Below are 57,671 nucleotides of genomic sequence, written 5' to 3' on the forward strand. Positions count from 1 at the left end.
TTCTCTCGTTAATAAAAATCTACCCATTCAGCAACCTCCATCTATTTATTTAATTATATAAAAAATACCTATAGACATAAACCCTTTTATTTAAGTGTCTAGTCTATAGGTATCAGTTTAAAACGCGGTCCCCTTTTAAAGCATTTATTTTACTTACTTTAAAGATGGTTTTAAACTTAAGTGGAAACTTTTGTCTATTACTTATATATGCGACAAAAAGGAAGTTCGAATTAGAACTTCCCTTTTTATCAGCTAATATAAAATTTATTTTGATATTGCTTCTTAAAATATTATTTAACTTCCATAGTTCCTGCTACTTTTGATTTTTCATCCATATGGAATGTATTTTTTGCTTCTTCATTTTTAAAGTAAACATTTCCATCTATTGTTGCATCTTCTAACGTTACTCCCTTAGCTTCAATATATACATCTCCTTTAACTACTCCACCTTCTATTTTTGCATTTTCATCTTTAATTGTTAATTTAGGTGTAGTTAAAGTATATGATGCTTCTTTTACTTTATTTTCTCCATTTTTATATAAAGCTAATACACGTGATGCTGGTACCATCTTACTTGAATCATCTTTATCAGCCTTTTTAAAACCTGTATCTAATACTACTTCTTTTGTAGTATTTACATCGTTTTCTAGTATTACAATCCAACTTTCTCCAATGGCTCTAAATAAATTTGCTTCATCAGTAACACGTGATGGAGATGTTACCATATCTGCCTTATTTTCACCAGTACCATTATTAGTATTTGTACCGTTATTATTAGTTGCACCACCATTATTTTCAGTTACAGATGGTGTATTTTCGTTAGTATTACCACTATTATCATTTTTACTACATCCTACAGATAACAATGCTACCATAGTTAAAGGAATTATTAATGATTTAAACTTCATAGCAATGACCTCCTTAAGTTTTCTCAATAATAATTTTCCCTTATTTAAATAAATTATTTATATTATTAAATTCAATAATTATTAATTTAACCCTGTTAATAAATATAAGAATAATAAAATACTTATTATTGCGCAAATATTTGTAACTGCTTGCGATTTTCTTTTTTTAACACTTGCATCATTTCTATCTTCTGTTGCATAAGTAAATAAATGTGTAACTTTATATAAAATTTCTCTCATAATACCAACTCCTAAAATTTGTGCAAAAAGGATAGTAATAAAACTATCCCTTTTACTTTTTATTTTATATTTTTTATTTATAGGGCGCTTGATTGATCACAAGCAATTTCTGCTTGTTCCATTTCTAAGTTCTTCTTATCAGCATAAGCAACGAATGGTAAGTAAATTAATACTGAAACTGCAATGTTAATTAATGCTACAACTGCTCCTTGCCATTGTCCAGTTGCTAAGAAAGCAGATATTACTGGTGGACAAGTCCATGGAACTACTGCTGATGCTGGAGCTACGAATCCTACTTTACTTAATACATAAGCTATGATAGCTGAAGCAATCGGTGCTAAAATAAATGGTATAATATATATTGGATTTAATACTATTGGTAAGCCAAAGATAACTGGCTCATTTATGTTAAAGAATGCTGGACCTGTTGCAACGTTTCTAATTGATTTATTTATAGCACTCTTTGATTTAATTATCATAGCTATCATTAATGCTGCTGTTAATCCTGAACCTCCAAGATTTACATATGAATCTAATAATTGGCTATTTATAATATTAATTCCTTCTGTATTACCAGCTGCTATAGCTGCCATATTTTCAGCTGTTAAAGCAAGGAATATAGAATTTATAACTGGTGCTAATATATTTGATCCATGTAATCCAAAGAACCATAAAAGTTGTTGTATTAATATTAATACTAATAATACTGGTAAAGAATTTGCAAGTCCCATTAATGGCTTTGAAATTAAGTTATATACATGTAGATAAACTTCTGCATATCCAAATGCTTCACAAATAGCAAATACTATTCCTACTAAAGTTAAAGTTATCATAGTTGGTAATAATGCTGAGAATGATCTTGATACTGCTGGTGGTACTCCATCTGGTAATTTGATAACTAATTTTTTATTTTGAGATAACTTAGCAAAGATTGTACCTGTAATTAAAGTAACAATTAATATAGTAATTAATCCTGATGGTCCAAGCCATTTTGTAAATATACCTGGTTCCCATCCAAGTGTTCCTGCATCAAATCCACCCCAAGTAACTGGAGCTTTATAAGCAAACATATTTGTAAATACTAAACTTGATGCTAGTGTAACTAATCCTGTTGCAAATCCATCAACATCATATGATTTACCTAATGCATATCCTATAGATATTGCAGCAAATAGTCCCATTAAGAACATTGATCCACCATACACATTTAGTGCAATTACATCTAGCCAATGTAGAGGTTGTCCTTCTACAAATAAATCTTTAACTGATTGAATCGGAAAATTGTGAATTAAAAGTCCGAAAGAACCAATAATCATAAGTGGCATTATTGTAGCAAAACCATCACGTATAGCTACTAAGTGTCTTTGAGCACCTATTTTAGATGCTATTGGAACCATATAACGTTCCATCCAGTTCATGAATCTTTCCATTTAAATTCCCCCTTAAAATTTTTGTTTATATTTACTGATTTTCTCTTAGAATATTCTTTATGCATAATTTCATTATAAAGAGTTAATCAGTTAATAACATTATTTAAAATCCTTTACATTGAATTTTATTTGATATTGTTTTCTTTACTATATATAAAGCAATTTGTGTGCCAAGTTTTTAAAATCCTTATTTTTCTTGAAAACCTTGATATATCTAGCTTTCAAGCTCTATTTTTTTACACACTTATTTTTCCCAGTCTGTGTAATTCCATTACACAAATTTATAAATAATTTATTTGTGTAATAATATGTTAATATTATTAATTATTTTTTATTTTAATTTTAAATAGATATAAAAAAAATTCTGGTTTCGCCAGAATTTTTTTTAATCACTAGATAATTTTACATTTACTATTTAATTTAAATGAGAATTTACTCCAAGGTTTTATATAGTCTAATAAAAATATTTCATCCTCAACTATCTTAGCAACTACATTAGTTTTTCCTGTGTTTTTCATATCTTTTAAAGCTACTTGTAACTCTCCTGCATATCTAGTGTATAAATCCGTATCAATTAAAATGTCCCCTCTTTTTATATCTACCAAATTGTATGGTGGGAAGCTTTCTCCCTTGTATTTTACTCTACTTTGAGTGCTTCTTGCCATATATTCTGAAGAATCTCCTCTATTAAAATGGAATTCTTCTAAAACTATTTTCTTATCTAAATCCCTTATCCCCTCTACTAATTCAACATTAAATTCTAGCATTTCTTTATTCAACTCACTTAATGCTTTAAGCTCATCCTCAGATGCAAAAGCATTTGCTATGATTATATCATCAATTAATCCCGTTGCAAATAAATGCTTAGCTTGTATATCTATTGGTAAACCTCTATGCATTTCCAAAGTACATAGTCCTTCTGATACCGGCCAAGGTCCATGTTCTGCTGAAGGAGAATTCACAAAGGCAGCAGTTCTTATCCCTAACTCTTTAAATTGTTTACTTGAAGTTATAAAATTTTCATAAGATAAACCTGTATAAATATGTGGATAGAAATTGTGACAACCATAAAGATTATTTAAATTTGCTTTATAAGAAAGTATGTTGTCAACATATTTTGTTCCATTACTAATATTTAATTCTATTTTTAACCCATACTCATTAAAAGTCATAACAGATTCTTCATATCCACTAAACCCCATGTCAAGCCTTATACCTGATAATCCCATTTCTTTAAATACTTTTAAATCAAATATAGATGCCTTTAATTTATTAAATACATTTGGATCTATATCAGCAATAACTTCCATATCATTTTCATTAGCTACACTTAATATATCTTTAAATTCATTTAAAACAACATCAATATTCTTATCACTTGCAGATATTAAACATGTAAATATTCTCTTAAAACCATATTTCGCAGCAAGTCTTATATAATCTTTTATTTCGTTAACTGAGGCATTGCTAGGGTATATTGAAATTCCTAAATTATTCATTTCTACATTCCACCTTATTTAACTTTTCATGAAGATCTATAATTTCTTCTGCTAAATCTTTTACAACTATTGATGTCATTAAGTGATCTTGTGCATGTACTAATAATAATGATACTTCACATCTATCTCCTGCTGCTTCTCCTTGAATTAAACTAGTTTGTGTTGCATGGGCATCACCTAGAGTTTCCTTTGATTTTTCTAGTAATTCTCTTGCTTCATCTATTTGTCCATTTTTCGCTAATTGCATTGCTTCCATTGCATAGCTTCTAGCTTCACCACTAAAGATTATTAGATCCATTATAATTTTTTCCATTGGTTACACCCCTTTTACGATTATTGCTACTTACTGCTCATTGATAGCGCTTGTTTTAAAACTTTTTCCCCATTCATTGTTCCATAATCTACTGTATTGATTACCTCTACTGGAACTCCTATTGGCTCGAATTTAGCTTTCATTTTGCTTAATAAAAATCTAACTTGTGGTCCTAATAATAATACATCTATTTCATTTTCATGTTTCTTTAATTCTGCCTCACCAACAGCATTTATTGTGCAATCGATTCCTTGAGCTTTAGCTGCTGCTTGCATCTTACTAACTAATAGAGATGTTGACATCCCTGCTGAACAAACAAGTAATATTCTTTTCATTTAAATTACCTCCTCATATATATAAATCCTTACACTATATCTATTAGCAATTTTAATGCCAAATTTAATCTAATAAAAATTTCACATATTATCCATCTTGAAACCGCATATTTACTCACTTCCAAAATTACAAGCAAAATTCTTCAGTGTGTAACAATTGATTACACACATAACAATAACAATATATATTCATCTTTGTTTTTACACAGATGTCTTATTATTAACTACCATTTTAACTATATGAGCCAATTCATTTTCTCCAATATTTACACTGTAGTTCTCTTCAAGAAGTTTTAAACATTGTTTTATAAGTATAAACTCTCTATTGTTTGAATGCCTAAATTCATTTAACATTACGAAAGGTGTTTCTTTTCCGCCTTTATTTAGCTTATCTATTAAGAAACAAATATGAATTAATATACCTATCTTCACTTCATGTATTAGTTTAATATTTAAATGTTCTTCTATATTAATCAAAGTTTTCCTTATATCTCTTATAAGCTTATATGAATCAATATTATTTATCTGTTTCTCCATACTCTCTACTATCTTATAGTACTCTTCTTCTTGTGATATAAGCTTTTCTAAATCATCTATCCCTTCTCCAGATAAAATATCTGCTGCTGATATAAATGGTATATTAGGGACAAAGGTATTCAAAACACCAACAATAGCAAGTATATTATATTTTTGACTTAGTGACTCTATATTGCTATAAAAATCATCTTTATCTAATATATTAAGAGCATGAATTTTAATATTAATTTTGCTATTTATATTGTTTTCTATTATTTCTTTTAATCTTTGTGCTGAACCATCCCCAGTAAAGCATGAAGTAATTATTATACTTTCCTTTTGATCTATTTTTGATGCAGCCCCTTGAATTCCATATCTCTTAATTTCAAGGCAAGATTCATATATCTCTTTTAAACCTCTTCCATTTAATGCTTTTCTTCCTGCTTCTATAACTAGCAAGGTTGTAACCATATCAATAGTTTTTACTTTAATATCAGTTTCATCTTTTATCATATCTCCAAAGTTAGTTAAAGAGCCCATATCTACTAAAAGAAAAACTCCCTTTCCAGTGTGAATTTCTTTTACTTTTTCCATAGCAATCTTATACATATCCTCAGCCTTCATACTTAAAGGCATATCTAAAGCTTGCACGTATTCTTCACCTATTAAAGAATTTGCAACCTCTACCATAGATGAAGCAGTAGAATGTCCATGCATTATGACTAGCACAGCTACTCTTTCATCTTTTGCTTTATCTTGTTCATATGGATTAGTTGCTAAAAACATTGTTATATATCCTATTTCATCTAATGGTACTTCTATATTAAATTTTTTATCTATAATGCTAGCAACTTCCATTGATACAATAAACTCCCTAGCATATTCCCCTCTAATAAAGTTTAATTTAGGATGAAATATTTTTATTCCTTGTCTTATTCTCTCTAAACTTCCTTGAATATGCAGAGCTAACCCAAAGTAAACTTTTTCATCATAGTCTCTATTTAACTTTTTAGACGCAAATAAAAGAATTTCTTCTACTAAATCTACTATCTCAACATCAACAACTTTTGATATTTCATCTTTTCTAAATTTTTCTGGTAAGTCTCTTATATATTTTCTAAAATATTTTTCTATATCTATATTTAAAATTTCATCAATTTCTTTTTCTTCTATTCCATCATTTTTTAACTCTTCTATTTTTTGTTCAATTCTGTCATAAAACATAGCTCTTTCTTTAAATTCTTCTAAGTTTTGGCTATCTTCTATTAATGCAATTTTATCTCTATATGAAAATTTAAGAACATCTCCCATATTGTTTAATATCTCATCAACTTCATCTCTATACTCTTGTAACTTCATAAGGCCCATTTTTACTCTCTGATGTAAATCTTCCTGATCAACTAATATATAGTCCTTATTTTTAGCTTTATATTTTAAAAATGCTCTTGCACAAGAAAGTTGAAGATCACTTTTTAATTGACCTATATTATTAGGACAATCATATAATAAAAATGATATTAATGCATTTTTATTAAAATAAATACTCTTTGAAACTCTTTGAGATTCATTTTCTATAAACTCTCTAAGCAAATAATATCTTTCTTTTATATTCTTCTCCTTTAATGATGGCAAGGTTATCACCATTGGTATTCTTCTGCTAAAAGTTTTAAGTAAGAATGATTGAGGATCTTCTGTGGTTGCTGCAATAATTTGTGCTTCCACATTAACAAGTTTTTCAGTATCTCCTAGCACTCTGAAATGTCCTTTATCTATATATGTAAATAACATTTCCTGACCTTGTGGAGATAACCTATGAATTTCATCTAAAAATAATATTCCACCATGAGCCTTTTTTAGCAGGCCATCTCTATCAGAATCAGCACCTGTATAAGCACCCTTCTTTACTCCAAATATTTGAGCCATAACTAGTTGTGGGTTATCTGCATAATCTGCACAATTGAATCTAACAAAAGGTGCTTCTTCTCCTATAACCTTTGACTCTATTGCAAAGTTATACATAGCTTCTGCAAACATAGATTTACCGACACCAGTTTCACCTAAAATTAAAGTGTGCAATCCTCTCGGAGGATATAATATTGCAGCTTTTGCTTGTTGAATTGGCATTTGTAAACTTAATTTAGCCCCAACTAATGTATCAAGAGTATTTCGCTTTATCTCTTTATAAGCTTTCTTAATTTCTTTTGACTTTTTATCTTCATTTTTAGTAACGCAGCTGTACTTAACTGGATGGCCTTCTATTTTGTTAAGAACTCCATCTTTATAAAGCTGATTTAAATATCTACTTACATTAGCCCTGTCTAACTTCATAAAAATACTAAGTTCACTTGCTGTTACTCCTTGATTATTTTTTACTTCTAACTCTTTTAAAGCATTATAAATCTCATCTATTTTGCTCATATTTACCTCCCATCACCTTTATGTAAACTTTTATATCTTATTAATTCTAACATATAATTATTTTTTTTACAGTAGCAAAATTTTTTGAAGATAAAAATAAAGCTTATCCTTATTTTTTATAAGAATAAGCTTATTTTTACTATTTTTAGTTTTGTTTATAATGTTTTTTTATTTTTATGATGATTGTATATGTAAAATGGAACCCCAAGTAACATAAGTATAAATCCCCACATTACTATTTCAGCTCCTGAACCATATATAGTCCACATTGTATATATAAATGCTAATAAAGGAACAAAAGATTTCTTCAAGAAAATTTTTAACGTTATATCTTTTTCACCTTTAAACATAAGCATAATTTCTGCACATGCAGTTAAAAGATATACTGGCAAAAATGCTAATGTAGCAAGTATAGTTATAAAAGTAAATGCTGAAACCATACTTTTTTGATAATTCATTATAAGTAATATATTTACAAGTACTGAGCCTATTATTAAAGCATTTGAAGGTGTTGAATATTTAGGATGTAGTTTCCCCAATCCCTTAGGAAATACGCCATCTTCTCCTGCAGCATAGGCAACTCTTGCAGTTGATAATAACCAACCAATAGTTGTACCTAAAATACATATAACTACTGATATCGCTAGAGGTTTTCCTATTGCAGAACCTAAAATCTTAGTTAATATATCAGTAAGAGGTGCAGAACTTGTAGATAGCTCTCCATTAGGCATTGCTCCCATACTAGCTACACTTATTAAAATATATATTATTGCTGAAATTATCATTCCATAAATTGTACTTTTCCTTACATTCTTTTCTGGATTACTAATTTCACCTGCAGTTACAGTTGCACTTTCTAATCCAACAAAAGCCCACAAAGTAGAAGTGGCAGCAAGAGGAACTGATTCAAGACCTTTCCCATCCGGCATCAATGGTAAGAAATTAGCACTATCAAAATTTAAAAAGGCTACTACTACAAATAATCCAAAAAATACAATTTTAAATACTGTTACAAATGACTGTATCTTTCCAGCTTTCTTAACACCCACTATATTTATAATTGTAAATATCCATAATATTGAGCTAGTATATATTATTGAAGCTAATGGATTGTTAAGAGCCGGAATTATTGCTGCACTATAACTAGCTAATGCTACTATTATAGCTGCATTACCAATCCATGAACCATTCCAATATAACCAAGCACTTAAAAAACCTGCAAATTCTCCAAAAGCTTCTTTTGTATATTGATAAGCTCCACCTGTAGATGGATATTTAGATCCTAAATTAGCAAAGGATATAGCTATCAATATTGATCCAATTGTCGTTATTATCCAAGCAATCATTGTTGCTAGTGGGCCAGATACATCTGCTAATGTTGCTGGTAACATAAATACACCTGAGCCTATCATATTTCCACACACAAGCATAGTAGCCATAAATAAAGTAATTTCCTTTTTCATATGCTTCTTTTCCATACTTTTCTCCTAAAAAAATAAGCCCAAAGATTTCTCTTTGGGCTCGTATTTATTGCAAACTTTAAACAAACACAAAGATAGCTCTCCACAAATTATTGTGACAGCTTTGCATATATTTTATACAAAACCAGTTTAAAATCCTTAAGCAAAATTATAAACTTCGGCAATAATTCCTTTCATATTAAATCATCGTGCTTACCTCATTAATATTACTATTAATTATTGCAACCTCTATCTACAAATATTTAATTTACATCTTAATTTTATCAAAATTTCAACATATGTCAAGGGCATTCGACACAAACTAAATGTTTGCTTTAAATTTTCTAAGTCTTAATGCATTTAATAATACTGATACAGAACTTAAGCTCATGGCACCAGCTGCTATCATAGGATTTAATAATGGACCTCCGAAAATATGAAGTACTCCCATTGCTACTGGTATTCCTAACACGTTATATGCAAATGCCCAGAATAAATTTTGTTTTATATTATTTATAGTCACTTTACTCAACTGAATTGCTTTTATAACGTCTACTAGATCACTCTTCATTAATACAATATCTGCAGATTCTATAGCTACATCTGTTCCTGATCCTATTGCTATTCCTACATCAGCTTGAACTAATGCTGGAGCATCATTTATTCCATCTCCAACCATTGCTACTTTTTTATTTTCGCTTTGTAATTTTTTAACTTCACTCGCCTTATCTTCAGGTAACACTTCTGCTAAGACAATGTCTATTCCTACTTCTTTTGCAATGGCTCTTGCTGTTTTTTCATTATCACCAGTTATCATTGCTACTTTTATCCCCATATTATGGATAGCTTCTATAGCTTTTTTACTATTTTCTTTAACTGTATCTGCAACTGCTACAATTCCTTTTATTTGATTATCTATAGCTAAAAACATAGGAGTTTTTCCTTCTTCTGCTAACTTATTAGATTTATCATGTAAGTCACCTAATTCTATTCCTCTTTCTGTCATTAGCTTCTTATTACCTAAGGCAATAATACTGCCTTCTATTTTTACTTCTATCCCATGACCTGGTATAGCTTTAAATTCTTCAATCTTCTTCAACATAATATTTTTTTCTTCTGCAGCTCTTACTATAGCTTCTCCTAATGGATGCTCTGAACCTTTTTCTGCACTGGCTGCTAATGCTAAAATATTTGTTTCACTTATATCTTTGCTAATTATATTTGTTACCTTTGGCTTTCCTTCTGTTATAGTTCCAGTTTTATCAAAAACAATAGTTTCTATTTTATATGCAGTTTCTAGAGCTTCTCCACCTTTTATAAGAACTCCATTTTCAGCACCTTTCCCTGTTCCTACCATAATTGCCGTAGGTGTTGCTAATCCTAAAGCGCAAGGACATGCTATAACTAAAACTGCTATAAATATAGTTAGAGAAAATACAGCTGACTCACCAGATATATACCAAGCTAAGGCTGCTATAATAGCTAATCCTATTACTGTTGGTACAAAATAAGCTGCTATTACATCAGCAAGTTTTGCTATTGGTGCTTTTGTTCCTTGAGCATCTTCGACTAATTTAATTATTTGAGCAAGTGCTGTATCATCTCCAACTTTAGTAGCTCTATATTTTATAAATCCTGTTTTATTAATACTTGCACCAATTACCTTACTTCCTACACTCTTTTCAACTGGAATACTTTCTCCTGTAAGCATAGATTCATCTATTGATGTATTTCCTTCTATAACTTCTCCATCAACAGGCAACTTTTCACCTGGCTTTACAATTACAATATCTGAAACTTTTACCTCTTCAATAGGAATAGTAAGTTCTTTGCCATCTCTAATAATATTTGCAGTCTTAGGAGCTAATCCCATGAGTTTCTTAATAGCATCTGAAGTTTTTCCCTTTGATACAGCTTCTAAATACTTGCCTAAAGTTATTAATGCAAGTATTACTGCTGCTGATTCAAAATATAAATGCATTGCATATTCATGATCACCAATATTTATTTTATATATAGCAAATAAACCATAAATAACTGCCGCTGATGTCCCTATAGCTATTAATGAATCCATATTAGGACTTAATTTAAATAAATTCTTAAATCCTATTAAATAAAACTTATATCCTACTATCATAACTGGTAAGGTTAATACAAGTTGAATTATTGCAAAATTTAATGGATTCATCATAGGATCTATAATATTAGGTAAATGCATTCCTACCATATGACCCATGGATATTATTAATAAAGGTATCGTAAATACTATTGATAAAATAAATCTATACCAAAGCTTTTTATGCGCTGGAATTTTATTTACTTCACTTTCTTTCTTTTCTTCTACTATTAATTTATATCCTGCTTTTTCTACGATATTTTTTAAATCATTAATAGATATTTTATTTTCATCAAAAGTTATATTTAATTTTTCTGTAGCAAAATTTACTGACGAGTTTATAACTCCATCTGCCTTTTTAGTCACCCTTTCAACTCTATTTGCACAAGCTGAACAAGTCATTCCTTCAACCTTAAAACTATAATTCTTAGTATTTTTTTCAACTCCATAGCCTGCTTTTTCTATAGCTTTTTCAATGTCCGAGCTATTTACTTTCTCATTGTCATATTTAACACTCAAAGTTTCGGTAGCAAAATTTACACTTGCATTATCTACTCCTTCAAGCTTATTTATTACTCTTTCAACTCTGCTTGCACATGCAGTACATGTCATACCTGATATCTTAACTTTTTCTTCTTTCATATTAATCCCTCCTATAACCACCCCCCAGGGGTGTGGTGTAATGTTATTATACTATTTTTATTTGTAATGTCAATAATAATTCTCATTAAAAATGCAAATTTATGTTATTTTGTAAATAATATAATATTGATATGTCTTATAAAAAGAATACTAATATTTATTGTTATCACCATTTATTATTAAAATAAAAAGACATATATATACCTTTTAGTATACATATGTCTATCATTTAACTTCCAGCACTTTCATATACGCTAATACCTTTTAACCATATTTTATATGATAATGTTATAGCTACCAAACTAACAATAAACGGTAAAATAATTCCAGTTAATTCATTTCCTTTTCCAATAAAATATGCACCTGGATAATATCCTGTAAAAGCAAAGGGGATAATAAATGTTAATATAAATTTTATCGCACTTGGATAAATGCTTATAGGATATTTTGCAAAGGTACTTATTGAATATGCCATAGACATATATGATTGTGAAAATTTAACCCAAAATGCTATAGATGATGTTGCAAGTTTTATTGAAGTATATATTAAAGTTGCACACATGGTTACAAAAATAAATTCTAGTATTTTCATTGGATTATAAGAAATATTTAAATTTATTGATGCTGTTACTAGTAAAATAAACCCTATTATAACCTCTCCCAAACCATCTAGCTGAACACTTTCTGATATAACTTGAAATAATGGATTTATAGGTCTCAATAAATATTTATCGAATTCGCCTTTAACTATGGTTTTCCAACTGAATATCCATAAATAATCGGTAAATATATGATCTATTCCCCTAGGTATTTGTGCAAATCCATAAATAAATAAAATTTCATAAAAACCCCATCCATCTAATGTTGGAATAACGCTAAAAATTAATTTAATAAATACAACACCAGCTAGTTGAATCAAAATAAACCCAATCAATCCTAATACAAAATCAATCCTATATTCCATTAGGGTCTTTATATATTGCTTAAGAAATTTCGAATATAATTTTATATATTTAACCATTTTATCCTCCTAATATAGTTAATTCTTTTATTAATGCCTTCCACATCTGCCTACCAATAATCATAAGTATTATTACCCACAAAAATTGAATAGATATTGCCTTAATAATTTCAATATTAGTTAGTTTTCCTAGATATATCATACTAGGTGTATATATCATAGAGCTAAAAGGAAGAAAATTAAAAATTCCTTGCATCCAGCTTGGGAAAAATACTATTGGTATTAATGCTCCAGATAGCAATTGTGATATAGCATTCATAATTTGTGTTAATCCCCACATATTTGTTATTTTAAAAGATAATAATCCAAACATATAACTATAACAAAAATTAATAAGAAATCCTGCAAAAATACTGATTAAATATAAAATTGTATTTACCATAGAAATTTTTCCACTATAGCTAAACTGTAATATAGTAACTACTACAAAACCTATAAAAAATACTACTATAAAGTTATACATTAAATTTCCTAGTGATTCAAAAAACATTCTTTTTCTGAAGTTTATTGGTCTAATTAAATTTATAGCTATTGACCCATCCTTAACTTCTCCACTTATTAGATAAACTATATCCGCATTTACAATTATAGCTGTTATAAATGAAATAAGTACATAAACTATCATCTCATTTAAGCTAAATCCTTTTATAATCATACTGTCAGAGCTTCTATATATAGCCTTCCACAAATAAAAAGTTACAAATAATAACATTAGTTCTCCTATAAAGAATATTATAGCATTTGCTCTATATGACAGATTTTTTTGAAATGTATTCTTTGTAAAGGTTAAATATGATTTTATGTCAAAAAAAGACTTCAATATTTACACCTCTTTTCTATATATCTTCTTTATAATGTCTTCAATACTTGTCTCAAAAATTGAAAAGTCTAAAACATTAAATTTAGATATTATTTTAGATATTATTTCCGCTTGGTTTGTAAAGTTTCTATTAAATCTAACAATAATTTTATTATCTAAAGCCTTCATTTCTAAATTTTCTTTACTAATATTCATTTCATTATTAATATCAAAGTTTTCATATCCCTTTAAACTCTTAACTTGAGCCTCTATAGTTGTTATGTATCCATAGTTATCTTTAATATCTTTTAAGCTCCCATCATATATCTTTGTTCCATTATCTATTATAATGATTCTATTACATAATTCTTCTATATCATTTAAATCATGAGTTGTAAGAATGACTGTAGTCCCATATTTCTTGTTAATTTCTTTTATTGCACTTCTAACTTTTTCTTTTACAACTACATCTAATCCTATTGTTGGCTCATCTAGATATATAATTCTAGGATTATGTAATAATGCTGCTGCTAAATCAGCCCTCATCCTTTGACCAAGAGATAATGTTCTTACTGGACTAAGGATAAACTCATTTATTTCTAAAACTTCATTTAAAAATTCCATCCTTTCTTTAAAATCGTTATCATTTACATCATAAATATCTTTTAATAAAGAAAAGGTTTCAGAAAGAGGCAAATCCCACCACAATTGTGTCCTTTGTCCAAAAACAACTCCTATATCCTTAGCGTTTTTTTCTCTATTTTCATATGGAATTAACCCATTTATAGAAATAGTTCCAGATGATGGAGTTAAAATTCCTGTCATCATTTTTATAGTCGTAGACTTACCTGCACCATTTGCCCCTATATATCCAACAATTTCCCCATCTTCTATTTCAAAACTAATATTATCAACAGCTTTCTTGACTATATATTCCCTAGAAAAAAATGATTTTATAGCACCTTTAAATCCTGGATACTTTTTATTACTTTTAAATTCCTTACTTAAATTTTCAACTTTTATCATATACTCACCTACCTTTATTAATAAAGAAAATATTTCCAGATCATTCTACTATGACTATACTATTCAGTCAACAAATATATTCATTTAGTTTACATATATTTAATATTTTGTATTTTGATACAATTTATATATTATTAATTTGTGTTATAACTTAATATCTTTCATTTAAATGTTTTATAATTACATCTATATAAACTTAAATGTAATTTATATTTAACTCCCCCAAGTTTAATTGATAGTATTTTAGTAAATTTAAAACTCTATTATAATAAAAAATTTATACTATAAAACAAAAAAGCCACCCAAAATAGGTGGCTAAAAATTTTTACTTAACTGAATCTAAAACATCTTGTACAGCTTTTACATAAGTTCCAACCTTAATTGAAACTCCTGATACTGCATCTGTATTTCCATCATCATTAGTTAATTTTATTTTTGAAAGATCGAAATTATTCTCAACCATGAACTTTTCTAATAATCCCATTTGTTCATGCCAGTGTTTAGCTTCGCCTTCCTTCATTACATATTTACCTTCTTCAGAAGCTTTTTTCTTCATTGAACCGTCTTCTTGTTTAACATCTATATTAACTCCAACTGGTTTTCCATGGTTAAATACAACTTTTGTAACTACCATATCTTTTTTCTCTCCAGTTGAATCATATGGAGTTTCAGCTATTTTAGCTCCAGTGAATCCAGTTTCTAATTCCTTACCTTCTTTAACTGCATCTATAACTTCTTTAACTGCATTTACATAAGCTCCAACCTTAATTGATACTCCTGATACTGCGTCTGTATTTCCAGCATCATTAGTTAATTTTACTTTAGATACATCAACTTTGTTTTCGTTCAAGAAAGCTTCTAATAACTCCATTTGTTCTCCCCAGTTTTTAGCTTCGCCTTCTTTCATTACATAATTACCTTTTTTAGCTTCTTCTTTTTTCATTGTTCCATCTTCTTGACGAACATCTAGTGAAACCTTTACCGGTTCCCCCTCTTTAAATTCAACTTCAGTTACTATAACGTCACCTTTTGCTCCAGTTGCGTCATATAATGTTTCATATTTTTTTGTTCCTGTGAATTTCTCACTTTTTTCTGTTGAGCTTGAGCTATTATTATTTGAAGTTGAAGCCTCTTTACTTCCACATCCAACTAATAATGCAGTTGATAATAAACATACAGCAATTAATTTTTTTGATATCATAAAATTTATCCCCCTAAAATGATATTTACAAGATAATTCTATACTGACTTTGTTTTTTTTTCAACAATACTGTTAAATTATTATCCTTTATTTATATGATAAATTCATTTATTTATATAACATAAATTAACGTTTTATTACATATCGTCATATTTTTTTACATATATATTTAATATCGGTTTATTTTATTAATAAAATAGCATATTTTATTAATCAGCAACACATTATTTATAATATCTACTTATTATTGAACTTCCTTTTGAAAACGTAAACCAAATATCATTTTTCGTCATTTTTTTAACATTTTATTTTCATTATTTAATTTATCATTGTAAAAATCTGCCACATTATTCCTTAAAGCATATATAGTAGCTTGGACTCTATCTTCTACTTCAATTTTTTTAAATATGCTTGTAATATAATTTTTCACTGTCTTTTCTGATAAAAATAACTTCTCTGCAATTTCCTTATTTTTTAACCCTTTCGAAATCTCATATAGTATATTTAATTCTCTATTTGTTAGTAATTTCAAAGATTCTATTTCTTTATTTTTCCACATAACATCATTTTTAATGTCTAAAAACATAGCTTTTATTAGAGACTTGTCTATATACTTTTCATCTAAATAGACATTTCTTATAGCATTTACAATTTCACTTCCTGCTGATTCTTTTAATATATATGCATCTGCACCAATATCTATTGACTCCATTATAGTCTTTCTATCATTTTCTACAGTTAGCATAACTATTTTAATATTAGGATATAATATCTTTAATGTTTTTAAAGTTTCTATTCCATTTTTTCCAGGCATATTTATGTCTAACAATATAACATCTGGATCATACTCGTTTATGTTATTAAGTAGCTCTTCACCATTTCTAAACTCTCCACATATTATTAAATCTTCTTCAAAACTTATTATTCTATTTAATCCTTCTCTTATCAAATCATGATCATCTACTACTATAACCCTAATTTTATCATTAATCATTTTTTATTACCTTTCTGTTTATTGGAAGTTTTATTTTATATATAGTTCCTTCACCATTTGAAGATTTTACTTCTATTTTCCCTCTTAATTGTTCTACCCTTTCAAATATACCAATCAATCCATAACGATTTCCTTTTTGTTTAGTATTTATTAAAGTTTCTTGCACATCAAAACCTATACCATCATCTTGAAGATAAATATATATATAATCTTTAATATAATTAATTCTTAAGTAAACATATTTTGCTTTAGAATGTTTTTTAATATTATTTAATATTTCCTGTATAATCCTATATATAGCAATCTGCATTATTTTTTCTACTTCATAGTTTGACTCATCAACATTAATATCTATTTTTATGTTAGCTTCTGCTGATATAATATTTATCATATCTTTTATAGCTTCCATTAACCCCAGTTCTTCTAAGTGTAGAGGCCTTAAATCATAAATTATACCTCTTACTTCTTTTAATGCCATTCTTATATTGGATTTCAAATCATCTAATTCATTTATTCCTTTTTCAAGGTCTTTTTTAACTACTACTTTACAAAAATCCACGCGCATCAATACATTTGCAATGTATTGAGCTGGTCCATCATGTATTTCTCTTGCTATTCTTTGCCTTTCTAACTCCTGATTTTCCAATATCTTTATTCCAGTTATCATTTGAGACTTTTCATCTTGGTCTTTTATTATATCTAAAACATTACCTTCTAGATATCCTAATGCTATATTAATTTGATTAACCGCTCCTTGTGCCTCTTCTATACTTAAGCTATAATTTTTCAAGGTTCTTTCTAAAATATCTCTTTTTAAAATTAGCTCTTTTTCTTCATTTTGTTTTGTTATATATCTTACTCTAATATCTAACGCTTCTTCATATATATCTTTAAACAAATCAGAATCAACCTGAGATAATTTTTTTGATTCCTCTACTAATTTATTTCTCATTGCTTTATCAATTTTTTCTAAATAATCTACTTCATCAATAACTTTAGAAAGTCCACTCTTAACAGCCTTAAGTTCTTTCTTTTTAATTTCTAATTCATCTCTCATAGTATCTGCTATATGAAAGATTTTAGATTTCCCTATATTAATCTCTTCTATTACGCCATCAATAATTTCTTTTACATTCTCAGAAGAATATTTCTCAGTTACCATTATACCCTCACCGACTTTTCCTTAGATAAAATTATAAATATACTTTTAAAATACCATATTTTTATTAATTAGTAAAATATTTATATAAAAAACTACCCTAGATAAATTCTAGGGTAGTTTTTATATAGCCCATTTTTTATTTTTAGTAAATGATACATTCATCCACTTTTTCAAATCAAAATGGTTTGTATTTTTATCTATTATTTCTCTTACTTTATCCATATCATCTATAGACTTTATTTTCGAATCTTTAGATACTATAAAATCAATTTCTATTCTAAGTTCTCTTCCTACTTTTGCTACTCTTGCTATAGACTCTTCTAAGTTATATTCCTCTTCAATTTCTTTTACTAATAAATTTATGTCATAGTTTATTTGATCATCAGCTGTAGAGTTTGTTATTTCTCTGAAAGCTTCTATTATAGAAGTTATAGGCATTTTCAAGAATATTATTGAACTTAAAATAACCATTCCTGGATCAACATAACTTGCTAAATTTTCTAATCCAATATACTTTAAAATAATTGTAATTAAAAATCCTACCAGCACTCCTATACTTAACATAGAATCCATAAGCCATTGGCTACTTTCAACTTTAACTATCTCGGAATTAAGATTCTTTGATGATTTTCTCATGTATAAATAAACTACAGTACATCCAACGGATGAAATTAATGCATATCCTAACGCAAAACCTGCCTCAACATCATTTCCACCATTTAAAACTTGCTTTATCGAAGAAAACATAGTTATTACGCACATTATTAAAAGTACTAATGATTTAATAATAACTAGAATTGGCTCTAATGTTGCCTTTCCAAAAGGATAATTTTTAAAATCACTTTTATTAATAAAATTAGTAGTAATAATTGCAAATACTGCTAGTCCTAGACTTACAAATGAGTATAATCCATCAAAAGCTATCATTTCCGAGTGTATAGCTCATCCCCATGCAATACCTAAGACAGCGAAGAACAATCCACCAATTGCTGAAAACTTAAGAATTTTGTTTTCCGCCTTCATAATATCACTCCTTCAATCTGAAATCTTATAATATTATTTTATCCTTTTATATTGCATATCTAAATCCATTAAAATGTTATTTATGTTTTATTAATATGAGTATTCTAAATTTCTTACTTTCTAATAAAAAGCATAAAAGTACATAATATACATTGCATATATCCCTAAAACTTAATTTAATTTATCCTAAACTTATTGATTTCAATATTTTTTTCATTAGAATTATTATTTAACTCTTCACCGACTTCTGCAACTCCTTGAGCCATAATACTTAATTCTCTTGAAAAAGTTTTTATTTCTTCTGAAGAATGTGATATTTCATCTAATAATATCCTTGATTTCTCTATTGAATCTATAATAGTATTTTTCTCTGATGATACTTTATCCATTTTATTATTTACATCTGTCATTTTAGGAACTATTTCAATGATTTTATCTACTATATCTTTAAAAGATAATATAGAGCTATCTATTACACCATATTGCTTTTCTAACTTAAAATTCATAACATTTGAAGTTTCTTTTACCTCATTACCTTCTTTTATTACATCTGTTAGTAGCTTATCAATATCAAGAGATGAACTTTTAACCTCTTCTGCAAGTTTTCTTATTTCATTTGCTACAACTGCAAATCCCTTTCCAGCTTCACCAACCCTTGCTGCTTCAATGGATGCATTTAATGCTAATAAATTAGTTTGATCTGCTATTGAATCTATAAAAATAGCTATATTCTTTATTTTTTCTAATGAATAATATAACTTTTTTAATTCATCATTCATATATGATGAAGAATTTTGTATATCAATCTTTGAATTCTGTAGCATTATTAAATCTTCTTTATTCCCACTTAATTGATTATTTACATTAGTTAGTAAATAATTAGTTTCATTAATTAATTCTTTAACTTCTTGAATTGATATTCCAAATCCATTGAGTAAGCTGCTTATTTCTTTGGTATCTTCGTTTTGAATATAAATATTTGAATCAACTTCTTGAATTGTAGCTGTAACTTCTTCTGAAGCTGCTGCCATTTCCTTACTTGAGTTAGATAACTTTTCTATATTAATAATTTCTTTATTTGATAAAATTATTATTTGGTTTATCATTTTAGAAATTTTTTCTTTCAATATATTTATATACTCAGCTATTAACTTAATTTCATCATTACTATTGACTTCTACTACTTTAGTTAAATCTCCCTCAGAAATTGTTACAAGTCCATCTATGACTTTTTTTACATTTCTATTAATACTCCTTGATAAAGCATATGATACTATACTGTAAACAATAATTAATATTATTGCTAATATACCAAGTTGAATAAGTATTACTTTTTTTACATTTATAATTTGTGTAATATCGTCACTTACCTCTAATATAGCATCAACACTCCCACTAATCCCCTTAATTGGATAATATGATTTTATTAGAGTGTTTTTTTTCTCTTTTACTTCAATTGATATAACCTCTCCATCAAAAACTTTATGTAATTCATCATTTAATATTATTTTCTTACCAAAATTAAGCATATTATTTTCTGTATCTACCATAATTTCAGCATTTTCGTTGTTAACTTTAGTTAAAATAGCTGCATATGTAATATTTTCATTGCTTTTTGCATTGGATAAATCGTTTTTTAACTTTTTATAGTCATAACTTCCTGTTATTTTATCTTGCATTACAGCACTAATATCCCCTGTAGATATACTTCCTTTAATATTTTTTCCCCTAGCTAATATATCTTTTTCAATTGAATTCAGCAATCTACTAAACATTAGTATATTAATAGTTAACAGTATTATCATCGCTATTACTGTTACAGTTACTGTAATACTAAAAATCTTTTTACCTATAGTACTTGTCCTTTTCTTAATTTTTTTTGACTTTCCTTTCTTATAATGCTTATTACTTTTTCTTAACCTTCTCTTTTTCATTGTTTGCCCCCTAATTATTATTTTACATTAGCTATGTTATAATTTTAATCATTTAGTAACTTTTTGTAAATATATATACTTTTTATAATAATTTCAAAATTTATACTATCCCCATTTTATTTAAAATTAATTTTTATAAGCCAATAAAATACAAACTTAATTATAAAATAATAATCACTAAAGGCTCTATTAATCTTATAATTATTTATTGAAATTTATATGAAAAATTTATCATTACTATTTAATATTATTTAATATTAACTTATTAACATATAATTTACTTTCGACCATTTTAGTTAAATCTTTATTTATATTATTAAATAATATAAAATCCATAATTTTTTAGTAATTTTTTCCACAAATTCTTGAAATTATTATTTCTTCGCGGTAAACTATATATATCATGAAAATGATAAAGTAACTATATAGAAAGTTGGTATTTATGAGCAATAATAATCTTAATACTGAAACACCTAAGGAAGTGGTACAAACTGATAAAAAAAGTATAGTTTCTATTTTAAAATCATGGAAATTCATACTTCTAGTATTTTTGATTCTAGTTTCCATTCTTGGTTATTGGATTATCTCAAGTACTAAATTAATAAATAACTATGCAGATAAAGTTTATCCTGGTGCTTATATACTAAATAAAGATTTAGCAGGGTTAAATAATAACGATTTACACACTACACTTATTTCTTTAGTTGAAGATATAAGTAACAAAAAAGTAAATGTTGAAGCGAAGGAACAAAGTTTTGAGATTTCTTATAAAGATCTAGAAGCAACTATTAACTATGAAGAACTTGAAAATGAAATTTTAAGTTTTGGAAAAAATGAAGGTTTCTTTGAAAAAATAAAATTATTAAGAAAACCAGAAAATAGAGAATATGAATTTGAGGTTCTTTTTAATGATGAAAAATTAACTTCATTTGTATCTAGTATATCTACAGCTGTAGATGTTAGTCCTATAAATGCTTCTATAGATATTTCTGGAGGAGCAATAAATATATCAAATGATTCAACTGGACTTAAATTAAATTCTGCTGACTTAATAGATAAAATTAAATCTCAAATAAAAGACATGAAAGCTCCAAATGTAGTAGAAGTAACTGGAAACGTTGATGTTGTTGAAGCTAATATTAAAGCTAGTGCTTTAAGTAATGTAAACAATAAAATTTCAGCTTTTTCAACAAGTTATTCAGCTGGCCCTAGTGGTACAAACCTTCAACTTGCTGCAAGGAATATTGATAATATTATAGTAATGCCTGGTGAAACTTTTTCTACAGAAAAAGCAATAGGTCCAACTACTATAGAAAATGGCTTCGTAGCTGCTAATACTTATGTTAATGGACAAGTAGTTCCTGGTATAGGCGGCGGTGTATGTCAAGTTGCTTCAACTCTTTACAATACTATGTTAAGAGCAGGAATAATACCTTCTGAAAGACTTAACCATATGATGAAAGTTTCATATGTTCCTATAGGCCTTGACGCTACATTAGCTGATAATCTAATTGATTTAAAATTTGTTAACAATTTTGAATATCCAGTAGTAGTAAATACTTATGCTGGAAATGGTAATTTAACTATTGAATTTTGGTCAAATGAATCAGTAAAGGGCGGTATAACATATGAACCAGTATCAGTACCTCTAGGACCACTAAGTGCTGACACTTATCTATATGGATATAATTCAAATGGTGAATTAGTTATTAATGAATATCTAGACAGGAGCACATATCAACCACTTCCAAACTAAAAAAAGCTGAGTTTCTCAGCTTTTTTTAATTTAAACAATACTTTATTAATGATAAAACTTCTTTAAATTTGAAGTTTTTTTAATTATCAATACTAGTTCCTGCTAAATATCCAGTTGAAAATGCCATTTGAAGATTATATCCTCCTGTTTCCGCATCTATATCTATAACTTCACCAGCAAAGAATAAATTTTTAATTTTTTTAGATTCCATAGTAGATGAATTTATTTCTTTTACACTAACGCCTCCACTAGTAACCATAGCAGCTTTTATTGTGATAGTATCCTCAACAGTTAAAGGCATTTCTTTTATATATTCTATAAGCTTTAATTCATCCTCTTTTTTCATTTCATGAATATTTACTTCATTTAAATTTAAAATATTAAGTACTTCTTTTATAAAATTTTGAGGTAAATATACTTTTAAATTATTTAGTAAACTTTTATTTGGATTAGATCTAATTATTTTTGATAACTCATCCTTAGATATTTCAGGTAAAAAATCTAGTTTTATTTCAACTTCTTTTTCCTTTAAAATTTTATTTATGTACGATGAGAATTTTAAAACACCTGGTCCAGATATTCCAAAATGAGTGAATATCATATCTCCTTGTCGTTGTATTTTTTTCTTTTTTATAGTAGTACTTATAACTACTTCTTTCATTGATACACCTTGAAGATTTTTAACAAACCCTTCTTTTGTTACAAGTGGAATTAACGCTGGATATAATGGATTTATTGTATGTCCATACTTTTCTAATATATCATACATACTACCATCAGATCCTGTAGTTGGATGACTTTTCCCACCAGTAGTTACAATAACACTATCTGCATATATTCTTTTTCCCTCTTCTGTGATTACACCTTTAATAATTTCATCTTCAACAATAAAATCATTTACTTTAGTGTTATATAAAACTTTAACATCGCTTTTCATAAGATCTCTCTTAAATATTTCTATAACTTCATCAGCTTTATCACTTTTTGTAAATACCTTTTGATCGTATTCAACCTTATATTCTAAATTATTATTAGAAAAGTATTCTAATAAAGTAGTATTAGGAAAAGTATAAAGTGCACTATATAAAAACTTCTTATTTGTAACTATTTTATCGAAAAATTCTTCTATATCTCTATTATTTGTTATATTACATCTTCCACCACCAGTAAGCTTTAACTTCTTACCTATTTCACTATTTCTTTCAATTAGAATAACTTCATTATTTTTTGAAGCTGATAATGATGCCATTATCCCTGCAGGTCCAGCTCCAACAACTATAACTTTTGCCATAATTTATCTCCTTAAAATTTTCATTTATCTTTGAAATATATTATATACTAAAAACAAAATAAAATCACTTAGAGTTATCTAAATGATTTTATTTATATCTTTTATCCCCTTAATTTCTTTTTCGAAACATTAAATGAAACTTTCCATAGGCAAATATCCAAAAGCAAAAAAATCACTCCATAAATTAGTATTCCTATATTAAAAAGACTTGCTACATAATGTATACCTATAGCTAAAAGTATTAACATAATCGAAAGAAAAACTGCTATTAAACTTTCTCCAGTATTATTAGCTCCCTCAAACTTTGTTGAAAATGGGTACTCCTTTTTCATAATTAAAAAATTTAATATTGTGATTAAAATTAGAGCTAAAAAAGCTACTATAAGATGTTTTATTACACTAGACGAAAAAACAATTATAAATATTATAGATATAATAATATATGGAGGTATTATAAGCTTAAATAAAGCTCCCTTGATGACACCTTTATAAATGGAAGATATCTTTTTTATTGGTGCTACCTCATATATCCATGCTCCATTATATTTTTCTGAATACCTAAGCATCATTAGTATATTAGGAATTATAAAAGCAAAAGAATATATTGATAGATAAAACTTAGAATTAATTAAGCTATTTCTAATGTTGCTTATACTTTCTCCTTGGAAGCCTATTGCCATAAAAAGAAATGGAAAAATCACTCCAAGTGCAACATTAGGATAAACCTTAAGCTTAAATTCTCTTTCTGAATTAATTATTCCTATCGAAAAATTGTAAAATGCTCTTTCAACTCTATCTTTACATATTATTTTACCAAGTCTTATTAACCCCTTACTTTTTTCATTAACTTTTTCGTTATTATTATTTAACTTTTGTAAATGTTTTTCAAATGTTGGTGTTAACTTTAAATAAATTAATATAGATATTATAGGAATTAATATTGCTAGTACACTCATAACTATCTTATATATGGTTATTCCTTCTCCACCGATTATTGATAATGGTGCAGCAAACCACATTGGTGGTAATAATAAGTGCCAAAACTGTTTATTATAAGTAATATTATTTAAATCTATAACTCCAAATAACCTTGGAACAATTTGATATATTAAGACCATAACTATACTTAATCCAATTTGAACAAAATTTATCATATCCTTTAATTTTTCACCATCAAAAAACTTAAGTACTAAAAGATACGTCAATGCAGTTACAATAATCATGAAAATATCTATTAATATTATTTCAATAAGAAAGATTAGAAAGTATCCTATTCCCTGCTTAAAAGATATTATAAGTGAAACTCCAACCAATGATAGAGTTAAATAAATTATATAAATAGTAACATGAGTAATTTTTGCAGCATTTATAGTTTTACTACTTACCCCTCTTGTTGCTAAAATATTTTTATCCCTCACATCTAAAATTACATAAGAAAAATCAGATATAAATATTGTTAATATCATAAACATTATGGCTGAAAAATACACTGTCATTTGATACATTAAATTCATTTTAAATATAAGCATTAATCCTAAGAATAATCCTATAAAAGCATATATTATTAAAGCTTTATAAAACTCATTTGACTCACCATTTTTCTTTTTTGCTTCATTATTAAATACAGTTGCTTTCCTTCTACCATCCATAGTAAGTTTAGCCTTAAGTATTATTCTAAAAATCTCATAATCTACTCCAGCTTTTTCATATAGCCCTCTAAGCCTATCTAATAATCTTATAACTTTAAACTCTTTCATACTTCTATACCTCTTTAACTACAGATATGAAGTTTTCGGCTAATTCTTTATATTGGTGGAATCCTGTTACTTCATTAAATATGCTTTCAAGTGAACTTTCCTTATAATTACTCTTTAATTCTTCAAAATTTCCATCTGCAACTATTTCACCATTATTTATCAATATTATTCTATCACTTATTTTTTCAACTACTTCCATTATATGAGATGAGTAAAAAATTGTTTTCCCTTCTTTTGCAAGATATGAAAGTATCTCTTTAATAATCATTACACTATTAGCATCTAACCCACTTAAAGGCTCGTCTAAAAATAATATTTCTGGATTATGAAGCAAGCTTGATATTAGTATTAACTTTTGCTTCATACCTTTTGAATATGATGAAATTCTCTTTTCATAAACATCTGCTATTCCTAATATGTCCATAAGCTTTCTTGCCTTATTATCAGCTTTATCATAATCCATTTCATATAATTGCGCTATAAAAGTAAGATACTCTTTTCCTGTTAAACTATCATATATTTCAGGTACTTCAGGAACATATCCTATTTTTCTTTTATAACTCTCATCTCCATTAGATATATCTTCACCAAATATTCTTATTTCTCCAGTATATCCAGTAACTAGTCCCATAATTAATTTAACTGTAGTACTTTTACCTGCTCCATTTGGTCCTATATATCCTATAATTGTCCCCTTGTTTATTTTGAGGTCTATTCCCTTTAATACTTGTTTTTCTCCAAAACTCTTTTTTAAATCTATTAATTCTAGTATTTGATTATTTTCCATAAATATCATCTCCCATAAATATTTTACAACACATCTTAATAGTTGTAAAATATTTACTTAATTTGATATTTCTACTTATTATTGATAAACAAATTATAATTCAAAACAAAATTCCTTTTCATATTTAGTAAATCTTCCATATCGTTTAAAAATTGTAAAAGCTGTGCTCTATTTTCAAACTCTTCTCTTGTCTTTGGCAATGCCATTTTTTTAAAATCATTTTTTAATATTTCTAGCTCTTCTAATAGCTCCTTACAATCATTTGTATCTTTAATTTGATCAGCAACACTTTTTGTAAACTTAGATATCATATGAGTCTGTTCAAAAGACATATAAAACTTTTCAAAATGAGATCTTAGCTTTTTTATTATATTAAACTGATTTTTTCTCATATTCATATAATCAGTATAATAAGAATCACTTTTTAGAAAGCTATTGTTTACTATTTTATAAGCCCTTTCACAGCTTTCATTTATCCTTATTTCTAAATCTTTCATTAGAAATTCCTCATCAATATCTACAGTATGAGTTACAAGTGACTTAGACATTTTAGACAAAATCAATCTATAATTTCTCTCTATATATTCCTTATCTTCATTAAATTTATACTGGAGAGATGGCATAAATAAATTTGCTATAGAGGCTACTCCAACACCAACTATCATAATTAAAGTTTCATTAACCACCCAATAAAAATTAATTGGATTTGCAATAAGTAAATGAGTTGATAATACAACAGCTGGTACCATTCCTTCAGATATATTTAATCTTGATGTTACTGGTATAAAAATCAAAAGAAATATTGCAAAAGTAATAGGATTTTGTCCTATAAAACCATATATTAAAACTGATAATAAAATTGCTATTACACAAGCAACTACTCTATTTTTACCAACTATTAATGCTTTTTTTCTTGTATCTTGAATACTTAAAATTGCTATTACAGCTGCAACAGCTGAAAATTGTAAATTTAATAAATTAGCAAGTATTAATGATACAGTTGCTGAAATGGACATTTTTACTGCTAAATTATAAACATACTTCACCTTATCACTCCAAACATCTATTATTTAAAATTTCTTTTTGCATATCCACATCTTTTACATAAATCTTCTACTGCACGTCTTCTTGAAAATCCATCATATATATTTCTTGCTCTTTCAGATGTTATTATATCTCCTAAACTTTGTTCAAAAATATTACCTAAAGGTATTTTTCCTTCGCTATCTAGACAACATGGCACAACCGTTCCATCAAGTAATATTCCAATTTGATCTCTAAGACCATGACAAAATACATCTTCACTTATTAATGATAAGTTTGCATCTGGCCAACTAAATTTTTCTGCCATATTTAAATATACTTTATCCTTTAGCTTCAATCTCTTTTTTTCTTTTAAAGCTTCTAATAAGTTAAATTCAAGGTTTAATTTATCTTCTATTAACTTTATTATTTGTGAATTTAAATTATTATTTGCTTTTAATTCATCTGTATCTATATTCCAAAGTCTAAGAGCACAAATTGTTTCACTTTTTTCAGTAGATTTATTAATAAAATCTAAAACATTATTTATATATTCATTAAATTCTATATCATTATCATTAGCTTCGAAACTATGTAATGATATATTTATTTGCCTTACTGCTTTTGAGTCTATTATTATATCTTTAACTTTATTTATTAATGTTCCATTTGTTGTTATATTTACTTTTAAATCTTCTTCTTTTGCTATTTTTAGGAATGTTTCTAAATTCTTATTTAAAAATGGTTCACCCATTAAATGTAAGTAAATATGATTAGTATATCCCTTAATCTTATTTATTATTTCATTAAAGCTTTCTACGCTCATAAAACCTAATTGTCTACTTGTTTTAGGACAAAAATTACAACTTAAATTACAGATGTTAGTTGTTTCTATATATATTTTTTTAAATCTCGTCATTTGTTATCTCCTTTTTATTTATATTTATAAAATTAATTTATCACATTATTGTCTTCTTTCCAAATATATTTAAAATTTATGACGAACTTAATTTGTAACATAATTTCATGATTAACTATATATTTATAATAAGTATATAAATATGAAGGATGTGAAACTATTTTGGATCCATATAAAATTTTAGGGGTTACTCCAGAGTCTTCCAAAGAAGATATTAAACAAGCTTATAAAAACATATTAGATGAATACGGTACTAATAACCCAGATTTTCAAACTCGTCCACTTGCTGAAGAAGTTCTTTCCGAAGCTAATATGGCTTATGATGTATTAATTAATGGTGCAGTATATAAAGAAATCAGAACACTTATTGATAATAATAATATTCCAATTGCTGAAAGTAAATTAAATCTTTTAGATTTAAAAGACTCTGCTGAATGGAATTACTTAAAAGGCTTTGTTTATTTTAAGAAAGGCTGGTTTGACATGGGAGTTCAGCATATAGTAACTGCTACAGAGCTTGATCCTGAAAATGAAGAATATGCTAAAACCCTAAATACCTTAAGAATGCGCTCTAATGAAATAATTAATTACTACAAGCAAAACAGTTCTCAAGGAACTACTCAAAATAATATGAATGCTTGTGGTGGCGGAAACATGGGCGGTGGTAGTGGCGGAATGTGCTAATTTATTGCTACCTACTATAAAACTAAATAAGGAGCAGTGGCTTACTAAGGTTACTACTCCTTATTTTTTTATTTACTTGCTTTAATTATTTCTAGTATTAAATTAGATAATTTCTCAAAATCATCTATTACCATATACTCATCTAATGTATGCAGTTTTCTTTCTCCACTTGAAAGATTAATAGCTATAATTCTATTTTCATTAAATTTTCAGTATATTCTACAAGATAAGATAATATTATTAATTAAATAATTATTTAGGAGAATACAATGAGTAAATCCAACCAAAACAAAAAGAATGACTCCAAAGATAAAAAAAACAGCAAAAAAGAGTCATCAAAAAAGAACTCAAAAAAGAAAAAATAATTCATAATAAAGCTATTCTCACATTACAAAATTATAGCTTAAAGCTAAAAAGTCACCATAATTTAAATATGGCGACTTTTTATTATTCTAATTGAGTTATTAATCTTCTCATTACATCTTTAAGTTTACCTTCACCAGTATCTTCATGTGTTGCTGCTATTATAAGCTTTATATCATTATCAGATGGATCCCATTTATAAGCTTTTATATCTATAATAGCTTCATCTGGTAAGATATCTTCCATATCTGTAGCTAACTCTTCTGATAAACTCATGTATTCATCAAAAAGCTCATCTTCATTTAACTCATCTATATTATAATCATCTTCAATAATTCCATTTAGTGTATTTATATCTATGCTTAAGTTAAAAGCCAATGTGTCTTCTCTTTTTGTCCCTTTACTCATATCTTTAATTACTTTAAACTCTGAATTATTTTCAATTTCATTTTTTACTTCCTCTGTATCAACCACTTTTCTTCCAAATGCGATGTACATAGCTTCACCTCCATAATAATAAATCTTTACATATAACAAAAAAGTTATACCTTTTTGCTATTTTTCATAGATTCTTTAATAAGTTCTTTAAGCTTTCCTAATTCTTTCATATATTTTTTATGCTCTAATTGAGGAAAAGCTTGAATAAATCTTTTATGTTTCTTTAATTTTAACTCTTTCTTAATTTCCTCTAAAATATTCATATTTTTTAAAGTTATATTTAAGTTAATTACTTCTTTAACTGTTAATACACCATCGATTAAAAATAACACTATACATAAAATCGATACTATTATTATAGTAATTGAACTTAAACTACTTACTATACCTAATATAAAAGGATGAAGTATCTTTATCAATATAACTGATAAAATTGCAAATAAACTTGAATTTAGTAAACAAACCCTACCTTTAATATTAAATTTTCTATCTGAATAATTCCATAACCTTGTATGAAATACAGATTCTAATAAAATATCTGCAATAAACTCTATTATAGAAGCAATCACACCTCCAAAAATAAACACTAAAATTGTAGAATCAATACTCATCCATTTCATCATATAAATAACAAAAATTGCACCAAACCCATAAACAGGGCACACTGGTCCTTTTAAAAAACCTCGATTTATAAGCTTCTTAGCTAGTATTGAACAATAAATAACTTCACAACCCCATCCAAGAAAACTATATATACTAAAATATAAAATAATGTTTAAAAACCACATAAAAATCCCCCCAGGATGTTATATTATTATAATAATTATAGTTAATTATAACTCCTAAGCTTAAGTTTTTATTAAAATATGGTTGTAATCTATTTTTTAATCTTTATAGTTTCCATAACTTCATTGAATAATTTATTATAAAAATCATCAAATCCATCATCACCAAACTCAACCTCTTCAGAATCATTTATATAAAACTTGTCCATTGTAGAAATAATCAAATCAAACTTTTTTAAATCATTTTCTTCTAATAGAACATTATATAAATATGCTAGATGATTTTGCATATATATTTGCATTTCCCTAATATCTGAATCTTCTAGTTTACCATCATCATATAACTTTTTAACTGGGCCATTCCTAAAAATGAAATAAGTTGATGCTTTTGTTATTCTAACTAAATAATCTTTTGGAATTCTATCTTTCATTTATATTCACCTCATGATTTATTGCTATATATATTTAACTATATATGCTTCTAAAATACAATCCCAATAATATATAATGTCATATAAATTGAAGAAGCTAGTTCTTTGTATTATAATATATTTAATATATTATAATACAGGTGTTTAAATGGGATTCTTAAAAGGTACATATGGAGTAGATATACTAACTTTAGTTTTATTATTTTTAAGTTCATTACTTAATTTTTCTCATTATACAAGGCTAATTGGTTATGCCGTACTTTTAATTGCTATCTTTAGAGTATTTTCTAAAGATATATATAAAAGAAGAAGAGAACTTAATTCTTTTGTTACATTTATCAATAAACCGCTATCAAAGCTTGGATTTACAATTCCAAGCAATATGCCACCACTTGATTTAAATAATCTTACTTTCCTTTTTAAAATAATAGAAAATAAGATAAATGAAAAGAAAAACTTTAAAATAACAAAATGTCCAAGTTGTGGTCAAAAATTAAGATTACCTCGAAAAAAAGGCAAAATAGTAGTAACCTGTAAAAGATGTTCTCATAAATTTGATTTTAGAACTTAATTTTTAACTTTAATATAACAGGGGTTGTCGCATATAACCATTTAATTATGCGACAGCTCCTGTTTTAATTTGTAAATTTTATTGCTTAAGGAATATCTACTCCTCTTCCTGCTACATAAATTTCAAACCATTGATCTCTTGTAAGATTTATTTTAGTTGCTCTAACAGCTGATTTAATTCTATCTATATTACCTGACCCAACTATAGGCATAATTTTACTTGGATGCATTAGGATCCATGCATATACAACTTCATCAATATCATTTGCAGAAACTTCTTCTTTTATTTTATTTAAAACCTTTCTAACTCTAATTGCTGCTTCATCCTCACCATTAAATATTCTTCCTCCAGCAAGAGGTGACCATGCCATTGGCTTTACTCTTTTTTCAAGCATTAAATCAAGTGTTCCATTTTCAAAATGCTCTAAATTTAAAGGAGATATTTCAATTTGATTTGTTACTAATTTTTCATCTAAATATGAATTTAACATATTAAATTGTGATGGTAAAAAGTTAGATACTCCAAAATTTCTTACTTTCCCTTCACTTTTTAATTTTGAAAATGCCTCTGCTACTTCTTCTGGATTTAATAACGCATCTACTCTATGAATTAATAAAAGATCTAAATAATCTGTTTTAAAGTTTTTTAAAGATCTTTCGGCTGATTTTATTATATGTTCTTTACTTGTATCATAACAATGTGATTTATTTTCTGGTCTATTAATTGATGGGAATTTAATACCACACTTAGTTACTATTTGTAGTTTTTCTCTTAATTCTTTTTTTAAATTTAATGCATCACCAAACTTTTCCTCACAACAAAAGTTTCCATATATATCTGCATGATCTATTGTCGTTATGCCTAATTCATAAACTTCTTCTACTAATTTTAATAATTCTTTATTGCTTAAATTCCAATCCATAAGTCTCCAATGTCCATGAACTATTCTAGACATTTCTAAAGTATTGCTTAATTTAATCTTTTCCATCTTCTTCACCTTTCTACTTTAATTTATTATAGATATATTCAATTATGCTAGTTATCAAAATCAAAATATAGATCTCTCTTTAGTATTTTACAAATTAACCAATATATAATTCCATAGTAAATTATATCATATCTTTGCAAAAGTTATTAATAATTATAACATTAAAAATGGGTAAACTTCCCTTAATATATTACTCCAATATTGAACAAAATAATTTTAATTAGTAATTTAAGGAGGTTTAATCGTGGGAAATAAAAAATTAGATAGTGGTAAGTTAACCTTATCCGCACTTATATTAATGATTTTCACATCAGTTTACGGATTTAATAATATTCCTAGAGCGTTTTATTTAATGGGATATTCAGCAATACCTTGGTATCTATTTTCAGCAATTTTTTTCTTTTTACCATATGCTTTTATGATGGCTGAATATGGGGCAGCCTTCAGAAACGAAAGTGGTGGAATATATACTTGGATGGATAAATCAATTGGTCCTAAATATGCCTTTGTTGGTACATTTATGTGGTATAGTTCTTATTTAATTTGGATGGTTAATGTATCATCTTCAATTTGGGTTCCTTTATCAAATTTAATTTTTGGATCAGATAATACTTCTACTTGGTCTTTATTTGGATTAAATGCAGCAAGAACACTTGCTATACTAGGATCAATTTTTGTTATATTAATAACATTTATTTCATCAAAAGGGCTTAAAGGAATTGCTAAAGTAGCTTCTGTTGGTGGAATATTTGTAACTAGTGCTAACTTAGTTTTAATAATTGGTGGATTAATAGTCCTTATTGGAAATAAATTTAAGTTTGCGGAACCCATTGATATTAATGCATTTATAACATCACCTAATCCATCATATCAATCACCTTTAGGAATTTTAGGTTTTTTAGTTTTTGCCTTATTTGCTTATGGTGGTCTTGAGGTTGTTGGAGGATTAGCTGATTCAACTGAAAATCCTAAAGTTACGTTTCCAAGAGGAATTAAAATTTCTGCAATAGTAATTGCCATAGGATATTCTTTAGCAATATTATTTACAGGATTTTTTATAAATTGGAATAGTATTTTAAAAGGTTCTGAAGTTAATATGGCAAATGTATCTTACATAGTTATAAAAAATTTAGGTGTGGAAATTGGAAAAGTTTTGGGATTATCTCAAAATGCAATAAATATACTTGGTTCTTGGTTTGCTAGATATATTGGCCTTGCAATGTTTTTAGCACTACTTGGTGCATTTTTTACATTAGCATATTCGCCTTTAAAACAATTGATAGAAGGAACACCTGCTGGAATTTGGCCAAAATCATGGAGTGAAAAAGATGAAAATAATATGCATAAAAATGCAATGTGGATTCAATGTATTATTGTAGTAGCAATAATACTTATAACATCCTTTGGTGGTAAAAGTGCAAGTGTATTTTTAAACTATTTAGTTTTAATGGGAAATGTAGCAATGACAATTCCATATATGTTTTTATCATTTGCTTTTATATCTTTCAAAAAGAAAAAGGAAATTGAAAAACCATTTGAAATTTATAAAAAGGACTCCTTTGCAACAGTAGCCGCAATTATAGTTACTTTAACAGTTGGATTTGCTAATGTCTTCACTGTACTACAACCTGCTTTAGAAACTAAAGATTATATATCTACTATTTTTCAAATTGCAGGACCTATAATTTTTGCTATTATAGCTTTAATTTTATATTCTTCATATGAAAAGAAAATTAATAAAAATAAATAAAAAAGATTTGTTTACTGCATATTTTATATTAAAGAGTTATTATAATCAATAAATTCAACAAAATACAAGGGAGTAACGAAACGTTACTCCCTTGTATTTAATATTTTAAAAATAGATTTCACATAAAATTATCTATTCTCTAATCCAATCATTTTCAGCAACTTAAATAGCTTTTCTTTTATTTTCTTGTGCAGACTTAACTTTTTCAAGCTCTCTAACAAATATATCTGCATTTGTATTGTCTATATAAAGTACACACATTATATAATCATTTAATTCATTTATGGTTGTTGTTATTCTTGTGTAATTCATTAATTTATCTACTTCAAATTTTTTATTTAAATTCAAATATTTTTTCTTTCCATTAATTTTAATATCTTTGCAGTTATCTGTGAATTCAAACATAACATCTTCTTTTGTTTTTATACCTAAAATCATTCCATTTTTAGTATACCTAAAGCAATATCCATCTTGTTCAAAAAGTCCCATTTCATCAATACCGTTTATAATTTCCTCGTAATTATCCCATTCTCTTTCAATCTCATCTTTATCATAATAATAATAACGTATATATGAATCTATACAAAAAGCATTATATTCTCTATCTTCTATATCTAAGCATTCATTTTTATCCCTATGATAATTTTCTTTTAGCTTTTTATTTATTTTAAATATATTTTCTTTAATTGCTTCACAGTTTTCTTTTACTTTATCAATTGCTTCTATGAAGTTATCAGCATCTATAGGTTTATTTAACTGTATATCCATTAATATTATTTTAGAATTATATCTTATTAAATCTATGTTAAATTTCACTTCGTTATTTTCATTTTCTATGTAATTTAAATTTTCCATAATATCATTTTTATTTTCTATTGAATTTTTATTTTTTAACACATTTATAACTATTTCTGTAAATTCAACTCTTTTATTAAGCTTCTTTAAAACCATAGATACATTTTCTATTTTTCTTTCACCAACTAAAGTTACCATTTGTGATAAATCTGATATTATTCCATTATTGCATTTATCTAATTTTAATATTAATCCATTAACACTGTTATCAACTTTAATATTATATTCATTTCTCAAATCAATATCTATCTCTTCTTGTAACTTTCCTTCTCTATCAGTTATATATCTACTTACAGAATCTTTATCAAATAATATTTTTTTTGCTTTATTTAAATATTTTAAGCTATTATCATATCCTTCAATTAGCCTTTTCTTTGTTTGTTTATCACAAGTTTTATATAAGTTTTTATAATTTTTTATTAGTAAATTAATTGCAGATAAAGCTTCAATAATTGATGTTTCCATTTCACTTTTTACTGTGGATAATTTATATTTATGCTCGTAACACAACTCTTCATAATCTTCATTTTTACTTAAATGATTTCTTAGCAATGAATTTTCTAGTTCTAATCTTGCTAAATTTATATTATAAATATCCTTTCTCAAATAGTGATAACTTTCAAGTAAATCATCTTCTTTACTATAATCTTTTATTGCCTTAACTATATCTCTTAATATATATATAGCTTCATCTAATTTTTCTTCATAATTTGAAGATTTTTTAAATACATCTAATATACTCATAACTTACTCCTTCCTAAATAATATTGTCTTCTGCTAAATACTTCATATTTATTTATGTTTTCCTATTTAAAAATATTAATTCACTTATGAAATTTATTAATACTTTTTCCTTGACTTTAACTCCCTCAAATTGTATTATGTAGTTAATTCAAATACAGATGTATTTCAATCAAGTACATTATGTTAAAAGGGGGCTTTATTATGAAAAATATATCATTAATTTTAAAAATATTTATAGCACTAGTTCTTGGTATATCTTTTGGTATAATATTTAAAAATCTTAATATTGATTTTCCAATTAGACTTTTAGCAACATTTAGTGAATTATTTGGAAGTTTTTTATCTTTTATTATTCCTTTGATTATGATTGGATTCATAGTTACTGGAATAGCATCTCTTGGCCATAAATCAGGAAAAGCCTTGTTAATTACAACTGCAGTAGCATATATTTCTACTCTATGCGCTGGTTTTTTAGCATTTTCTATAGGATCATATTTATTACCTAAATTTTTAGAATCAAATTCTTTAGTTATAGAATCAAGTAATGAAATTAATGCTTTTTTTAGTATTGATATTCCACCTATAATGACTGTTATGTCAGCACTAGTGTTTTCTTTTATAATGGGAATAAGCTTATCAAAGATTAAAAATAGTAGCATATTAAATATATTTAATGAATTTAATTTAATAGTAACTAGGATTATTTCTAATATACTTATACCTATAGTTCCTATTTATGTTGGTGCAATATTTGCTAGACTTAGCTTTAGTGGTGAAATTTTTAGTACATTAAAAAGCTTTGCTATAGTTTATATAATTTTATTTGCTATTCAAATAATCTATATCTTAATTCAATATTCATTTGCTAGTAGTATAAAGAAAGAAAATCCATTAAAACTTATTAAAAATATGTTGCCTGCTTATTTAACAGCAGTTGGAACTCAATCCTCTTCTGCTACAATTCCTGTTACAGTAGAATGTGTAAATAACAATGATGTTAGTGAAAAAGTAACTGATTTTGTTATTCCTCTATCTGCTACTATACATTTAGCAGGAGATACAATAACTCTTGTATTAACATCTATGGCAGTAATGTACATGACTGGCAGAGTGCCTACATTTTCGTTAATGCTACCGTTTATATTTATGCTTGGTGTAACTATGGTTGCTGCACCTGGTGTTCCTGGGGGTGGAGTTATGGCAGCTTTAGGAATTTTAGAATCAATGCTTGGATTCGGAATCTTTGAAAAACCAATTATGATTGCTCTTCATGCTGCTCAAGATAGTTTTGGAACTGCAACTAATGTTACTGGTGATGGAGCAATAGCTATATTAGTTGACAAACTTTTACAAGATGTAGAATCTGCAAAGGAAGATTTAAATGATTTGACTGTTATAGAATAAGAAAAAGAGTCTGTCACACAATTAAATAGCTTTCTGCGACAGACTCTTTTTCTTATTTTTCAGTTTTTACATTAATAGTATTTCCATCAGATGTAATTGTTATTTGACCTTGCTTATCTGTTCTATAGGCTTTTATCCCATGAAGATCTATAGTTTGTAATGTTTCTCTGTGTGGATGACCATATTTATTATCTACACCACAACTAATTACTCCGTACTCTGGTGAAACTGCTTCAACAAATTCCTTAGTTGATGATGTGCTAGAACCATGGTGTCCAAACTTTAATACATCAGCATCTAAATTACTAGGGTATTTAGCTACAACTTCTTGTTCTGCATGAGCTTCTGCATCACCTGTAAACATGTAACTAGTGTTTCCAAAAGTTAATTTCATTATAGGTGAATAATCATTAAATTCCTCATATGATTCATAAATTGGAGAATACACATCTATCTTTGCACCTTCTCCTAAATCAAAGCTTGTACCTTCTTTTATCACTTTAACTTTTAATCCCTCATTACTAACTGCACTTAACATATTTTCAAAAGTTTTTGTTGTATGTGTAACCTTTGGCATATAAAAACTTTTAACATCATATTTTTCAAAAACCTTTACCATTCCTCCAATATGATCTTCATGAGGATGAGTTGCAATAACAATTTCAAAATCATCTATATTCTTTTCTTCTAATTGCTTTATTAATTTATCTGCATCACTTCTTGGACCAGCATCTATTAATATATCAAAATCATTTACTCTAATATAAGCTGCATCTCCTTGTCCAACATCTAGATATGATATTTCTAATTTTCCAGTTGGAGATCCTATATTGGAATTTTTTAAATCTTTGCCAAAATATAATGATATTACTGCAATTATTCCAAATACAATAATAGTTATAAATTGTGCTTTTTTATTTCCCTTATGCTTTTTCATAGTTTTTTCAAAAGATTTCTTCAAGTTATTTTCTTTAGTCAAATTCTTCTTCCTCCCTACAAACATACATTCTCGCCATTAATTATTATATGTTTTTATTAGGAAAAAGTCAAAAGGCGTTACATTTTGTCCTGCAACGCCCCATAGTCATAGTCAAATTATAAATAAAACTTCTGACTATGATAATATTATTTGTATTTTCATAAATTTTATTCATTAACTATTTAAAGAATTAATTTTAGGATCAACTTTTACTTTTTTACTTAAATTATATCTTATTAAAGTCTTAGTAATTGTAGAAACTAAAATCACTCCAAGAGCTAATACTCCTGCAGAAGCTAAAGTTTTTATTCCTGTTTCTAATGATTTCATTACATTCCCTGTAATAACTTCAACCATTGTATAATACATTCCTCCACCAGGAACTAAAGGTATTAAAGCTGCTATTACAAATGTAGTTACTGGTGTCTTTAATATTCTTGCAAAGATCTCTGAATATACACTAAGTCCTACAGACGCAAGAAATAAGGCAGTTGTGTCAGAACTCCCAACCTTCAGCGAAAACTTATATATAAACCAACCTAATGCACCACATAAAGCTGAAAAAAACAAATTTTTACCTTTAATATTAAAAACTATTCCAAATGCAAATGATGCAATAAATGCTGATAGAACTTCAATAATCATTTTTATATCCCTCCAAATGCTCCAATCCAAAAACTTAAAACCACACCAGTTCCAATAGCAACTGCAATAGCTGTTAAAAATGCTTCTGCCCCTCTTGCAAGACTAGATACTAAATCACCTGCAACTGTGTCTCTTATTGCATTGGTAATTGCAAGTCCTGGAACCAAAAGCATTATAGAACCAATTATAACTTTGTCCATATCTATAGCTATTCCGATTTTTATAGATATAATTGCTAGAAATGCTAAAATTCCAGCACATATACTTGTAATAAAAAATGAATTTAATCCTATATTTTCACCTTTTATTGAAAAATACTTAACTACTATTCCTATTAAAAATGCTGCAATTGCATCTCTTAAAGATCCTCCAAATAAAAAAACAAATCCAAATGCGCCTATGGCTGAAAATAATATAGTTATTTTATTTGAATATCTCTTTTCTTCTTCTATATCTTTTAATTTATCTTTTAATTCTTTTACAGTAAATTTATTATTTAATATATTTCTTGCTAAATCATTTACTTTATGAATTCTTTGCAAATCTACTGATCTACTTGAAATTCTAACTACAAGTGATTTTATTTCCCCTTTATGTGAGGCTGATGCTATAATCACTGTTGGAGTTGCGTAACTATCTGCTACTTCAATTCCAAATGAGTTGCAAATTCTATTCATAGTTTCTTCTACTCTATAAGCCTCTGCTCCACTTTCTAACATTATTTTACCTGCATATGCTGCAACTTGAAGTATATCGTTTATTTCCATTTAAATTCCCTTCTCCTATATTTAACTTCATATATTATACAATTCTCCTAATAGCATGTCCATATAGATTTCATCCTTTTTAAAACTTTATTTTTTAATTTTAATCTTAAATAAGTATAAAAAAAATTAACTTGTAAAGTTATTGTTCTCAAAATAAAGAAAAAGGAAAAATCATAAAGATTTTTCCTTTAAAATTACATATTATTTATTATATTTGATATACTTTCAACTGAAGCATTTCTAATAGTGAAAATCATATCTTCACCTATTCTAAGCTTACATTCATTTTCATTTATTTTTACCTTATTCAAATTTAATCCAGTATTTCCAAACTCCTTATATTTAGTTGGTGCTATATCAATAGTAAACTTACTATCTTTAGCACCTGTAATTTTTATTAAGCTTCCTTCACATTCATTATCTTGTATATTTAATGTTATTATGTTATTTCCTTTTAATACTACTTTATTTTCTGGAATTGATACTACAGATACTTTACCAGTCATAGTCATCCATCCACCACTCAATTTTATCTTAGAAAGTAATTCTGTATTATATTCTTTTGTAATATTACTTAATAATTGCCCTAATTCATATACATTTAAATCGTATTTCATATTTTTATCCCTCACAGTTATCACTATACTTGCTTCAAATAATAATCTCATTAATTAAACTATTAGTCTATATAATAGTTTATATCTTACTTGAAAGCCTTTTTCTTCATTATAACTTATATAATATTTTTTATTATACTATAACTTAATAAAAATGACTATAAGTATCTTCTAATAATCATTATCTAATTCTATATACTCTTTATCTATATATCCTAAAAATCTACTTACTTCATTTTTTCTATTATAATCATCATGTAGATGAGTTAATAAATATAAATGTCTTTTAGCTCTAGTTAATGCAACATAAAATGTTCTTTTTTCTTCTTCTAGATTATTTGACTTTATTGACATATATGAAGGAAATGTATTTTCTTGAAGTCCTACTATAAATACGCTATCAAATTCTAAACCTTTAGATTGATGCACTGTTATTATTGGAATTCTTTTTTTATTAGTTCTATTTATAATTAGATTTTCAAGTTCCCCATTTGAAAGCCCTGTTAATTTAATTATATCTAATAAAAAATCTCTGTTACTTTTTGTATTATCATCTAAATCTCTTACAAGTGAATAAAAATCTCTAAGTCTCTCTATTTTTTCTCTTCCTTCTTTTACTGCTTCAATTCCTCTTCCTGAATATAATGTTTTTATATTAAATTTATTTATTATATCAACAATTATATCTTGAGGCCTTTTTAGTTCAGCTTCTTTAAATAAGTCATTAAGTTTATCATTAATATATGAAAATGATTTTAAATGCTTAGACATATAAGTTATTCTTTGCATTGAAGTAGGAATTAAGTTTTCATTTATTGCTCTTACTAATAACTCACTAGTAGCTAATATATCATCCATTGCATCATGACTTGGTTTATTTTTTGTTTCAAATATATTACTAAGTGTCTCTAATTTATAATTAGGTAAGTTAGTATAAAATCTCCTATATATATCTAATGTATCATAAAACGATTTAAATCTAGGGCCATCTAGGTTATTTCTATATAATTCACTTGTTAAAATATTTATATCATACTGCACATTATGTCCTACTATAACAGCATCTTTTGAAAAATCTACAAACTCTTTTAATACTTTTTTCTTATCTTCACCATTTTCACTTAAGAATTCATCACTAAATCCATGTACATTAAATGATGATTTTACAGACTTGTTATTTTTCAAAAACTTTTCAAAGGTATCTATAACTTCACCATGTTTATTTATCTTTATAGCTGCTATTTGTATTATTTCATCTTCTGTTACATCCGTTCCTGTACTTTCAACATCAAAGACTATTATATTATCTTGTGCAAATTCATTTATTAATAATGAATACTTTTCTCCATAATTTCTTGCATTTAAATCTATAAAGTCACATAAAGAAATTCCAACTTCTTTATATTCTTTTGATTCTATAACTTCAAATGTTTTATCTCCAATTCCTGTTGGGAGTCTTTTCACTATTCTTTTTAAGCTTACATTATCATATTTATTTGCAATAAGTTTAAGAAAAGCAACAATATCTTTTATTTCTTGTCTTCTAAAAAACTTAAATTGATCTACTAAAATAAATTCAAAATCAGAAGCCTCATATCCAATTATACTTCCGAGCTCTCTGCTTAACTTAATATTATAATTATTATCTCTACTTAAAATACAAAGCTTTGATATGTCTTCAGCATTTTCCTTTAATGATTTAACTTCTTCAAATATAAATCTAGCTTCATCTCTTAAATTATTACATATCTTTAATTTTATTTTTTCGCCGTTTTCCTCTGTTTCTGAAGATATTTCATTTTTATATAATGATTTATATTCAGATTCAAAAGCATTTTTTAAAAAGCTCAAAGCTCCATTAGTTATAAACTTAGTTGATCTATAATTCTTAGAAAACACTATTTCTATAGGATTATATTCTTTCTTATAAAATTCTAATATTTTTTGTGGTTCTGAACCTCTCCAGCCGTAAATAGTTTGAAACATATCTCCACATAATAAAATATTATTTTCTTTAAATATCTTTTCAATTATAAAATACTCTAATGTACTTGTATCTTGAACTTCATCTATATTTATATACTTATATGTCTTTCTTAAGCTTAAGATTAACTTATCGTCCTTTAATATTTCTTTTGCCTTTGAAGTCAAATCTGCAAAGTCTAATCCATGGTTATTATAAAGTAATGAATTATATAGATTAACTAAAAAATGACCCTTTTTAACTAAGAAGTCCTTCATTTCACTATTTAATATACCTTTATCACTACATATTAAATTTATCTTAGCTTCATTATACTTGAGTATATTTTCTATAGTTTTACTGTAGTCATCTAAAATATTATTACTATATAAATCCAGCCTTGCTCTTTCTATCTTAATTAACTCTATAAACTGCTGTAATTTAAAAACAGGATAATTGTAATAATTGCACTCTTTTATTATTTCTCTACAATCTTCTTCATCAAAGACAATAAAATCAGTAAATATATCAGTTCTTTTCTTTGCATCACTTTTTATTAAATCATAGCAAAAACTATGAAATGTTCTTATAGTAATGTCTTTAGCCTCTTCCCCTACAACTTTTTCTATTCTCTCTCTCATTTCTGCACAAGCCTTATTCGTAAAAGTTATGCATAATATTTCTGAAGCTTTTGCTTTATTACTTTTTATAATATTAGAAATCCTACTTGATAAAGTATTAGTTTTACCAGTACCTGCTGAAGCAAGAAGTAAAATATTTTTTTCTAGTTCATTTACAACTAAAGCTTGTTCTTGATTTAACATACTTACTCCTCCTAGCTTTATTACTTTTTACATCATTGTATCATAAGTTAGAAATTGTTCCACTAGTCAACTCAATAAATTAGAGTTTGTATATTAAATCTTATTTTCTTGTTCCATCTTTATTAAACACTTTCCATAAATGGATTTCATCAAATATTATCATAATAACTGCACCTAAAAGCATCAGAATTAACTGTAAGCTTTCATTATACAATAACCCTCTAAAACTATATGATATCACTCCTATTATTAAACTAATCACTCCAAAAATAATCATAGTTAATCCACTATATCTTTGTGCTTCATCCCAAGTATCCTTATTTTTAATTCAACATATATGAATTATCTCCTTAACTCTTTCAGATTCACTTTTACTATTTCATTATTCCGTTTGGTCTAAAAATACTGTTATGTTATAATAATCTAAAATTTATTTTTGGAGTTGATTAAATTGAAGGTTAAATATATAATTATTTTTCTTATATTTTCACTTTTATATTTTTTAATAAATTATTATGTAGGTAGAAAAATACTTAATGGATTTAATTACATTTTCAAAATTTCTCCATTGGTTTTTTGGATCATTTTTTGGGCTTTGGCCTTATCATACATAGTTTCAATGTTTCTTAATAAATTTATATCTCCTAATTTAACTAACTTTCTTTATTTAATTGGCTCATATTGGATGGGATTATTAATGTACACTTTATTAACTTTTCCTATTATAGGAATTATAAATATTATTGTAAGTAAATCACCTTTATCAAATAATTTAAGTAATAAATATTACATTTATCAAACTATATTAATCACTGTAATTTTTATTATAATAACTATAATTGGAAGCTTTAATGCTAAAAACTCTTATGTAAAATCTTTTGATATAGATATAAATAAAGAATCTTTAAAAGAGCCTATAAATGTAGTTATGGTGTCTGATATACATTTAGGAAATATAATTAAAAACAAAAGACTTTCTAAAATGGTAAAAGAAATTAACACTTTAAATCCTGATATAGTAATAATTGCTGGAGATATTATAGATAGTGATATAAAACCATTTTTAGATTATAATATGGGAAGCGAATTTTCAAAAATAAAGTCTACATATGGTACTTATGCCTCACTTGGTAATCATGATATAATGACTAAAGCTGAAAACCAAATAGTAAGTGTTCTTGAAGAAAATTCTGTCAAAGTTTTAAGAGATGAATCGATTTTAATAAATGATAGCTTCTATATAATAGGTAGAGATGATATTACAATAAATAGATTTTCTGAAAATGATAGAACTTCATTATTAGATTTAACACATAATCTTGATAAATCTAAAACTATGATAGTAATAGATCATAATCCTAAATATATAAATGAAAGCTTAGATGCTAATATTGATTTACAACTTTCTGGGCATACCCATAAAGGTCAAATTACTCCTGGAAATGTAGTTACAGATAAAATATTCGAAATAGATTATGGTTATTTGAAAAAAGATAACTTAAATGTAGTAGTTTCTTCTGGGTATGGAACTTGGGGTCCTCCTATCCGAATTGGAAGTAGAAGTGAAATAATTCAAATAAACTTACATTAATATATTTGATAATAAAAACTAATTCAAACAAAATTACTATAAATTTATACCCTATAAATTTATAAAATAGAGATTTAATATTAAACTTATAATTAAGGGATATTTAAAGTGTTTTAAATATCCCTTAAAAATTAAATTTATTTTATTTCATAGCTTAAAGCAATAAATCTTTCTATGTCTTCTTCAATAAGCTTCAAAGAATTTCTCCAGAAATTAACATCATGAACATCTATATTCATTATTTTTGTTACATCTGCAACTTTTTCTTTTCCTGTCACAGCTAATAATTCTTCATATTCTTTGCAGAAGCTTTCACCTCTCTTTAGATATTCAGCATACAAACCTTTTGCAAATAAGTTTCCAAAAGCATATGGGAAGTTGTAAAAGTTAGCTGTTGCATAATAGTAATGAGGCTTCCAAGTCCACATATATTTGTGCAAGAAGTTATTATCAAGTCCATCTCCATAAGCTTCTTTTTGAGCATTTAACATAGCATTATTAATTTCTTCTACTGAAAGAGAACTTTCTTTTCTCTTTTCAAAAACTTCACTTTCAAATAAAAATCTTGAATATATATCAAGTATTACTTGATTGCAATCTGATATTTCTGCTTCTAAAATAGCAAAGGCTTCTTCCTTGGTTGCGCTTTTAACAGCTCCCCTCTTTACTAATATTTCACAGAAATTAGATGCTGTTTCAGCTAATGTCATTGGATATTCTGAATTTAATATAGTTTCATTTCTTAAGCAATATCCATGAAATCCATGTCCAAGCTCATGAGCCATAGTTACAACATCGCTAAAGCTATTACCATAATTTAATAATATTCTACTTTCATTTATTGCCTTTATACTTTCACAGAAAGCACCGCCAACTTTACCTTCTTTAGGCATAACATCTATCCAATTGTTATTAAATGCATTCACAACAAAATCAGCTAGATTATCACTAAAGCTTCTAAAATTCTTTTCAACAAATGCTTTTCCTTCTTCATAAGAAAATTTCATTTCTTTATTTATAACAGGTGCATATAAATCATAAAATGGTAATCCATTTTTATGACCTAGAATTTCTGCTTTTCTTCTTAAATATTTTCTAAAAGTAGGTAAGCTTTCCTTTATAGCAGTAAGCATTGCATTTAAAATATCCTCATCCATTCTAGATTCTTCTAATGTCATATGAAGAGGTGATTTATATCCCTTAAGCTCAGAAGTAGTTAAAACTTCTCCTTTAATTCCATTTAAAGCTGCTGCAACTCCTTCTTCTACTTTTGAATATGATTTGATTTCTGCTTCATATGCTTTCTTTCTTAATTCTGCATCTGGACTATAAGCCATATTTAGTACAACTGTTAATGGTAATGATTTATCTTCATTATCAATATTAATATCAACCTTATGTGTTGATATTAAATAATCCTTATAGCTAGACCATGCATCAGAACCTGTATTTCTCATTTTAGCAATTATAGACTCTTCTTTATCACTTAGCATATATTTATTTTTTTCTATTATTTCATTTATAAAAAATTTATGCTTACTTAATAACTCTGATGAATTTACTAAAGACTCTATATCTTTTATTCCCACAACCCATTTATAAATTTTTGTTCATGGTTCTGCTAAAAGGCTATATTTAGAATTTATTACATCTAAATATTTTCTTCCTTCTGCATTTTTTGAATCTGTGCTTAAAGTTAAATTTGCATAAGAGCCTATTCTATTTATAAGTAAATTTATACTTTCTAACTTATTTATTAACTCTTCTAACTTTACTAAATCATTTGATTTTTCATCTATAGATTTTGCAAATTCTTTAAGTCCTTCTATTTCATCATCTACTTTCTTTAAATCATTTATAAATTCCTTGGACGTAAATGACGGATATATTTCTTTTAAACTCCATTCTAATGACATTTTTATGCCCCCTCTTTATATATTATTTTTAATTATATTATTAATTCCCATTAAATTCAATTAATTATAACTATATTAAATAGTTTTTATTTCTAAATTCTGATGGTGACATACCTACTATATTTTTAAAGGTATTAGTAAAGTGACTTTGATCATGAAAGCCTAATAATATACTTATTTCTAATATGCTCTTTTCAGTACTTAAAAGTAAAGTCTTAGCCCTTTCAACTTTTATTTCTCTTAAATATTTCATTATAGATATTCCTTTATGCTTTTTAAAACATGTAGATGCATATCCTACTGATATATTTAAGTTATTACATATTGTTTCTAATGAAGTATGATTTTCTATATTTAAATGAAGAGCTTGTAAAAGCTTGTTAACTGTAAAGCTATCAGTAATTTCCGTATCATTTATTAGTAAATCCATATATTCATTTATCATGTTTATTTCAATAATTTGCAATGAACTTATATTATTTGACTCTTTAATTTGCCTATAAAATTTATTATAAATAGTATGTAAATACTTCTTAGAAATTCCATTTCTTATAATTTCCCTAGTATATATAGCATTCCAAATTATTAAATCATCCTTTTTATGTTCTTTATCAACATCATCCTTGACTTCTGATTTATGCTTTTCTTTTACTATCTTTAAAATTTCTTCTTTATTTTTAGATTCCATTAAAAAAGATATTTTATTGCTAAAAATATTAAAATCTGATTCAAAGCTTTCATATCCATCGTTCATAACTTCTCTCCCAATTACATTTCATAATAATTATATACATATTATATTGTAAATATACAAATCTAATCAATATACTTTGATATAATTTCATTAAAATACACAATGCAAAAAGGATGAGATAACTCTCATCCTTTTAGATTGGTTTTATTATATCTAAAACATAATCTTTAAATTCTTCAAAACTTCCACTTATTATTGAAGCACCTTTATTTATTTTTCCACTATTAAAATTATATTCTGCTGAACCATAGTTAAAACTTGCACTAGAAACTATTATACTTGCTTCTGTAACTCTATAATTTACTTTTGCTAGCATTACATCTTTACAAAACTCTATAAAATTATTTGCCTTTTCTATATTTCCATTGCATACTACAGTTAAAGTAAACTTAAATAATTCATAACCTCCAATAAGTGGTATCATAGAACCATTTGCCATGTAAAATACTTTACCCATGTTGTAGAAATACTTCATATTGCCATAGCTCATTGTTCTAAATTCGTAATTTATTTCTAAATATTTATTATTTAAAGCTTGGAACCTTTCTACTATATCATCCCATGCTCTTGCTTCAGCAGATTTATTATTATTTATAACACTTTTAAATTGTGTAAAAGCATTTTCTATGTCTTTATCTTTATTTACTACTGAGCCATTAACTGCAACACTATATTCATTATTTTCATATATTAATTCCACTCTATTATTCATATTAAACTCCCCTTGTCTATAAATACAAAATTATTATTTAATAATAATTATTATAACATAAAGGTTTATAATTTCAAGTTTTATATTTCCTTATTTAACTATCTCGTATGGCCAATCTTTTATACCACCAAAATCATATACATTAGTGTATCCCTTTTCTAATAATATATTCGATGCTTTTTTACTTCTATTTCCACTTCTACAATATACAAGAATCTTTTTACTTTTATCATTTAATATGTTTTCTGCTTCTTCTTCTAATTTATCTATAGGTATTAAAATGCTATTTTCTATATGTCCAGTATTATATTCTTCTTCAGATCGCACATCTAAAATAATAACTTCATTTTTTCCCATTTCGTTTTTTGCTTCTTCTGCATCTATTTTGGTTACTTTAATATCTTCAGTTACACTTTCAGAAGCTTCATTTTCTTCTCTGATATCTTTTTTATTTGTACAGCCTGTAAAGAATGTGAAATTAAAAATAAATATTAATGATATTATCGATATAGCTTTTTTCAATTAAATCACCTCATACAAATTATAAAATAAAATAATAAATAAGTTTGTGATAAAGTCACAAACTTATTTATTATATATACTTATACCAGGAAATATTACTTTAAAATAATCATCTTTAATTGAATTTATTAATTTAACCTTACCAACGCCATAGAAGGCTTTTTTCATTCTTAAGAATCCTCTTCCGTTATTTAAAAATCTTTTATTATTATCTAAAGTTATTAATTTTTCATAAAGCCACATATTTCTTTTGCTGTGACTTATTCCTTTATCTAAGTTGTTTTTTTCTATTAAAGCCCCTGGACTATTTATAGATATAGATTTATATCCAATATTTATTTCAATAACTCTATTTACTGATGAATATTTTCTATATAGTACTGCATTTTTTATTCCTTCTATTATTGCAGATGATGGGTACTCCTTTGGCATTAAATCATAAATTATCTTTTCTGCCTTATCAACCATTTCTAATATATTACCTTGAATTATTATAACTTCATCTTTATTTTTATTTATTCTATTTATAATTTTTATCATATTTTGGGGTATCCATAAGCTATTATAATTTGAAAATATTAATAATCCTCCTAGAGTACAACTCATATTTTCACTTTCTTTTTCCTTATATGCTATTCTAGAGCTTTCTAAAAGAAACTCCTTATTTTCTTCATTTAGCTCTATTCCTTTATTTTTAAAATACTGTTTAAGTAAATCTTCATCCAAAAATGAAATATCACTTCTCATAACTATAGATGTTTCCATAAAGAAATCTAAATTCTCTTCAAAAGCTTCTATTAACTCTTGCTTTCTCATTGTATCTGTAGTTGAACCCCTTCTTATATAGAAAGCTCCATTTTCTCTTACTTGATATGGCTTTTGCTCTCCTGAATATATAGTTATTACACATACTTTTTTTCCCTGAATATTACATGTATCAACTGATATTGGGATAGGTGGCTCACATCTTGATGATACTATTTGCTGTACTTGCTCTTCTTTTACAATTTCTGATTCATTTATGCCTATAATTTCTTTACTTTTATCTTCTACACCTATTATTATATATCCTCTTCCCCCTCTAGAATTAGCAATAGCACAAACATCCTTTGCAAGCTCTTTTTTATTTCCTTCTGATTGTAATGATAGCTTTAATTTAAAATCTAGCTTTACTCCTTCTTCCTTTTTTATTAAAGAAAGTAACCTCCTGCTATCCACCCAAATATCCCCCTAAATAAAAGTCATTATATTTTATATTACTATAAAAATATAAGATCAGACACATAATCTTTTGCCTGACCTTATATTTTATAAAAGTTTACTCTATAAGCTTCTTAATGTAGTTATTTAATATTTTTTGATCAATTAATCCCTTATTATCTTTAACTATATTCCCATTTCTATCTATAAATATAGTTCTTGGTATTGCTTGAACAGCATAAGCATTTGCCGCACTAAATTTTGTATCAAAAACTATTTTCATATCTAAATTGTTTTCTTTTAAATAATTTAATGCCTTTTCTTTAGTTTCTCTTTTCCCATCTGTAAGATTTACCATAAGTATTTCAACATCATCACCATACTTTTTCATTGCTTCTTCAAAATATGGCATTTCTGCTTTACATGGGCCACACCAACTTGCCCATATGTTTACTATAACTGGTTTTTTCCCTTTAAAATCAGATAACTTTATTGAATTTCCAGCTTCATCATAAACTTCAAAATCTTTAGCTGCCTTATAATCTGTTGAGCTATTTTCATTTGTTGTATCTATAGGCATATATTCACCAGCTAAATATCCATATCCAAACTTTACTATTACAATTAATAAAATTAAAGATATAATTATTGTTATTAATTTTTTCTTATCATTCAAGCTTTTTACCTCCCTAATTAAATGTAAGTATTGATAATAATAAATTTAAGTATCCTGTCATCATTAAAAAACCTATTATAATTAACAATATCCCTGAAATAGTATTAATAACCTTGTAATTTTTCTTAATGAACGTAAAAGCACCCTTTAATGTATCAATTAATAATGCTGATATTATAAATGGAATTCCAAGGCCTAAACTATAAGTAAGTAACATGAATATCCCTTGCATTGAATCTTTACTATTTGCTGCTAGCATTAAAGCAGATCCTAGAAAAGTTCCAACGCACGGTGTCCAACCTATTGCAAAAATAACTCCAAATAATATTGAAGAAATTAAATTAAGATTATTTAAATCACTTTTATTTTTTAATTTAAAACTTCTATCTAAAATTGATATTTTTAAAACTCCAATGTAATTTAATCCAAATAGAATTAATAATGCTCCTGCTACAACATTAAAAGTTTTCATATACCTTTGTATAAATACTCCAAAGGTTCCAGCAGCCCCACCTAGAATTGTAAAAACAATTGAAAATCCAATTACAAATCCAATAGAGTTTATCAAAGCCTTATTACCCTTTCTATCATCACTACCTCCCATAAAATATGAGACATATATAGGAAGCATAGGTAATATACATGGTGAAACAAACGTAATTATTCCCTCCAAAAATAGAATAAGATAATTCACAACATCACTCCTCTCCTTTTTTTGATAGTATATCATAATATCTGGAATAATTGAATAAGTTACTTTTATGACACCATAGAAAGTAACATTTCACTATCTAGTTTTCAAAACTACATATTGACTATATTTAATTTTATGATATATTATTGATATAACAATAAATGAAGGGAATGTTTTTATGAATAAGATTGCATTGATAACTGATAGTACATGTGGTTTACCTAAAGAATTTATTGATGAATATGATGTTAAAGTTGTTTCTTTAAAAATTTTATATAAAGATAAAGAATTTATTGATGGAATAAGCATTACTCCTGAAGAAGTTTATTCTAAATTACCACAAGAACTTCCTACGACTTCTATGCCTGCTGTAGATGATGTAATATCTTTATATGCTGAATTATTTAAAAAAGGATATACTCATGCAATAGTTTTACCTATATCATCTGGTTTATCAGGTACAATAAACAGTTTTAGGTTAGCTAGTGAGCAATTTGAAGATAAAATAAGTACATTTATATTTGATACTAAAATACTCTCTATGGCAGTTGGATTATTAGTTATTGAAGTTGGTAAGATGATTAATAAAAAAATGAATTTTGAAGATATATGCAATTCAATACCTAAACTTAGAGAAAATTTATGGATGTACTTTACTGTAGATACTCTAGAATATCTAATAAAAGGAGGTAGAATCGGTAAAGTTACTGGTGGAATAGGAGAAATGCTAAATTTAAAACCTATAATAACTATGAACGATGATGGCGCGTACACAAATTATGCAAAAGTTCGAGGGTCTAAACAAGCATTTAAAAAACTTCAAGATTTAGCTACAAATATTTTAAATAAAGGTAAAGGTAAAGTTATAATAATGACTGGTACTATGCATAATGAAGCCGATAAACTTAAAGAAATCTTATCTTCTCATGAAAATACTACATTTATATATAAAGGTACCATAACTCCAGCTGTTGGAATTCACTCTGGGCCTAGACTACTAGCTGTTGCTGTTATGTCTGAAATATGAAAATAGATATTGTAAACTAATTAGTTTACAATATCTATTTTTCTAAAAACTCTAATGTTGTATTTATCATTTCCTTTTGTTGCTCTTCCCAAGATATTATAGACTCATTATCCCCCTTTTGATTTCCATATACCCCAAACTGTGCATGATTTCCACCATTGATTTCTTTAAAAACTGCTTCTGCTGGCAAGTTTTCTTTACTATCTTCTATATCATCTATAGTAGTTAATCCATCATTTTCAGCATATATACTAAGAACTTCTATATCATTATCTGATAAATCACTACTACTTGATGGATATGATCCTAACAATATTACTCCCTTAACTATACCTTGATTATTTTCTGCAAACATAGCGGCACTTACTCCCCCCATAGAGTGTCCACCAACATACCAATCATCTATATCTGCATTTCTTTTTATAAATTCACTTGCTTTATTATTGTCTAAAATTGATAAATTAAAATTGACATCTGCAATTGACACTAAATATCCTGCCTTTGATAACTCATTAGAATAATAAGAATAACTTAAAGGTTCTACTAAAGCACCAGGATATAGAACTATTCCTACATTTTTATTATTTTGTTTTGGATAAAATACATAAAAGCCGTCTTCTTTAGAGTACTCGTCTACACTTATGGTATTAAATAATTCATTTAATGGTTTATATGTATTGCTTGTCCAAATTATAAACCCTAAAAATATTAATATAGTAATACTTAAAATAATACTTGCTAAACATTTGACTTTTTTATTTAATTTCATTTAACACCTATTTATATTAAGATAAGACTAAAAGCCTTATCTTAATTATTTTTCTAAATTTAATTTTACTGCTTCTAAATCTTCTTCATTTATTTCAAGTAACTTTATAATTGTTTCTTCATCTAATCCTAGATTTTTAAGATTTAAAAATCTAGTAGTTATTGTTTGTAATTCAACTTCTCTCTTAACCCCCATTTAAAATCACCTCTTTTATCTAAGAATAAATATAAAGTAAATTATTCTGCATCATGTTCAAAATCTTTTCCTGTTTTCATTGCTATTCTTTCAGCAACTAAATTTTTTAATAACACATTAATAGTCCATTCTTTAGATGTTTCTGTAACTGTTGCCTTTAAAACATTATTAACTCTAAATTTCTTTAAGTTTTCAATGAAAATTCCCATTTTAGCACCTGGAATATTATTAAATATTATTGCTTTATTCTTTATTCCATCTTCTGCATCACTTAATATATTACCCTCTATTACATCTTTCACGATTGAATTTCCATTTTTATAGCTTAAAACTATTCTATCTCTAATTCCAATCATTCCAGCAAGATTGCTTACTGTTTTTATTTCCTTTTGATTAAAGTTGCATAAAATTACACAACTTCTTCCTTCTTTAACTTCTGTATCTTTTGTATCTAATTTTTCAAATGACATAATCTTCTCCTTCTTAAATTATAAATTTATATATCTATATCATATAAAAATACTAAGAATTAAGCAACCTTGAATTTTTTACAAATATACTTACTATTAATTTTGAATAACAGGACTTCTATAAAGCATTTTTATTGTCATTATTAAATCAATAATTATTATAAAAATAACAATGCCATTTGTCATTCTAAATACCTTTTCTAAACTTAAATATATATTATTTACTATAGGTTGAAGTAAATTAATTCCTATATAACACAATATCATCCAATATATAGAAAATCTTAATGTTATCAAACCTTTATAATTATATTTTAATTTAGAGTAATCCCAATATTGCTTATTAAATATTTCTTTTAATAAATATCCACTTATAAATTCCACAGTTGTTGGAACTATTAGAAAAATTATAAAGCTTATAATATTATTAAAATTAAAATACTTATCACATAAAACTAAAATAGTAAAAGCAATACCATACATTGGTTTATATGGTCCTTTCATGAAACCTTCCTTTTTAAAATTTCCTGTTATTATGTAGCTATATACTCCTTCAATTACCCATCCTACTAGCGAATATAGTATAAAGTTAAATAAAATAAAATTTATTATAGTCATAAAAAATATCGACCTCCATTTAATTTTACTTTTAGTTTAACCAAAACTTATTCATAAATACCTTAATCCTTTAATTTGATTACTCTATTCCCCATCCCCTTAAAATCTTTATTTATTTACACTAAATTCTCATTTTTGCATTTTTTATTTCATTGTAACTTTTATATTTTGTAAGAATAAAATGAAATTGTAGATTATTTGTAAAGGAGAGGACTAAAATAGAATCTAATTATAAAAAAGTTAAGATAATATTATTAATAATATTAATAGCTAATATAGTTGTCGCTGTATCAAAGATATTAGTTGGATTAATTATTAATAGTTCTAGTGTAATGGCTGATGGATTTCATTCCATTTCAGATGGTGCATCGAATATTGTAGGCATGATTGGTATTGTTATGGCTTCAAAACCTAAAGATACCGATCATCCGTATGGACATAAAAAATTCGAAACAATTGCAAGTATGTTTATAGGAACAATGCTTCTATTTATATCTTTTAATGTTATTAAATCTTCTATTAGTAAATTATTTAATCCTTCAACATTGGAAGTTAGTCTAGAAAGTTTAATTATTATGTTAATAACTTTATTTATTAATATATTTGTTGCCTTTTATGAAAATAAACAAGGCCAAAAGCTTAATAGTCAATTATTAATAGCTGATTCCCTTCATACTAAAAGTGATATCTTTGTTTCCATAGGAGTACTTATAGCTCTATGTTCTGTAAAACTCGGACTTCCTCCAGTAATAGATACAATTGCGTCTTTCGTTGTTGCTTTATTTATTCTTCATGCAGCTTACGAAATATTTAGAGATAATCTTTCTTCTTTAACGGATAAGGTAATGTTAGATGAGGAAGTTGTTGTTGATATTTTAGATGAATTTGATGATATAAAAAATGTTCACAATATTAGATCTAGAGGATATAAAGATTATGTATTCTTAGATATGCACATAAAAGTAGACTCAAATTTAAGCGTTGATGAAGCACATAGCCTTGTTCATAAGGTTGAGGATACTTTATCTGATAGACTAGGAAAAAAAATTGATGTTATTATTCATGTTGAACCTGATTGATTATAAATAAAATGACTAGCTATATATTATATAACTAGTCATTTCATTGTTAAAAATATTGGTTATCTGGTGGTTTCACCTTCATATATTCTTCTATGTTAAAGTAGTAGTTTCCATCATACTCTATTTTACCTAATGCCTTAATCCATTGACCTTCTTTTAAAGTATCTTTACAAATTGAATTTAATCCTATTATTACTGAATCTGCTACACAACAGTTCATTTCTTCTCTAGCCAAAATAAATTTTTCTTCACCATTATGCTTGTGGACAAATCCAGTGAAAATTATATATTTACCTAAATAATCTTGTCCATTTTCACTTATTTCCTCAATTATATGGTGATTTTCATAAGATACTTCTATTGCTTCATTAGCAGAACTATTTTTAAATTTATAGTCATTTATGCTAAATTGTTCTTGAGAAATAAAATCATTTAATAATATAAAAACTCCAATTATTAAAGTAAATATTATAGGTATATAACTAATTGAATTATCTTTTCTAGTATTAAAACTTATAACTTTAAATATTTGAACTATAATTAAAATAGGCAATATAGCTAAAGCTATATATAAATTTTTAGCAGTTTTTGGACTTAAAAATTTATATATATATCCTGATAACATTAAATAACCAATAAATGTTGTTAAAAGAACTAGTATTAATAACCATATAAATTCATCTACATTAAATTTTTTCATGCTACCTCCTATATGATTATTGTTAAACTTACCGAAAATGCTAGTACAACTAAAATAATTAAAGTAATAAGCTTAATTGTAAATCCCTTTTTAAAATATGAGCCCAATATTATAGCATTTTTTAAATCTATCATTGGTCCAAGTATTAAAAATCCTGAAATAGCTGGTAGTCCAAAATGTTCTAAAAATCCCTTTGCTATAAATGCATCTGCTTCAGAACATAAGGAAAGTAGGAATGAAAGTAGCATCATTATAATTATGGCTAAATATTTTCCACTTGCCATATTGTTAAGCATTGTATCATTAACTATAGTTATAAATATACTTGATAAAAATGATCCAAATATGTAGTACTTTAATATATTTGAAAACTCCTTATTGGCATGTTCTAAACATAATCTTATTTTTGATTTATTATAAAAATAATCTGTTACTACACAACCACAATCACATAAATTTTCATAATCATTAGTACTTTTTATAATTTCTTTTCTTTTATTTGTTAATAAATCTATTAAAATTCCTATTATTATTGCGCATAATATTCCACCAAATACTCTTATTAAAATAACTTTAATATCATTAAATGCATAAAATGTTGATGCAATAACTACAGGATTTACAATAGGTACACAAAGCATGAATACTATGGAAACACCTATTGGTACTCCTTTTTTTATTAAGCTCTTTGCAATAGGCACTATAGCACATTCACATATTGGAAGGAAAACTCCAGCAAATGCAGCAAATATTATTGAAATAAATTTATTTTTAGGAAGTATTTTTTTTACTAATTCTTCTGAAATGTACATTTGTATTACTGCTGAAATAATTGATCCAATTAATATAAAAGGTAATGCTTCTAAAATCATACTTATAAATGTATTAGCCCATTTTTCTAATCCCATACTCAATCTTTATTTTCCCTCCTTATTAAAAAGAGTTCTAATTCCCCTAGTCAATATACCTTCCCTAAAATAACTACTTTTGTTTAAATCTTCTTTTAAATTATTTATGCTTAAAGAACAAATAATCGGTGCAGTAAGATTAATACCCTCAATTATATTCATTAATCTTTCTCTTTTTTCTTTATTTATAGAATTTAAATTATTTAAAACAATGATTTTGCTTGATTGAATAAATGGTATTATTAGTTCTCCCATATTTTTTAAATAAACTTCTAAATTACTACTATCTCCTATAAAGTAATTTCCATAAAAAGTTACTTGTTCTTTAACTTTTCTATTTTTTAAAAGTTTATCAATTATACTTAAATCATAAGTTCCATTAAATTCAATTATTATTCTATTGTATTTTTTATGTTTAATTTCATCTATCAATAAATCTTCCATATTATCACAGTTATT

54 protein-coding genes, 1 pseudogene and 1 riboswitch (1 of these 56 running past the window's edge) are annotated in these 57,671 nt (G+C 26.4%); of the genes and pseudogenes, 8 read left to right on the forward strand and 47 right to left on the reverse strand.

The window, feature by feature from the left end; genetic code table 11:
• Positions 1-290: 290 nt before the first annotated feature.
• The 17 genes from NSA50_RS03290 to NSA50_RS03370 form a co-directional block, all read right to left on the reverse strand.
• The gene (locus tag NSA50_RS03290) at positions 291-908 is read right to left on the reverse strand and encodes a hypothetical protein (protein WP_257442977.1); all 618 of its coding nucleotides are present in this window, start codon (positions 906-908) and stop codon (positions 291-293) included.
• An 81-nt stretch (positions 909-989) separates the two neighbouring features.
• The gene (locus NSA50_RS03295; RefSeq protein ID WP_195429361.1) at positions 990-1,148 is read right to left on the reverse strand and encodes a hypothetical protein; all 159 of its coding nucleotides are present in this window, start codon (positions 1,146-1,148) and stop codon (positions 990-992) included.
• A 77-nt stretch (positions 1,149-1,225) separates the two neighbouring features.
• Entirely contained in the window at positions 1,226-2,578 is a 1,353-nt protein-coding gene (locus tag NSA50_RS03300; RefSeq protein WP_257442978.1) for a PTS sugar transporter subunit IIC, read from the reverse strand.
• A gap of 392 nt (positions 2,579-2,970) precedes the next feature.
• On the reverse strand, positions 2,971-4,077 hold the full coding sequence (locus NSA50_RS03305; RefSeq protein WP_195429360.1) for a DUF871 domain-containing protein: 1,107 nt from the start codon (positions 4,075-4,077) through the stop codon (positions 2,971-2,973).
• Positions 4,070-4,390 carry a PTS lactose/cellobiose transporter subunit IIA gene (locus NSA50_RS03310; RefSeq protein WP_195264340.1) on the reverse strand — a complete coding sequence of 107 codons (321 nt, stop codon included), beginning with the start codon at positions 4,388-4,390 and terminating at the stop codon, positions 4,070-4,072. The genes NSA50_RS03305 and NSA50_RS03310 overlap by 8 nt, the downstream gene beginning before the upstream one ends.
• A 26-nt stretch (positions 4,391-4,416) precedes the next feature.
• Positions 4,417-4,725 carry a PTS sugar transporter subunit IIB gene (locus tag NSA50_RS03315; RefSeq protein ID WP_008678226.1) on the reverse strand — a complete coding sequence of 103 codons (309 nt, stop codon included), beginning with the start codon at positions 4,723-4,725 and terminating at the stop codon, positions 4,417-4,419.
• 201 nt (positions 4,726-4,926) lie between these two features.
• A complete protein-coding gene (locus NSA50_RS03320; protein ID WP_195264339.1) occupies positions 4,927-7,659 on the reverse strand; it encodes a sigma 54-interacting transcriptional regulator in 2,733 nt (910 codons plus the stop codon).
• A gap of 155 nt (positions 7,660-7,814) precedes the next feature.
• Positions 7,815-9,137, reverse strand: coding sequence for an APC family permease (locus NSA50_RS03325; RefSeq protein WP_195264338.1), 1,323 nt, complete (start codon positions 9,135-9,137; stop codon positions 7,815-7,817).
• Positions 9,138-9,207: 70 nt separating this feature from the next.
• Positions 9,208-9,379, reverse strand: a riboswitch (Lysine riboswitch).
• Positions 9,380-9,441: 62 nt separating this feature from the next.
• Positions 9,442-11,877, reverse strand: a complete 2,436-nt coding sequence (locus NSA50_RS03330; protein WP_257442983.1) for a heavy metal translocating P-type ATPase — start codon at positions 11,875-11,877, stop codon at positions 9,442-9,444.
• A gap of 229 nt (positions 11,878-12,106) precedes the next feature.
• A complete protein-coding gene (locus NSA50_RS03335; RefSeq protein ID WP_195264336.1) occupies positions 12,107-12,898 on the reverse strand; it encodes an ABC transporter permease in 792 nt (263 codons plus the stop codon).
• 1 nt (position 12,899) lies between these two features.
• Positions 12,900-13,718, reverse strand: a complete 819-nt coding sequence (locus tag NSA50_RS03340) for an ABC transporter permease (protein ID WP_195264335.1) — start codon at positions 13,716-13,718, stop codon at positions 12,900-12,902.
• 3 nt (positions 13,719-13,721) lie between these two features.
• On the reverse strand, positions 13,722-14,723 hold the full coding sequence (locus NSA50_RS03345) for an ABC transporter ATP-binding protein (RefSeq protein WP_195264334.1): 1,002 nt from the start codon (positions 14,721-14,723) through the stop codon (positions 13,722-13,724).
• A 325-nt stretch (positions 14,724-15,048) separates the two neighbouring features.
• Positions 15,049-15,924, reverse strand: coding sequence for a hypothetical protein (locus tag NSA50_RS03350; protein WP_195264333.1), 876 nt, complete (start codon positions 15,922-15,924; stop codon positions 15,049-15,051).
• 289 nt (positions 15,925-16,213) lie between these two features.
• Positions 16,214-16,918, reverse strand: a complete 705-nt coding sequence (locus NSA50_RS03355; protein WP_257442988.1) for a response regulator — start codon at positions 16,916-16,918, stop codon at positions 16,214-16,216.
• The gene (locus tag NSA50_RS03360; protein WP_257442989.1) at positions 16,911-18,080 is read right to left on the reverse strand and encodes a sensor histidine kinase; all 1,170 of its coding nucleotides are present in this window, start codon (positions 18,078-18,080) and stop codon (positions 16,911-16,913) included. The genes NSA50_RS03355 and NSA50_RS03360 overlap by 8 nt, the downstream gene beginning before the upstream one ends.
• A gap of 120 nt (positions 18,081-18,200) precedes the next feature.
• Positions 18,201-19,007 (reverse strand): cation diffusion facilitator family transporter, encoded by an 807-nt coding sequence (locus NSA50_RS03365; protein ID WP_257442991.1) that lies wholly within the window; start codon positions 19,005-19,007, stop codon positions 18,201-18,203.
• A 272-nt stretch (positions 19,008-19,279) separates the two neighbouring features.
• Positions 19,280-21,037: a methyl-accepting chemotaxis protein gene (locus NSA50_RS03370; RefSeq protein ID WP_195264329.1), complete on the reverse strand. Its 1,758-nt coding sequence runs from the start codon at positions 21,035-21,037 to the stop codon at positions 19,280-19,282.
• Between the two features lie 442 nt (positions 21,038-21,479).
• Between NSA50_RS03370 and NSA50_RS03375 the strand changes: the two genes are divergently transcribed.
• On the forward strand, positions 21,480-22,793 hold the full coding sequence (locus NSA50_RS03375; RefSeq protein WP_195264328.1) for a VanW family protein: 1,314 nt from the start codon (positions 21,480-21,482) through the stop codon (positions 22,791-22,793).
• Between the two features lie 79 nt (positions 22,794-22,872).
• Here NSA50_RS03375 and NSA50_RS03380 read toward each other — a convergent pair whose 3' ends face one another.
• The 5 genes from NSA50_RS03380 to NSA50_RS03400 form a co-directional block, all read right to left on the reverse strand.
• Positions 22,873-24,084: a BaiN/RdsA family NAD(P)/FAD-dependent oxidoreductase gene (locus tag NSA50_RS03380; protein WP_195264327.1), complete on the reverse strand. Its 1,212-nt coding sequence runs from the start codon at positions 24,082-24,084 to the stop codon at positions 22,873-22,875.
• A 101-nt stretch (positions 24,085-24,185) separates the two neighbouring features.
• Positions 24,186-25,841 (reverse strand): hypothetical protein, encoded by a 1,656-nt coding sequence (locus NSA50_RS03385; RefSeq protein WP_195264326.1) that lies wholly within the window; start codon positions 25,839-25,841, stop codon positions 24,186-24,188.
• 4 nt (positions 25,842-25,845) lie between these two features.
• Positions 25,846-26,628 (reverse strand): ABC transporter ATP-binding protein, encoded by a 783-nt coding sequence (locus NSA50_RS03390; RefSeq protein ID WP_257442996.1) that lies wholly within the window; start codon positions 26,626-26,628, stop codon positions 25,846-25,848.
• Positions 26,629-26,699: 71 nt separating this feature from the next.
• Positions 26,700-27,674: an aromatic acid exporter family protein gene (locus NSA50_RS03395; protein ID WP_195264324.1), complete on the reverse strand. Its 975-nt coding sequence runs from the start codon at positions 27,672-27,674 to the stop codon at positions 26,700-26,702.
• 20 nt (positions 27,675-27,694) lie between these two features.
• Complete coding sequence (locus NSA50_RS03400) at positions 27,695-28,570, reverse strand: radical SAM/SPASM domain-containing protein (protein WP_257442999.1); 876 nt, start codon at positions 28,568-28,570, stop codon at positions 27,695-27,697.
• A gap of 162 nt (positions 28,571-28,732) precedes the next feature.
• On the opposite strand from NSA50_RS03400, the gene NSA50_RS03405 reads away from it, so the two are divergent.
• A complete protein-coding gene (locus NSA50_RS03405) occupies positions 28,733-29,254 on the forward strand; it encodes a J domain-containing protein (RefSeq protein ID WP_257443001.1) in 522 nt (173 codons plus the stop codon).
• A gap of 447 nt (positions 29,255-29,701) precedes the next feature.
• On the opposite strand, the gene NSA50_RS03410 is transcribed toward NSA50_RS03405, so the two are convergent.
• From NSA50_RS03410 to NSA50_RS03420, 3 genes are all read right to left on the reverse strand, one after another.
• Positions 29,702-30,115 (reverse strand): hypothetical protein, encoded by a 414-nt coding sequence (locus NSA50_RS03410; protein WP_195264321.1) that lies wholly within the window; start codon positions 30,113-30,115, stop codon positions 29,702-29,704.
• Between the two features lie 44 nt (positions 30,116-30,159).
• Positions 30,160-30,843: a putative ABC transporter permease gene (locus NSA50_RS03415; RefSeq protein WP_257443003.1), complete on the reverse strand. Its 684-nt coding sequence runs from the start codon at positions 30,841-30,843 to the stop codon at positions 30,160-30,162.
• A gap of 89 nt (positions 30,844-30,932) precedes the next feature.
• Positions 30,933-31,271, reverse strand: coding sequence for a hypothetical protein (locus tag NSA50_RS03420; protein ID WP_257443005.1), 339 nt, complete (start codon positions 31,269-31,271; stop codon positions 30,933-30,935).
• 148 nt (positions 31,272-31,419) lie between these two features.
• On the opposite strand from NSA50_RS03420, the gene NSA50_RS03425 reads away from it, so the two are divergent.
• Positions 31,420-31,842 (forward strand): zinc-ribbon domain-containing protein, encoded by a 423-nt coding sequence (locus NSA50_RS03425; RefSeq protein ID WP_257443007.1) that lies wholly within the window; start codon positions 31,420-31,422, stop codon positions 31,840-31,842.
• A gap of 85 nt (positions 31,843-31,927) precedes the next feature.
• Here NSA50_RS03425 and NSA50_RS03430 read toward each other — a convergent pair whose 3' ends face one another.
• Positions 31,928-32,830 (reverse strand): aldo/keto reductase, encoded by a 903-nt coding sequence (locus NSA50_RS03430; RefSeq protein WP_195429354.1) that lies wholly within the window; start codon positions 32,828-32,830, stop codon positions 31,928-31,930.
• Between the two features lie 244 nt (positions 32,831-33,074).
• Here NSA50_RS03430 and yjeM point away from each other — a divergent pair, with 244 nt between their 5' ends.
• Positions 33,075-34,580, forward strand: a complete 1,506-nt coding sequence (gene yjeM, locus NSA50_RS03435) for a glutamate/gamma-aminobutyrate family transporter YjeM (RefSeq protein WP_257443010.1) — start codon at positions 33,075-33,077, stop codon at positions 34,578-34,580.
• 162 nt (positions 34,581-34,742) lie between these two features.
• On the opposite strand, the gene NSA50_RS03440 is transcribed toward yjeM, so the two are convergent.
• Positions 34,743-36,179, reverse strand: coding sequence for a hypothetical protein (locus NSA50_RS03440; RefSeq protein WP_257443012.1), 1,437 nt, complete (start codon positions 36,177-36,179; stop codon positions 34,743-34,745).
• Between the two features lie 201 nt (positions 36,180-36,380).
• Here NSA50_RS03440 and NSA50_RS03445 point away from each other — a divergent pair, with 201 nt between their 5' ends.
• Positions 36,381-37,583 carry a dicarboxylate/amino acid:cation symporter gene (locus tag NSA50_RS03445; protein ID WP_257443014.1) on the forward strand — a complete coding sequence of 401 codons (1,203 nt, stop codon included), beginning with the start codon at positions 36,381-36,383 and terminating at the stop codon, positions 37,581-37,583.
• A gap of 52 nt (positions 37,584-37,635) precedes the next feature.
• Here NSA50_RS03445 and NSA50_RS03450 read toward each other — a convergent pair whose 3' ends face one another.
• The 6 genes from NSA50_RS03450 to NSA50_RS03475 all read right to left on the reverse strand — a co-directional run bounded on the left by NSA50_RS03450 (position 37,636) and on the right by NSA50_RS03475 (position 43,706).
• Positions 37,636-38,520 (reverse strand): ComEC/Rec2 family competence protein, encoded by an 885-nt coding sequence (locus NSA50_RS03450; RefSeq protein WP_195264367.1) that lies wholly within the window; start codon positions 38,518-38,520, stop codon positions 37,636-37,638.
• Positions 38,521-38,736: 216 nt separating this feature from the next.
• Positions 38,737-39,207: a threonine/serine exporter family protein gene (locus tag NSA50_RS03455; protein ID WP_195264313.1), complete on the reverse strand. Its 471-nt coding sequence runs from the start codon at positions 39,205-39,207 to the stop codon at positions 38,737-38,739.
• 2 nt (positions 39,208-39,209) lie between these two features.
• Positions 39,210-39,974, reverse strand: a complete 765-nt coding sequence (locus tag NSA50_RS03460) for a threonine/serine exporter family protein (protein WP_257443016.1) — start codon at positions 39,972-39,974, stop codon at positions 39,210-39,212.
• A gap of 194 nt (positions 39,975-40,168) precedes the next feature.
• Complete coding sequence (locus NSA50_RS03465) at positions 40,169-40,591, reverse strand: UDP-N-acetylglucosamine pyrophosphorylase (RefSeq protein ID WP_195264311.1); 423 nt, start codon at positions 40,589-40,591, stop codon at positions 40,169-40,171.
• Positions 40,592-40,762: 171 nt separating this feature from the next.
• Positions 40,763-43,378, reverse strand: a complete 2,616-nt coding sequence (locus NSA50_RS03470; protein ID WP_257443019.1) for a 3'-5' exonuclease — start codon at positions 43,376-43,378, stop codon at positions 40,763-40,765.
• 100 nt (positions 43,379-43,478) lie between these two features.
• Positions 43,479-43,706 (reverse strand): SdpI family protein, encoded by a 228-nt coding sequence (locus NSA50_RS03475; protein WP_243242140.1) that lies wholly within the window; start codon positions 43,704-43,706, stop codon positions 43,479-43,481.
• 291 nt (positions 43,707-43,997) lie between these two features.
• On the opposite strand from NSA50_RS03475, the gene NSA50_RS03480 reads away from it, so the two are divergent.
• The gene (locus NSA50_RS03480; RefSeq protein WP_257443020.1) at positions 43,998-44,969 is read left to right on the forward strand and encodes a metallophosphoesterase; all 972 of its coding nucleotides are present in this window, start codon (positions 43,998-44,000) and stop codon (positions 44,967-44,969) included.
• 137 nt (positions 44,970-45,106) lie between these two features.
• Here NSA50_RS03480 and NSA50_RS03485 read toward each other — a convergent pair.
• The 7 genes and pseudogenes from NSA50_RS03485 to NSA50_RS03515 all read right to left on the reverse strand — a co-directional run bounded on the left by NSA50_RS03485 (position 45,107) and on the right by NSA50_RS03515 (position 51,443).
• A pseudogene (locus tag NSA50_RS03485) lies at positions 45,107-46,885 on the reverse strand (M3 family oligoendopeptidase).
• Positions 46,886-46,955: 70 nt separating this feature from the next.
• Complete coding sequence (locus tag NSA50_RS03490; protein WP_257443023.1) at positions 46,956-47,639, reverse strand: helix-turn-helix domain-containing protein; 684 nt, start codon at positions 47,637-47,639, stop codon at positions 46,956-46,958.
• A gap of 133 nt (positions 47,640-47,772) precedes the next feature.
• Positions 47,773-48,351, reverse strand: a complete 579-nt coding sequence (locus NSA50_RS03495) for a hypothetical protein (protein WP_257443025.1) — start codon at positions 48,349-48,351, stop codon at positions 47,773-47,775.
• Between the two features lie 90 nt (positions 48,352-48,441).
• Positions 48,442-48,873: a rhodanese-like domain-containing protein gene (locus NSA50_RS03500; protein WP_257443026.1), complete on the reverse strand. Its 432-nt coding sequence runs from the start codon at positions 48,871-48,873 to the stop codon at positions 48,442-48,444.
• 63 nt (positions 48,874-48,936) lie between these two features.
• Positions 48,937-50,091 (reverse strand): AlbA family DNA-binding domain-containing protein, encoded by a 1,155-nt coding sequence (locus NSA50_RS03505; RefSeq protein WP_195264304.1) that lies wholly within the window; start codon positions 50,089-50,091, stop codon positions 48,937-48,939.
• A 100-nt stretch (positions 50,092-50,191) separates the two neighbouring features.
• The gene (locus NSA50_RS03510) at positions 50,192-50,749 is read right to left on the reverse strand and encodes a TlpA family protein disulfide reductase (protein WP_195264303.1); all 558 of its coding nucleotides are present in this window, start codon (positions 50,747-50,749) and stop codon (positions 50,192-50,194) included.
• 13 nt (positions 50,750-50,762) lie between these two features.
• On the reverse strand, positions 50,763-51,443 hold the full coding sequence (locus NSA50_RS03515; protein ID WP_195264302.1) for a cytochrome c biogenesis CcdA family protein: 681 nt from the start codon (positions 51,441-51,443) through the stop codon (positions 50,763-50,765).
• A 178-nt stretch (positions 51,444-51,621) separates the two neighbouring features.
• Between NSA50_RS03515 and NSA50_RS03520 the strand changes: the two genes are divergently transcribed.
• Positions 51,622-52,470 carry a DegV family protein gene (locus tag NSA50_RS03520; RefSeq protein WP_257443030.1) on the forward strand — a complete coding sequence of 283 codons (849 nt, stop codon included), beginning with the start codon at positions 51,622-51,624 and terminating at the stop codon, positions 52,468-52,470.
• A 34-nt stretch (positions 52,471-52,504) separates the two neighbouring features.
• Here NSA50_RS03520 and NSA50_RS03525 read toward each other — a convergent pair whose 3' ends face one another.
• The 4 genes from NSA50_RS03525 to NSA50_RS03540 form a co-directional block, all read right to left on the reverse strand.
• Positions 52,505-53,239: an alpha/beta hydrolase gene (locus NSA50_RS03525; RefSeq protein WP_257443031.1), complete on the reverse strand. Its 735-nt coding sequence runs from the start codon at positions 53,237-53,239 to the stop codon at positions 52,505-52,507.
• 45 nt (positions 53,240-53,284) lie between these two features.
• Positions 53,285-53,434, reverse strand: a complete 150-nt coding sequence (locus tag NSA50_RS03530; protein ID WP_195264299.1) for a hypothetical protein — start codon at positions 53,432-53,434, stop codon at positions 53,285-53,287.
• A 41-nt stretch (positions 53,435-53,475) separates the two neighbouring features.
• The gene (locus NSA50_RS03535) at positions 53,476-53,904 is read right to left on the reverse strand and encodes a DUF3783 domain-containing protein (RefSeq protein ID WP_195264298.1); all 429 of its coding nucleotides are present in this window, start codon (positions 53,902-53,904) and stop codon (positions 53,476-53,478) included.
• A gap of 96 nt (positions 53,905-54,000) precedes the next feature.
• Positions 54,001-54,522: a putative ABC transporter permease gene (locus NSA50_RS03540; protein ID WP_195264297.1), complete on the reverse strand. Its 522-nt coding sequence runs from the start codon at positions 54,520-54,522 to the stop codon at positions 54,001-54,003.
• A gap of 260 nt (positions 54,523-54,782) precedes the next feature.
• Here NSA50_RS03540 and NSA50_RS03545 point away from each other — a divergent pair, with 260 nt between their 5' ends.
• A complete protein-coding gene (locus NSA50_RS03545; RefSeq protein ID WP_374940963.1) occupies positions 54,783-55,601 on the forward strand; it encodes a cation diffusion facilitator family transporter in 819 nt (272 codons plus the stop codon).
• A gap of 49 nt (positions 55,602-55,650) precedes the next feature.
• Here the strand turns inward: NSA50_RS03545 and NSA50_RS03550 are convergent, their stop codons facing one another.
• The 3 genes in view from NSA50_RS03550 to NSA50_RS03560 are tightly spaced (at most 9 nt apart) and all read right to left on the reverse strand, a layout consistent with a single transcriptional unit that may run on beyond the window.
• Positions 55,651-56,304, reverse strand: coding sequence for a TIGR03943 family putative permease subunit (locus NSA50_RS03550; protein WP_257443035.1), 654 nt, complete (start codon positions 56,302-56,304; stop codon positions 55,651-55,653).
• 8 nt (positions 56,305-56,312) lie between these two features.
• Complete coding sequence (locus tag NSA50_RS03555; RefSeq protein WP_195264295.1) at positions 56,313-57,212, reverse strand: permease; 900 nt, start codon at positions 57,210-57,212, stop codon at positions 56,313-56,315.
• Positions 57,213-57,221: 9 nt separating this feature from the next.
• Positions 57,222-57,671: the 3' portion of a GTP-binding protein gene (locus NSA50_RS03560; RefSeq protein ID WP_257443037.1), read on the reverse strand. 174 nt of this gene lie beyond the right edge of the window; only the last 450 of its 624 coding nucleotides appear in the window; its start codon lies beyond the right edge, outside the window; it ends in the stop codon at positions 57,222-57,224.

Origin of the sequence: Clostridium mucosae, assembly GCF_024622765.1 — a bacterium.
Classification (GTDB): domain Bacteria; phylum Bacillota; class Clostridia; order Clostridiales; family Clostridiaceae; genus Clostridium.

Bases quoted from the DNA above. Each gene is read 5' to 3' on its own strand.
- NSA50_RS03290 (WP_257442977.1), bottom strand. From the start codon at position 908: ATGAAGTTTAAATCATTAATAATTCCTTTAACTATGGTAGCATTGTTA.
- NSA50_RS03295 (WP_195429361.1), bottom strand. From the start codon at position 1,148: ATGAGAGAAATTTTATATAAAGTTACACATTTATTTACTTATGCAACA.
- NSA50_RS03300 (WP_257442978.1), bottom strand. From the start codon at position 2,578: ATGGAAAGATTCATGAACTGGATGGAACGTTATATGGTTCCAATAGCA.
- NSA50_RS03305 (WP_195429360.1), bottom strand. From the start codon at position 4,077: ATGAATAATTTAGGAATTTCAATATACCCTAGCAATGCCTCAGTTAAC.
- NSA50_RS03310 (WP_195264340.1), bottom strand. From the start codon at position 4,390: ATGGAAAAAATTATAATGGATCTAATAATCTTTAGTGGTGAAGCTAGA.
- NSA50_RS03315 (WP_008678226.1), bottom strand. From the start codon at position 4,725: ATGAAAAGAATATTACTTGTTTGTTCAGCAGGGATGTCAACATCTCTA.
- NSA50_RS03320 (WP_195264339.1), bottom strand. From the start codon at position 7,659: ATGAGCAAAATAGATGAGATTTATAATGCTTTAAAAGAGTTAGAAGTA.
- NSA50_RS03325 (WP_195264338.1), bottom strand. From the start codon at position 9,137: ATGGAAAAGAAGCATATGAAAAAGGAAATTACTTTATTTATGGCTACT.
- NSA50_RS03330 (WP_257442983.1), bottom strand. From the start codon at position 11,877: ATGAAAGAAGAAAAAGTTAAGATATCAGGTATGACATGTACTGCATGT.
- NSA50_RS03335 (WP_195264336.1), bottom strand. From the start codon at position 12,898: ATGGTTAAATATATAAAATTATATTCGAAATTTCTTAAGCAATATATA.
- NSA50_RS03345 (WP_195264334.1), bottom strand. From the start codon at position 14,723: ATGATAAAAGTTGAAAATTTAAGTAAGGAATTTAAAAGTAATAAAAAG.
- NSA50_RS03350 (WP_195264333.1), bottom strand. From the start codon at position 15,924: ATGATATCAAAAAAATTAATTGCTGTATGTTTATTATCAACTGCATTA.
- NSA50_RS03355 (WP_257442988.1), bottom strand. From the start codon at position 16,918: ATGATTAATGATAAAATTAGGGTTATAGTAGTAGATGATCATGATTTG.
- NSA50_RS03360 (WP_257442989.1), bottom strand. From the start codon at position 18,080: ATGGTAACTGAGAAATATTCTTCTGAGAATGTAAAAGAAATTATTGAT.
- NSA50_RS03365 (WP_257442991.1), bottom strand. From the start codon at position 19,007: ATGATAGCTTTTGATGGATTATACTCATTTGTAAGTCTAGGACTAGCA.
- NSA50_RS03370 (WP_195264329.1), bottom strand. From the start codon at position 21,037: ATGAAAAAGAGAAGGTTAAGAAAAAGTAATAAGCATTATAAGAAAGGA.
- NSA50_RS03375 (WP_195264328.1), top strand. From the start codon at position 21,480: ATGAGCAATAATAATCTTAATACTGAAACACCTAAGGAAGTGGTACAA.
- NSA50_RS03380 (WP_195264327.1), bottom strand. From the start codon at position 24,084: ATGGCAAAAGTTATAGTTGTTGGAGCTGGACCTGCAGGGATAATGGCA.
- NSA50_RS03385 (WP_195264326.1), bottom strand. From the start codon at position 25,841: ATGAAAGAGTTTAAAGTTATAAGATTATTAGATAGGCTTAGAGGGCTA.
- NSA50_RS03390 (WP_257442996.1), bottom strand. From the start codon at position 26,628: ATGGAAAATAATCAAATACTAGAATTAATAGATTTAAAAAAGAGTTTT.
- NSA50_RS03400 (WP_257442999.1), bottom strand. From the start codon at position 28,570: ATGACGAGATTTAAAAAAATATATATAGAAACAACTAACATCTGTAAT.
- NSA50_RS03410 (WP_195264321.1), bottom strand. From the start codon at position 30,115: ATGTACATCGCATTTGGAAGAAAAGTGGTTGATACAGAGGAAGTAAAA.
- NSA50_RS03415 (WP_257443003.1), bottom strand. From the start codon at position 30,843: ATGTGGTTTTTAAACATTATTTTATATTTTAGTATATATAGTTTTCTT.
- NSA50_RS03420 (WP_257443005.1), bottom strand. From the start codon at position 31,271: ATGAAAGATAGAATTCCAAAAGATTATTTAGTTAGAATAACAAAAGCA.
- NSA50_RS03425 (WP_257443007.1), top strand. From the start codon at position 31,420: ATGGGATTCTTAAAAGGTACATATGGAGTAGATATACTAACTTTAGTT.
- NSA50_RS03430 (WP_195429354.1), bottom strand. From the start codon at position 32,830: ATGGAAAAGATTAAATTAAGCAATACTTTAGAAATGTCTAGAATAGTT.
- NSA50_RS03440 (WP_257443012.1), bottom strand. From the start codon at position 36,179: ATGAGTATATTAGATGTATTTAAAAAATCTTCAAATTATGAAGAAAAA.
- NSA50_RS03445 (WP_257443014.1), top strand. From the start codon at position 36,381: ATGAAAAATATATCATTAATTTTAAAAATATTTATAGCACTAGTTCTT.
- NSA50_RS03450 (WP_195264367.1), bottom strand. From the start codon at position 38,520: ATGAAAAAGCATAAGGGAAATAAAAAAGCACAATTTATAACTATTATT.
- NSA50_RS03455 (WP_195264313.1), bottom strand. From the start codon at position 39,207: ATGATTATTGAAGTTCTATCAGCATTTATTGCATCATTTGCATTTGGA.
- NSA50_RS03460 (WP_257443016.1), bottom strand. From the start codon at position 39,974: ATGGAAATAAACGATATACTTCAAGTTGCAGCATATGCAGGTAAAATA.
- NSA50_RS03465 (WP_195264311.1), bottom strand. From the start codon at position 40,591: ATGAAATACGATTTAAATGTATATGAATTAGGGCAATTATTAAGTAAT.
- NSA50_RS03470 (WP_257443019.1), bottom strand. From the start codon at position 43,378: ATGTTAAATCAAGAACAAGCTTTAGTTGTAAATGAACTAGAAAAAAAT.
- NSA50_RS03480 (WP_257443020.1), top strand. From the start codon at position 43,998: ATGTTTCTTAATAAATTTATATCTCCTAATTTAACTAACTTTCTTTAT.
- NSA50_RS03490 (WP_257443023.1), bottom strand. From the start codon at position 47,639: ATGAACGATGGATATGAAAGCTTTGAATCAGATTTTAATATTTTTAGC.
- NSA50_RS03495 (WP_257443025.1), bottom strand. From the start codon at position 48,351: ATGAATAATAGAGTGGAATTAATATATGAAAATAATGAATATAGTGTT.
- NSA50_RS03520 (WP_257443030.1), top strand. From the start codon at position 51,622: ATGAATAAGATTGCATTGATAACTGATAGTACATGTGGTTTACCTAAA.
- NSA50_RS03525 (WP_257443031.1), bottom strand. From the start codon at position 53,239: ATGAAATTAAATAAAAAAGTCAAATGTTTAGCAAGTATTATTTTAAGT.
- NSA50_RS03530 (WP_195264299.1), bottom strand. From the start codon at position 53,434: ATGGGGGTTAAGAGAGAAGTTGAATTACAAACAATAACTACTAGATTT.
- NSA50_RS03535 (WP_195264298.1), bottom strand. From the start codon at position 53,904: ATGTCATTTGAAAAATTAGATACAAAAGATACAGAAGTTAAAGAAGGA.
- NSA50_RS03540 (WP_195264297.1), bottom strand. From the start codon at position 54,522: ATGACTATAATAAATTTTATTTTATTTAACTTTATACTATATTCGCTA.
- NSA50_RS03550 (WP_257443035.1), bottom strand. From the start codon at position 56,304: ATGAAAAAATTTAATGTAGATGAATTTATATGGTTATTAATACTAGTT.
- NSA50_RS03555 (WP_195264295.1), bottom strand. From the start codon at position 57,212: ATGGGATTAGAAAAATGGGCTAATACATTTATAAGTATGATTTTAGAA.